The sequence below is a fragment of the Gilliamella sp. Bif1-4 genome (assembly GCF_001690535.1).
Classification (GTDB): domain Bacteria; phylum Pseudomonadota; class Gammaproteobacteria; order Enterobacterales; family Orbaceae; genus Gilliamella; species Gilliamella bombi.
The window spans coordinates 173014-230684 of the sequence record NZ_LZHC01000010.1 but is presented as its reverse complement, the minus strand read 5'-3'; the positions used below and the strand labels follow the sequence as shown (position 1 = coordinate 230684).

51 protein-coding genes, 1 pseudogene and 1 riboswitch (2 of these 53 only partly in view) are annotated in these 57671 nt (G+C 35.1%); of the genes and pseudogenes, 21 read left to right on the top strand and 31 right to left on the bottom strand.

Going from position 1 to position 57671, the window contains the following annotated elements:
- The 18 genes from yceD to pgk all read right to left on the bottom strand — a co-directional run.
- Positions 1-291 carry the 5' portion of a 23S rRNA accumulation protein YceD gene (gene yceD / locus A9G25_RS01610; RefSeq protein ID WP_065561382.1) on the bottom strand. Its footprint begins 219 nt before the window's first position, so only the first 291 of its 510 coding nucleotides appear in the window; it begins with the start codon at positions 289-291; its stop codon lies off the left edge, out of view.
- A gap of 241 nt (positions 292-532) precedes the next feature.
- Positions 533-2452 (bottom strand): BglG family transcription antiterminator, encoded by a 1920-nt coding sequence (locus A9G25_RS01605; RefSeq protein WP_065625447.1) that lies wholly within the window; start codon positions 2450-2452, stop codon positions 533-535.
- 3 nt (positions 2453-2455) lie between these two features.
- Positions 2456-3196, bottom strand: coding sequence for a 2-dehydro-3-deoxy-phosphogluconate aldolase (dagF, locus tag A9G25_RS01600; RefSeq protein ID WP_034910444.1), 741 nt, complete (start codon positions 3194-3196; stop codon positions 2456-2458).
- Entirely contained in the window at positions 3196-4335 is a 1140-nt protein-coding gene (locus A9G25_RS01595; protein WP_065561379.1) for a DgaE family pyridoxal phosphate-dependent ammonia lyase, read from the bottom strand. Before A9G25_RS01595 ends, dagF begins: the two co-directional genes overlap by 1 nt.
- Entirely contained in the window at positions 4313-5467 is a 1155-nt protein-coding gene (locus A9G25_RS01590; RefSeq protein ID WP_065625446.1) for an amidohydrolase/deacetylase family metallohydrolase, read from the bottom strand. The genes A9G25_RS01595 and A9G25_RS01590 overlap by 23 nt, the downstream gene beginning before the upstream one ends.
- Positions 5468-5525: 58 nt before the next feature.
- Positions 5526-6164 carry a DUF4310 family protein gene (locus A9G25_RS01585; protein WP_065625491.1) on the bottom strand — a complete coding sequence of 213 codons (639 nt, stop codon included), beginning with the start codon at positions 6162-6164 and terminating at the stop codon, positions 5526-5528.
- Positions 6165-6193: 29 nt separating this feature from the next.
- Positions 6194-6946 (bottom strand): DUF4311 domain-containing protein, encoded by a 753-nt coding sequence (locus A9G25_RS01580; protein ID WP_065625445.1) that lies wholly within the window; start codon positions 6944-6946, stop codon positions 6194-6196.
- 20 nt (positions 6947-6966) lie between these two features.
- Entirely contained in the window at positions 6967-7263 is a 297-nt protein-coding gene (locus A9G25_RS01575) for a DUF4312 family protein (RefSeq protein ID WP_065575124.1), read from the bottom strand.
- Between the two features lie 13 nt (positions 7264-7276).
- On the bottom strand, positions 7277-7645 hold the full coding sequence (locus A9G25_RS01570; RefSeq protein ID WP_065561376.1) for an SFCGS family glycine-rich protein: 369 nt from the start codon (positions 7643-7645) through the stop codon (positions 7277-7279).
- 46 nt (positions 7646-7691) lie between these two features.
- The gene (locus A9G25_RS01565) at positions 7692-8021 is read right to left on the bottom strand and encodes a PRD domain-containing protein (RefSeq protein ID WP_065625444.1); all 330 of its coding nucleotides are present in this window, start codon (positions 8019-8021) and stop codon (positions 7692-7694) included.
- A gap of 659 nt (positions 8022-8680) precedes the next feature.
- Complete coding sequence (gene rpoC, locus A9G25_RS01560) at positions 8681-12898, bottom strand: DNA-directed RNA polymerase subunit beta' (RefSeq protein WP_065625443.1); 4218 nt, start codon at positions 12896-12898, stop codon at positions 8681-8683.
- A gap of 90 nt (positions 12899-12988) precedes the next feature.
- Entirely contained in the window at positions 12989-17017 is a 4029-nt protein-coding gene (gene rpoB, locus A9G25_RS01555; protein WP_065625442.1) for a DNA-directed RNA polymerase subunit beta, read from the bottom strand.
- 245 nt (positions 17018-17262) lie between these two features.
- Entirely contained in the window at positions 17263-17631 is a 369-nt protein-coding gene (rplL, locus tag A9G25_RS01550; protein ID WP_034901671.1) for a 50S ribosomal protein L7/L12, read from the bottom strand.
- A gap of 58 nt (positions 17632-17689) precedes the next feature.
- A complete protein-coding gene (gene rplJ / locus A9G25_RS01545) occupies positions 17690-18187 on the bottom strand; it encodes a 50S ribosomal protein L10 (protein ID WP_065561374.1) in 498 nt (165 codons plus the stop codon).
- A gap of 232 nt (positions 18188-18419) precedes the next feature.
- Positions 18420-19121 (bottom strand): 50S ribosomal protein L1, encoded by a 702-nt coding sequence (gene rplA / locus A9G25_RS01540; protein WP_065625441.1) that lies wholly within the window; start codon positions 19119-19121, stop codon positions 18420-18422.
- A gap of 3 nt (positions 19122-19124) precedes the next feature.
- Positions 19125-19553 (bottom strand): 50S ribosomal protein L11, encoded by a 429-nt coding sequence (gene rplK, locus A9G25_RS01535; protein WP_034884321.1) that lies wholly within the window; start codon positions 19551-19553, stop codon positions 19125-19127.
- 187 nt (positions 19554-19740) lie between these two features.
- A complete protein-coding gene (fbaA, locus tag A9G25_RS01530; RefSeq protein WP_065625440.1) occupies positions 19741-20820 on the bottom strand; it encodes a class II fructose-bisphosphate aldolase in 1080 nt (359 codons plus the stop codon).
- Positions 20821-20893: 73 nt separating this feature from the next.
- On the bottom strand, positions 20894-22057 hold the full coding sequence (gene pgk, locus A9G25_RS01525; RefSeq protein ID WP_065589638.1) for a phosphoglycerate kinase: 1164 nt from the start codon (positions 22055-22057) through the stop codon (positions 20894-20896).
- Positions 22058-22281: 224 nt separating this feature from the next.
- Between pgk and rpsT the strand changes: the two genes are divergently transcribed.
- The 4 genes from rpsT (at position 22282) to dtd (ending at position 24585) form a co-directional block, all read left to right on the top strand.
- Positions 22282-22545, top strand: coding sequence for a 30S ribosomal protein S20 (gene rpsT / locus A9G25_RS01520; protein WP_025316521.1), 264 nt, complete (start codon positions 22282-22284; stop codon positions 22543-22545).
- A 189-nt stretch (positions 22546-22734) separates the two neighbouring features.
- Entirely contained in the window at positions 22735-23286 is a 552-nt protein-coding gene (locus A9G25_RS01515; RefSeq protein ID WP_141674952.1) for an SPOR domain-containing protein, read from the top strand.
- A gap of 23 nt (positions 23287-23309) precedes the next feature.
- The gene (locus A9G25_RS01510; protein ID WP_218057506.1) at positions 23310-24143 is read left to right on the top strand and encodes a virulence factor BrkB family protein; all 834 of its coding nucleotides are present in this window, start codon (positions 23310-23312) and stop codon (positions 24141-24143) included.
- A 7-nt stretch (positions 24144-24150) separates the two neighbouring features.
- Entirely contained in the window at positions 24151-24585 is a 435-nt protein-coding gene (gene dtd, locus A9G25_RS01505) for a D-aminoacyl-tRNA deacylase (protein ID WP_065625437.1), read from the top strand.
- A 155-nt stretch (positions 24586-24740) separates the two neighbouring features.
- On the opposite strand, the gene metA is transcribed toward dtd, so the two are convergent.
- The 6 genes from metA to rne all read right to left on the bottom strand — a co-directional run bounded on the left by metA (position 24741) and on the right by rne (position 32260).
- On the bottom strand, positions 24741-25673 hold the full coding sequence (gene metA, locus A9G25_RS01500; RefSeq protein ID WP_065625436.1) for a homoserine O-acetyltransferase MetA: 933 nt from the start codon (positions 25671-25673) through the stop codon (positions 24741-24743).
- Positions 25674-25882: 209 nt separating this feature from the next.
- Positions 25883-26695, bottom strand: a complete 813-nt coding sequence (locus A9G25_RS01495; protein WP_065625435.1) for a peptide ABC transporter ATP-binding protein — start codon at positions 26693-26695, stop codon at positions 25883-25885.
- Positions 26696-26717: 22 nt separating this feature from the next.
- Positions 26718-27707: a peptide ABC transporter ATP-binding protein gene (locus A9G25_RS01490; protein WP_065589644.1), complete on the bottom strand. Its 990-nt coding sequence runs from the start codon at positions 27705-27707 to the stop codon at positions 26718-26720.
- 2 nt (positions 27708-27709) lie between these two features.
- Positions 27710-28570, bottom strand: coding sequence for an ABC transporter permease subunit (locus A9G25_RS01485; RefSeq protein ID WP_034910389.1), 861 nt, complete (start codon positions 28568-28570; stop codon positions 27710-27712).
- On the bottom strand, positions 28563-29321 hold the full coding sequence (locus A9G25_RS01480; RefSeq protein ID WP_176701051.1) for an ABC transporter permease subunit: 759 nt from the start codon (positions 29319-29321) through the stop codon (positions 28563-28565). Before A9G25_RS01480 ends, A9G25_RS01485 begins: the two co-directional genes overlap by 8 nt.
- Before the next feature lie 248 nt (positions 29322-29569).
- The gene (rne, locus tag A9G25_RS01475; protein WP_065625433.1) at positions 29570-32260 is read right to left on the bottom strand and encodes a ribonuclease E; all 2691 of its coding nucleotides are present in this window, start codon (positions 32258-32260) and stop codon (positions 29570-29572) included.
- A 741-nt stretch (positions 32261-33001) separates the two neighbouring features.
- On the opposite strand from rne, the gene syd reads away from it, so the two are divergent.
- The 7 genes from syd to A9G25_RS01440 all read left to right on the top strand — a co-directional run bounded on the left by syd (position 33002) and on the right by A9G25_RS01440 (position 39212).
- Positions 33002-33535, top strand: coding sequence for a SecY-interacting protein (syd, locus tag A9G25_RS01470; RefSeq protein ID WP_065625432.1), 534 nt, complete (start codon positions 33002-33004; stop codon positions 33533-33535).
- 119 nt (positions 33536-33654) lie between these two features.
- Entirely contained in the window at positions 33655-34830 is a 1176-nt protein-coding gene (locus tag A9G25_RS01465) for an amino acid aminotransferase (protein WP_065625431.1), read from the top strand.
- A 289-nt stretch (positions 34831-35119) separates the two neighbouring features.
- Positions 35120-36481: an adenylosuccinate lyase gene (gene purB / locus A9G25_RS01460; protein WP_065625430.1), complete on the top strand. Its 1362-nt coding sequence runs from the start codon at positions 35120-35122 to the stop codon at positions 36479-36481.
- Complete coding sequence (locus A9G25_RS01455; RefSeq protein WP_081297097.1) at positions 36478-37041, top strand: GNAT family N-acetyltransferase; 564 nt, start codon at positions 36478-36480, stop codon at positions 37039-37041. The genes purB and A9G25_RS01455 overlap by 4 nt, the downstream gene beginning before the upstream one ends.
- Positions 36998-37780, top strand: a complete 783-nt coding sequence (locus A9G25_RS01450) for an amino acid ABC transporter substrate-binding protein (protein ID WP_065625429.1) — start codon at positions 36998-37000, stop codon at positions 37778-37780. Before A9G25_RS01455 ends, A9G25_RS01450 begins: the two co-directional genes overlap by 44 nt.
- Positions 37777-38448: an amino acid ABC transporter permease gene (locus A9G25_RS01445; RefSeq protein WP_065625428.1), complete on the top strand. Its 672-nt coding sequence runs from the start codon at positions 37777-37779 to the stop codon at positions 38446-38448. The genes A9G25_RS01450 and A9G25_RS01445 overlap by 4 nt, the downstream gene beginning before the upstream one ends.
- 11 nt (positions 38449-38459) lie before the next feature.
- The gene (locus A9G25_RS01440) at positions 38460-39212 is read left to right on the top strand and encodes an amino acid ABC transporter ATP-binding protein (RefSeq protein ID WP_065625427.1); all 753 of its coding nucleotides are present in this window, start codon (positions 38460-38462) and stop codon (positions 39210-39212) included.
- A gap of 36 nt (positions 39213-39248) precedes the next feature.
- On the opposite strand, the gene A9G25_RS01435 is transcribed toward A9G25_RS01440, so the two are convergent.
- Positions 39249-40607, bottom strand: coding sequence for an MmgE/PrpD family protein (locus A9G25_RS01435; protein WP_065625426.1), 1359 nt, complete (start codon positions 40605-40607; stop codon positions 39249-39251).
- A gap of 234 nt (positions 40608-40841) precedes the next feature.
- Here A9G25_RS01435 and folK point away from each other — a divergent pair, with 234 nt between their 5' ends.
- The 3 genes from folK to gluQRS all read left to right on the top strand — a co-directional run bounded on the left by folK (position 40842) and on the right by gluQRS (position 42843).
- A complete protein-coding gene (gene folK, locus A9G25_RS01430) occupies positions 40842-41327 on the top strand; it encodes a 2-amino-4-hydroxy-6-hydroxymethyldihydropteridine diphosphokinase (protein ID WP_065625425.1) in 486 nt (161 codons plus the stop codon).
- A 136-nt stretch (positions 41328-41463) separates the two neighbouring features.
- The gene (gene dksA, locus A9G25_RS01425; RefSeq protein ID WP_034910366.1) at positions 41464-41919 is read left to right on the top strand and encodes an RNA polymerase-binding protein DksA; all 456 of its coding nucleotides are present in this window, start codon (positions 41464-41466) and stop codon (positions 41917-41919) included.
- 33 nt (positions 41920-41952) lie between these two features.
- Positions 41953-42843 carry a tRNA glutamyl-Q(34) synthetase GluQRS gene (gluQRS, locus tag A9G25_RS01420; RefSeq protein WP_065625424.1) on the top strand — a complete coding sequence of 297 codons (891 nt, stop codon included), beginning with the start codon at positions 41953-41955 and terminating at the stop codon, positions 42841-42843.
- Here gluQRS and moaA read toward each other — a convergent pair.
- Complete coding sequence (gene moaA / locus A9G25_RS01415) at positions 42823-43797, bottom strand: GTP 3',8-cyclase MoaA (RefSeq protein WP_065625423.1); 975 nt, start codon at positions 43795-43797, stop codon at positions 42823-42825. The two genes, gluQRS and moaA, sit on opposite strands and share 21 nt — an antisense overlap.
- Positions 43794-43915: riboswitch (molybdenum cofactor riboswitch) on the bottom strand. It overlaps the preceding gene by 4 nt.
- A gap of 313 nt (positions 43916-44228) precedes the next feature.
- On the opposite strand from moaA, the gene A9G25_RS01410 reads away from it, so the two are divergent.
- The 4 genes from A9G25_RS01410 to A9G25_RS01395 are packed head-to-tail and all read left to right on the top strand — an operon-like array spanning position 44229 to position 47847.
- Positions 44229-44513, top strand: coding sequence for a hypothetical protein (locus tag A9G25_RS01410; protein WP_065625422.1), 285 nt, complete (start codon positions 44229-44231; stop codon positions 44511-44513).
- A 12-nt stretch (positions 44514-44525) separates the two neighbouring features.
- Positions 44526-46580 carry a hypothetical protein gene (locus A9G25_RS01405; RefSeq protein ID WP_065625421.1) on the top strand — a complete coding sequence of 685 codons (2055 nt, stop codon included), beginning with the start codon at positions 44526-44528 and terminating at the stop codon, positions 46578-46580.
- Complete coding sequence (locus A9G25_RS01400) at positions 46577-47200, top strand: hypothetical protein (protein ID WP_065625420.1); 624 nt, start codon at positions 46577-46579, stop codon at positions 47198-47200. The genes A9G25_RS01405 and A9G25_RS01400 overlap by 4 nt, the downstream gene beginning before the upstream one ends.
- Before the next feature lie 5 nt (positions 47201-47205).
- Positions 47206-47847, top strand: a complete 642-nt coding sequence (locus tag A9G25_RS01395; RefSeq protein ID WP_065625419.1) for a hypothetical protein — start codon at positions 47206-47208, stop codon at positions 47845-47847.
- A 294-nt stretch (positions 47848-48141) separates the two neighbouring features.
- Here the strand turns inward: A9G25_RS01395 and A9G25_RS01390 are convergent.
- From A9G25_RS01390 to nirB, 5 genes and pseudogenes are all read right to left on the bottom strand, one after another.
- Positions 48142-49225: pseudogene (locus A9G25_RS01390) on the bottom strand (IS481 family transposase).
- A gap of 351 nt (positions 49226-49576) precedes the next feature.
- Positions 49577-50950: a siroheme synthase CysG gene (gene cysG / locus A9G25_RS01385; RefSeq protein ID WP_065625418.1), complete on the bottom strand. Its 1374-nt coding sequence runs from the start codon at positions 50948-50950 to the stop codon at positions 49577-49579.
- A gap of 226 nt (positions 50951-51176) precedes the next feature.
- Positions 51177-51944, bottom strand: a complete 768-nt coding sequence (gene nirC / locus A9G25_RS01380; protein WP_065625417.1) for a nitrite transporter NirC — start codon at positions 51942-51944, stop codon at positions 51177-51179.
- Positions 51945-51971: 27 nt separating this feature from the next.
- Positions 51972-52304: a nitrite reductase small subunit NirD gene (gene nirD, locus A9G25_RS01375; protein WP_065625416.1), complete on the bottom strand. Its 333-nt coding sequence runs from the start codon at positions 52302-52304 to the stop codon at positions 51972-51974.
- Position 52305: 1 nt separating this feature from the next.
- Positions 52306-54828 (bottom strand): nitrite reductase large subunit NirB, encoded by a 2523-nt coding sequence (nirB, locus tag A9G25_RS01370; RefSeq protein WP_065625415.1) that lies wholly within the window; start codon positions 54826-54828, stop codon positions 52306-52308.
- Between the two features lie 204 nt (positions 54829-55032).
- Between nirB and A9G25_RS01365 the strand changes: the two genes are divergently transcribed.
- From A9G25_RS01365 to A9G25_RS01355, 3 genes are all read left to right on the top strand, one after another.
- Entirely contained in the window at positions 55033-55530 is a 498-nt protein-coding gene (locus A9G25_RS01365) for a MarR family winged helix-turn-helix transcriptional regulator (RefSeq protein WP_065625414.1), read from the top strand.
- Positions 55531-55604: 74 nt separating this feature from the next.
- Positions 55605-56738 (top strand): HlyD family secretion protein, encoded by a 1134-nt coding sequence (locus tag A9G25_RS01360; RefSeq protein WP_081297096.1) that lies wholly within the window; start codon positions 55605-55607, stop codon positions 56736-56738.
- Positions 56738-57671, top strand: partial view of an ABC transporter permease gene (locus A9G25_RS01355; protein WP_065625488.1) — the 5' portion only. It continues 239 nt past the right edge of the window; the window shows 934 of its 1173 coding nt (coding positions 1-934); the start codon lies at positions 56738-56740; its stop codon lies off the right edge, out of view. Before A9G25_RS01360 ends, A9G25_RS01355 begins: the two co-directional genes overlap by 1 nt.

Here is a 57671-nt window from a genome sequence, read left to right as displayed (position 1 = left end):
TAGCGTCTCTGCTTGAGCATCGCTCTTAACAGGACTAAATTTATTCGTCACATGAACTTCAGTGACAAAAGGTTTAAAACAACGTTGACAAGTTTGTTCTAACGTTAATTTTGCATCAATATTGATAATGCAGAGTTTTTGTTCATCATAATAAAAAGACAAACTACATTCAATATCACTTTTTGGGCTATCAACCCTATTTACCGCTTGAAGTGGATAATATCCAATATAATCAAGTCGTTTTTGTGCCGATTTAATCGGGTCAATAGTAAATGGTAATTTATTTTGCATAAGATATGCATACTACCTTAAAAAAATTTTTTGGTGTAGTTAAAAACTACACAATGCCATAAGGCGCGCATATTACCTTTAAATCAAGGTTTCGTCAATGGGATCACACAATATAATTTGTTTTAGTTGTTGATTATTACTTTAATATTCATTTTGTTAATGATAATTTTTTTCTTGTAAAGTTCTTTCAGGAAACACCCATATTTCAGTATAAAAGTAGTTATTTTGGTCTTTTCATTTATTATGATAATCGGCACAAACTATCTTTCATAATCGCTCGAAAATCATCAAAAGTTCTGCTATCTAATAAACGTTTGGTAGACTTTTCTTTGACAAAGTTTACAAACAAATTATATATTCGCATAGCATCTTCATATTCATCTTTGCTAATTGCTAATAAAAAAATAACATGTGCAACTTCATTTTTATCCCAAACAATACCTTGTGGTGCTAAAATAGTCGTAACTACAGTTTTTCTTGCCAACAATCCAACTGAATGAGGAATAGCAATATTTTCACCTAATAATGTAGAGACTATTTTTTCACGCTCAACAACTGATGGATAAAAATCACTACCAACATATCCTGATTGTTCAAGCCTTACACAAATACTTTTAAAAATCTCTTTTTGTGTCACTGGTTTATCAATAATAATAAAAAACTTTTCATCAAAAAAACGTTCAATAATATAAGGCATTTTTCGATCAACCATTGCCAATCGCCCTAATTGTTCAAGCTGATAAGCTGTCGGAAATGGTGCTATTTTGACAATTTGTTTGTCTTTTTCAGTTAAACAAACAGTTGATACAACAAAATCCTCTTCTATCTGTGTTAATTGCTCATACTCTCGATAGGAAAGTGTACGATTAATTTGGATATGCGGAAAATCTCTTTTAATTTTTGATTCAACCATACGCAAAGTTGAGTTACTGAGCTCACTAACTAATAGAATTTGTGCAAATCTTTCATGCCCTGCACTATAATTTCGCTCCAATGCTACACCAATATGTATGGCTAAATAACTGATTTCATCCTCTGTCATTTTAAATTCTGTATACTTTTCTGTATTAGTTAATGCAGAAAGCGTAATATCATAAGCAAATGGGTAATATTGTTTAATTTCATGCAATAGAGGATTGGTTGTTCTGATTTGATATTTTATCCTAGATAACATTGATGACGTATGAATCAGCATATCTTGGCGTAATTTAGTATCATCCCATAAATTATAGTGATATGTATCATTAATATAAGATAATATATGCTCAACTAACGCCAAACTTTTTGCTTGATTTGGGGATTCTGTTATTGTTCGAGAAATAATTTGTACACACAGGTAATTAAATTCCGCATCACAAAGTACACTGCCTAAAAAATATGAAAACTCTTCTGAAATTTCACGTGCAGCACTAATAACTGTTGTATTAATTTGATCAACTTGATATTCAAGCAACTCATAACCTTGAGTAATACGAGTGATAGATACTGCGCAACTGTAAAGCAAATATCCCAGTCCTTCAGCATTTAACTTTAGTTCAAAACGTTCAAGTTGGTTTTGTAAAATCTTTTCAAGATAATCTAAATCAATATCATTTAATATCGTCTGACGAAGCCTGTTTACGTTTATAGTATCTTCTGCCATATGACGTTGCCACAATATATCAGTTAAACACGCTCGAATTGATGACTCCTCGCCAACTAAGTACATCCCATAATAAGGGCGATTTTCAAGAGATAAATTGTACTTATCTAAATATTGTTTAACCTCGATAACATCATTTTGTAAAGTACTGCGACTTAAAAACCACTCATCAGCGATATCATCCAATTTCACAGAATTAGACTGTGTTAAAAAAGCAATCAATAAAGCCGAAATCCTTTCTTTACTAGTTCTTGGAACTTGCTCAATTGCTTGAGTGATAGGCAATTGAGCATAACTGACAGGATCGGTTACTACAAGTTGATATCCTACATTTTTAGTATAATCAACCTGAGCACCATAACTACGTAGAACATCGTTAAGTGCTGAAATATCAGTACGAATTGTGCGAGTAGATACTGAAAAGCGATTAGCTAACTCTTGCTGAGGTAGTGTCTCCTTTTTTATAGTATCAAATAAATACGCTAATCGCTGATAAGAGAAAAGCACTTTAGATGACATCATTTATCCTACTAGTTTTTGTGTGATAGCTAAAAGTTGTTTGACATCATTGGTTCGCGTTGCTCCTGTCGCTTTATCAATAATAGAACTATAGATGTGTGGAATAATTTTTTTTACACCTGCATCTAAGGCAATTTTTAAAATTGCTTCATAATTATCTAGATCAATTCCACCTGTCGGTTCAAGATAGAAATCGTACTCAGCGCAACACTTAGCCACATACTCAAATTCATCTTTATGTTTTAGTCCACCCATGGGAAAATATTTTATTGAACTGCCGCCCATATCTTTCAATAAAGCGATAGCCGTTTCCACTGGAATAACTCCTGCTGGGGAATTTGAGCTTAAAGGTCCAGTTGCAATATTAACTAAACCAACTTTACCTGTCGGCGAAACTAAACCATTAATAACAGTTTGTTTTTGCCCTAATAATGCTCTGCTAGTTGCAACACCAGTGAAAACTTGGTTAATATGCTGTGGTTGAAGTACCGCTGAAATTTCAGACACCATAATTGACTGATTTGGATCACCTGCACCAAGCCCCACAGAAATGGCATTATCGATAGCTGCTGCGTATTTTTGCATATCCGCAATCGCCGAATCATTATCTGAATAGTTTTTAGATAAGATACCAACAACTACATGATTTTGTGCCGCTTCATAAATCTCTTTTGCATTATCGATTGAATTTGCTAAAACATTTAAACAAACACGATCGTTATAATAATTTGGAGTCAGTTGCATTATTTTGCTCCTTGAATAATATTTTTGATTTTGTTGTAAATAATATCGAGTTGGGCTGATGTTACACTACGCACATCGGCATCAACTTTACCTTCATTGGCTTTATATTCTCTGAAATACACCGCAATTTCGCCTTTTTTCATCAGGTCAACTATCTCAATTGCAGATTTACCTATTACACTTGCATCAAACGTTATTTCTGCACGCGCAATATCACGTCCTGCACCATCCCAAACGACTCTGGCAGATACTCCATCAAGTGTATTTAGGCTTTCAATAAATGGTGTCATTTTAGTCACCATTTGCTGTCCTGTTTCAGTCTTTTTATCAGTAATATAAAGTTCAATAGCTTTTGTTAATCCTAAAATACCTTCTTTTCCTACTTTCATTGGTCGGCCAATACCTTGTGATTGTAGTTTTAACCATTCCACCGCCTGATGACGACCAATAACCAAACCACTAGTTGGCCCTTCAATTGCTTTAGCACCACTATAAACGACCAAATCTGCGCCTTGCTGATAATAAGTTTGTAAATCTTCTTCCGCCGCTGCATCAACAATCAATGGGATATTATGTTTTTTTGCAATTGCTACAGTTTGTGCAACCGACAACATGCTTTTTTGGACACAATGATGTGACTTAATATATAAAATTGCGACAGTATCTGGATTAATTAGTGATTCAATATGTTCAGGCTTACACTCGTTGGCATAACCAGCTTCAACAATAACCCCACCACCTAAAGAAACCATTGTGCCAATTGGTGCACCAAAATTAACATTATGACCTTTAGGAACAATGATTTCACGGGGGACATATTTGTCAGATGAATGCAAATTAAATAATAAATCGCGATCATCTTTGATAATTAATCCAGCAACAGCTTGGGCAATACCAGCAGAAGCACATGATACTACCACCGCATTTTCAACATTAAGCAATTTAGCAATATATTGACCGGTTTTATCAACCAAATCTTTAATTTCGAAATATTCATTTAGCCCATGAGATACAGTATCGACCACTTCAGGCCTTGGCGTTGAAACACCTAAAATTGTCATTCGTCCTGATGCATTAATTACCTTTTTTAGGTTATATTTACTGTAAACATCTTTTTCAGTTTGAGATTCTGAGCTCATTTTTACTACCTTCTTCTGTTATTTCAATTCGTATCAAATGGTTTTTCTCATCAGCAACAATAGAGGCTAGAGGAACAAATTGCTCATCACTTTGTCTAACTTCACCTTCTGAATCTAATAATGAAACTGTTTGCTGTCTAATATCAAAAATAGTCAAATCTGCATCATAACCAACCGATAAAATACCTTTATTTTTAAGCTGCAAAACTTGTGCCACATTTTTCGTCACACTATCAATGATTCTTTTTCGACTATAACCAAGACAGATAAACTTTGTCATCACATTAGCCAAGCTAAAAACTGGTCCCTGTAAACGATTTTTAGAATAAATATCAGAGCTAATAGTATTAGGATAAATATCTAAGCATTTAGCACGTTCTGCTACTGAAAAACTAAAACTTTCACCACCATGACCGACATCCAATATCACACCACGTTCAATTGCTCGTTTAATTGAACCACGCAGTTTATTTTGTTTATCAAAGATTTGATTGGGTTTACCATTAAAACAATGTGTAATAATGTCACCTTTTGTTAACAAATCAGCAATTTCATCAAGTTCTGGAGGATTATTACCAACATGGATCATTAAAGGTAAGCCACTTTTTTTTTGCATTTCTTTAGCTTTAACTAAGGGGAAAATGCCATTTTTACCTACTACACTACGGCTCATTCGCACTTTGATCCCAATAATAAAATCGGGATACTTAGCTAATGCCTCATCAAATAAGGGCACATCAATATCTTGTATATCGGCGAGTTCACTTTGCCTTAATAACCCAATTTTAGAAATATTTAAAAAAGAGTAAACATGTGTACTTGCTTGCTGAGCTAATTGATAAAACTCATCTGCATCGATAGCTCCAATGCTACCAGCATCAACAACAGCGGTGACACCAGCTTTCACGCCTATCAAATCAGGATCATCATGATAAATAGGTGAACGAGCAAAACAATGGGTGTGTGAATCAATCCATCCAGCACTGACATAGTGCTTATTTTGTAGATCTAAGACACGCTCAGATTGGTCTATAATAGAACTAGCAATCGCAACGATCTTTCCATGATGAATAGCAATATCTGTTACTGATTCATCAATTTGTTTGGCATTTTTTATAATTAAATCATACATATTCTATTCCGAATCCCCTCTTTGCAATTTAATAAATTACAGAGGGGAATAACTAATATTATAAAATTGGGAATATACCACCAAAAATCATAGCACCTAAAATAGCTCCACCTGTGATTGGTTTTTTCCATACATAAAAAAGTAGCGCCCCCAACAATGAACCGGTACCAATAGGAATTGAAGCAACCATCGCAGATAAAATAATCATAGGAGCAAGAAATCGTCCTGATGCATTACCTGCCCCCATCATGACATCAGCACCAAAAGTTGAACCACCACTACTATTGACGGTGAATTTACGGATAAGAATAATAATTAAGCCTATAAGCGCACCTAATATCAATCCGGTTGCTAACGCTACAAAAAAATTTTCAACAGGTAAAGTATAGCCGCCAGCTAGCAGTAACGCAGGTACACCAAGCCCAATACCTGTTTGCAATGCACCTCCGATATCTAAAATGCCGACCAATGAACCTTCAATAACACGAGCAAATAAAAAACTAGCACCAAAAGCCGCGACAGCGCCATAATCGCCAGTGGTCATTCCTGATTTAAGCATAGCAACAAATGCAATTTCATTAAATGCACCAATACCGTACACATAGAATGTATGCGTTCCAGCAAAAATACCGGCAGATAATAGCCCACAAATGATAGGGAAAGACCAATCGGCATACCAAAAACTTTTATTGATCATTGTTTGTGTATTCATAATGTGTCCCTATATTATTTAAACCAATAAGATAAACCATCTCTAAACGAGTTAATCATCTTCAAATCAAAACCACGGAAATATCCACTCATAACAAATAAAATAATGACAGCAACTAACATGATTTTCATCACACGGTTCCAGCCACTATCATCTACACCTTTGCCAATCAATATACCTAACACCAACCCAGGTACTGCATTGCCCATAATTAACTGTGCAAGTCCACCAAATAACGTTCCCCAAAATCCACTACGACGCCCTGCATCTAGAGCGGCTAACCAGAAAATAACGGGCATAACAGTTGCAACTAGCAAGTTAGCGGCAGGAACAAGAACCTTCGTTGCAGTAATTTTTAGCGAATCAGGAATAACTGAGGTGGTTGTATTTAAAAATAACACCACAATCATCCCAATAAATGTACAAGCAAAAGCCATTTTTTTAGGATCATGTAAGGTTTCTTCAAGATTACGATTTTTTATCATCAATAAAGCTCCACCCCAGTTAGGGATGATGCGATGATCGACGTCTTGAGTAAAAGAACCAGCAGCAACCGATGAAGCCCACGCATTAAAAAAGAACCCTAAACCAAATGAAAAGTGCGCTGCAGGATCACCTTCACAAGAATTAAGTTCACCTAATGTCCGAAACGCTCCCATCCCTTGATAAGTTGGTGCATGAAACATTCGAGCAGCTCCCGCACCAACCCCAAAACCACAAAGTCCACCGATAATAATAGACTTGAATGCAATAATTAAAATTTCCATAACTTCCCTTTTACGTTATGTTATTTTGATGTACATTTAATATCATTTAAATCAATAAAAATTAAGTTAACAGATACATCAAGCGTGATTTCATAAAATGTCTTTTTCCTTGGTAAAAAGATAAACAAAAAACGTTCTGTTGTTATCTTTTCTATTGCTGATACAACTTGAATGTCAATTGGTTCTATTCGCAACATAATATTATTAGTGTTTTTGAGTACTTCTTTCTGAACCTGACTTAAAGCTATAGCAAAAGCTCGCTGCTTAGAATCACCATGACCTTTTACTCTAACAAGTATCTGTTCTGTTTTTTTCATTCTTATTTACCGTTTATGAACGTGGATATTTTTTTAGAAATGCTTTTGCTACACGTTGTCCTAATTCTTCCGTGTCCATAAAACCAAAACCAAGAACTTTACAGCCGTCATTGATAGCTGTTTCACCTTCTTCAATTGATCGCATACCATGGCGTTGTGAATAGCCATATTTATTTTGTGCAGTAATAGCACCAGCTCCGCCACTACCACAAAATGAAAGGCCCAAATCGGCATTTTCTTTATTCATTACGTCACCTAATTTCATATCTGCAGCCATACCTGGAATGACAATTGCACGACAACCTTCTACTGAATTAATTCCCTCCGCAATTTTTTGCCCTTTTCCCATTCTATCGCCGATAACAATGACTATTTCTGTCATAATATTTCTCCTATTAATTATTGTTTTTTACTTGTCTAGTAATCTTTTAATTTGCTTTAGCAACTTCATAATGAACTGCCAATAAATATGCTTCTTCTATCGGTAAATTATCAAATAACTTTACTGTTTTGCGTGCCAACGCTAAAGATTCTTCTGAAAGTTCCTCAAATAATGTAGGGTCGATTTTAGGTAATGTTTCTAATGTTTTGGCCCTTTCAACCATAGCTTTTACATGTGAAAACAACATCGCTTTTTGAACATCATTTTGTATGATTTGATGCTGTGCTAACCAACTATTGATGATCGTAATGGTTTGTTCAGTAACTAACTCTGGTTCTAGATTATCTTCGATCATTCGAAATTTTATTGGATTCATAGCTAATACATATCTCTTATTGTTTTTTGAATTGGATTGAATAAGCGTAAATCAATCAAGGCTTAATGTGGATAGAGAATTTTTCCGTCTGCAAGAGGAAATTTGTTATAAAGTTTGCTAACTACAGCAATAAGCAAGAATTGTTACTCTTGATACAACATTTATTGATTAAAGCCATGTTCAATTTTGTGAGATAGATCATAAAATTTAATCATCATAAATACATAAAAAATACAATTTTTATAATTTGATTAATTAGATAAGATAATACTGTCATTTATACATTGAGATAATATTCAACCATTGTCAAAAATAGGAAAAGATTAAAAAATTAGTTTTATTTCCTGAAAGCTTTCAGGTAGAGCATTGATTTTATTTAATTTTTTATTATTGAGAATCGTTCTTTGTATGCTTTGTTATTTGTGTTATGGAAGTAGTGATTAAACTGTATAAAGTTAACCTAGACTTTAAAATCTACTTTAGACGTCAACTCTATTAATAATGAAGAAAACAGCAATTTGTTTTTTTCTATTTTCCTTTTTGAAAGGTAAAAATGATTCGTTACAATGTTCACTATACTTTTTTATATTTATAACTTTATTTATCATATAAAAAAATAGCACGCTGTGCGTGCTATTTATAAATCAAATCTAATGAGACTATTGATTCTCTTCAGCCGAATTTAGTAACTCAGCTAAATTAGCTGTAGCTTCTTCTGCTGAAATTGTTGTTTGAATCTCATCAGTTGATGGCATTGCTCGTTTACGTAAACGTTCCTTATGGTAAGCATAACCTGTACCGGCTGGAATTAATCGACCAACAATTACGTTTTCTTTTAAGCCACGTAATTCGTCATTTTTACCAGCTACCGCTGCCTCAGTTAAGACGCGAGTCGTTTCTTGGAACGAAGCTGCAGAAATAAACGATTCAGTCGTTAATGATGCTTTGGTAATACCAAGTAGATCGTGTAAATAAACAATTGGTTCTTTACCTTGAGCCTCAAGTTCACGGTTGATAATCTTCAAGCGTGAAACTTCAAGTTGTTCGCCTTCAAGCAAGCGAGAGCCACCAGGATGGATAACTGTTGCTTTTCGTAACATTTGGCGCACAATAACTTCAATGTGTTTATCGTTAATTTTCACACCTTGTAGGCGATAAACTTCTTGAACCTCGTTTACAATATAGCGTGTTACAGCATTAACACCACGTAGACGTAAAATGTCATGAGCCGATTCAGGTCCATCAGAAATTACATCTCCACGACCAACTTGTTCGCCTTCAAACACGTTAAGTTGACGCCATTTTGGAATCATTTCTTCATATGGTTCACTACCATCTAACGGAGTGATAATTAAACGACGTTTACCTTTTGTTTCTTTACCAAATGAAATGATACCATCAATTTCAGCTAAAATAGCAGGCTCTTTTGGTTTACGTGCTTCAAACAGGTCAGCAACGCGAGGTAAACCACCGGTGATATCTTTGGTACCAACAGATGCTTGCGGAATACGAGCAAGTGTGTCACCAATATTGATTTCTGCACCATCCTCTAACTGTACTAGCGCTTTACCTGGTAAAAAGTATTGTGCAAGCATTTCTGTACCAGCAAGATAGATATCTTTGCCTTTAGCATCAACAATTTTAATTGCTGGACGTAAATCTTTACCCACACCAGTACGTTCGGCTACGTCTAATATCACAATAGATGATAAACCAGTTAATTCGTCAGTTTGGCGAGTAATAGTTTGCCCATCAACCATATCAACAAAACGAACAAAACCTTTTGCTTCAGAAATAACTGGCATTGTATGCGGATCCCAGTTAGCAACAGTTTCACCCGCATCAACTGCTATACCATTACCTTTACTTAAAATCGAACCGTAAGGAACTTTATAGGTTTCTTTCATTCGACCTAATTCATCAATAATGGTTAATTCAGCATTACGCGAAGTAATAACCAATTTCTTATCTGGGTTAGTTACAAATTTAGCATTAGTTAATTTAATACTACCTTTGTTTTTAACTTGTACACTCGATTCAGCAGCCGCTCGCGATGCCGCACCACCAATATGGAACGTACGCATGGTTAACTGAGTACCTGGTTCACCAATTGATTGCGCAGCAATAACACCGATGGCTTCACCTTTATTAACCAAGTGACCTCGAGCCAAATCTCGTCCATAACATTTTGCACAAACACCAAAATCAGTATCACACGAAACGACTGAACGTACTTTAACGCTATCTACCGATTCAGCTTCAAGTAAGTCACATTTACTTTCATCAAGTAAAGTATTACGTGGAATTAAGATATCTGCACTACCAGGTTTTAATACATCTTCAGCTGTGACTCGACCTAATACACGCTCACGAAGTGGTTCTTTAACATCACCACCTTCAATAACTGGGGTCATGACCACACCTTCTAAGGTGCCACAGTCGTCTTCGATTACCACTAGATCTTGTGCAACGTCAACTAAACGTCGAGTTAAATAACCTGAGTTTGCTGTTTTTAATGCGGTATCGGCAAGACCTTTACGCGCACCATGAGTAGAAATAAAGTACTGAAGTACGTTTAATCCTTCACGGAAGTTCGCTGTGATAGGTGTTTCGATAATCGAACCATCTGGTTTTGCCATCAAACCACGCATACCAGCAAGCTGACGAATCTGTGCAGCAGAACCACGTGCACCTGAGTCGGCCATCATGTAAATACTATTGAAAGAAGATTGAACTTCTTCCTCACCTTCACGGTTAATGACTTTTTCAGTTGATAAGTTATCCATCATGGCTTTAGCAACACGTTCATTAGCGGCTGCCCAAATATCGATAACTTTATTATAACGTTCACCAGCAGTTACTAAGCCTGATTGGAATTGCTCTTGAATTTCAGCAACTTCAATTTCAGCTTCATTGATGATTTGTGATTTCTTAGCTGGAATCTCCATATCATCAATACCAACAGATACCCCTGAACGTGCTGCATAAGCAAATCCAGTGTACATAATTTGGTCGGCTAAAATTACCGTATCTTTCATACCTAATTGGCGATAACAAATATTTAAAATCTTAGAGATCGCTTTTTTACCAAGAGGCTGATTAATAACAGAAAAGTTCATTCCTTTTGGCATAATTAACCATAAAATTGCACGACCGACAGTTGTATCAACAATCGAGGTAGTATCTTCCCATTCACCTACACTATTTCGTTGACTTTCAGTAATACGAACTTTAACCTTAGCATGCAATTCAACTAGGCCTAAACGGTATAGTTTTTCAGCTTCTTTAGGACCAGTTAATACCATGCCTTCACCTTTGGCATTAACTTTATCACGAGTCATATAGTAAAGGCCTAAAACCACGTCCTGAGAAGGAACGATAATAGGCTCTCCACTTGCCGGTGAAAGAATATTGTTGGTTGACATCATTAACGCACGTGCTTCTAACTGTGCTTCTAACGTTAATGGAACGTGAACCGCCATTTGGTCACCATCAAAGTCAGCATTAAATGCCGCACAAACTAGTGGGTGTAATTGAATCGCTTTACCTTCAATTAGGATAGGTTCAAACGCCTGAATACCTAGTCTATGTAGCGTTGGAGCACGGTTTAGTAATACTGGATGTTCACGAATAACTTCATCTAAGATATCCCAAACAATTGCATCTTCACGCTCAACCATTTTCTTCGCAGCTTTAATTGTTGTTGCATAACCACGACGTTCTAATTTCCCGTAAATAAATGGTTTGAATAATTCAAGTGCCATTTTCTTCGGTAAACCACACTGATGCAAATGCAAATAAGGACCTACAGTAATTACAGATCGACCCGAATAGTCAACACGTTTACCTAACAAGTTTTGACGGAAACGACCTTGCTTACCTTTGATCATATCGGCAAGTGATTTTAATGGGCGTTTGTTAGAACCTGTAATCGCACGACCTCGGCGACCATTATCTAATAATGCGTCAACAGATTCTTGTAACATACGTTTTTCATTACGTACAATAATATCTGGTGCTGCTAAATCCAATAAACGCTTTAAACGGTTATTACGGTTAATAACCCTACGGTAAAGATCATTTAGATCTGATGTTGCAAAACGCCCACCATCTAGTGGAACCAATGGACGTAAATCTGGTGGCAACACAGGTAATACGTTTAAGATCATCCATTCAGGTTTGTTTTCTGATTGAATAAATGCTTCAATAATCTTAATACGTTTAGTTAGTTTTTTCCGCTTAGTTTCAGAATTAGTAGTTGCTAGCTCATCGCGTAGTACTTCACATTCTGCTTGCACATCAATATTACGCAATAATTCTTGGATAGCTTCAGCACCCATACGAGCATCAAACTCATCACCAAACTCTTCTAACGCGTCAAGATATTGCTCTTCAGTTAAAATCTGACCTCGCTCTAAATTAGTCATGCCACCATCAAGAACCATAAATGACTCAAAATAAAGCACTCGCTCAATATCGCGAAGTGGCATATCAAGTAATAAGCCGATGCGAGAAGGTAATGATTTTAAAAACCAGATATGAGCAGTTGGAGATGCAAGTTCAATGTGCCCCATACGTTCACGACGTACTTTAGCTTGAGTTACTTCAACTCCACATTTTTCACAAATAACACCACGGTGTTTTAGACGTTTATATTTTCCACATAAACATTCATAATCTTTTACTGGTCCGAAGATACGTGCACAAAACAATCCATCACGTTCAGGTTTGAACGTACGATAATTGATTGTTTCAGGTTTTTTGACTTCACCAAAAGACCATGAGCGAATCATATCAGGAGAAGCAAGGCCTATCTTGATAGCATCAAAGTCTTCAGTTTTTGTTTGTGCTTTTAGAAACTTTAATAAGTCTTTCACAATTGACTCCTATGGAGTTAAACCAATTAGATAACTTATTATTACTAATAAGTTATCCCTATAAATAGAAATCATTTAAGTTAGAGAAAATTACTCTTCATCTAACTCTATATTTATACCTAGCGAACGAATCTCTTTTAATAGTACATTAAATGATTCTGGAATCGCAGGCTCCATACGATGATCACCATCTACAATATTTTTATACATCTTAGTTCGACCGTTTACGTCATCAGATTTAACGGTTAACATTTCTTGTAAGGTATAAGCTGCACCATATGCTTCAAGTGCCCATACTTCCATCTCACCAAAACGTTGACCACCAAATTGAGCTTTACCACCCAATGGTTGTTGAGTAACCAGACTGTATGAACCAGTAGAACGAGCATGCATTTTGTCATCAACTAAGTGATTCAATTTGAGCATATACATATAACCTACAGTAACTGGACGTTCAAATTTTTCACCTGTACGACCATCGTACAAAGTAATTTGGCCAGAAGTTGGTAAGTCACCCAGCTCAAGTAATGCCTTAATTTCACGCTCTTTAGCACCATCAAATACAGGTGTTGCTAATGGCATACCATTACGTAAATTTTGTGCTAAAGTCATCACTTCTTGATCAGTAAATTCTGCAACATTAACTTTTTGCGCAGCACCTAAACCAAGATCATACGCTTTTTGAATAAATTCACGTAATTTAGCTAATTCCTGCTGTTCTTTTAGCATAGCATCGATCTTCTGACCAATACCTTTAGCAGCCATACCCAAATGAGTTTCTAAGATCTGTCCAATATTCATACGGGACGGAACACCTAGCGGATTCAATACGATATCAACTGGACGACCTTTTTCATCATATGGCATATCTTCAATTGGGTTAATTTTTGAAATAACCCCTTTGTTACCATGACGACCAGCCATCTTATCACCAGGCTGAATTTGACGTTTAACTGCCAAGTAAACTTTAACGATTTTAAGAACGCCAGGTTGTAGATCATCGCCTTGAGTGATCTTCATACGTTTAGCTTCAAGTTTTTTGTTAAACTCTGTTTTAATTTCGTCGTACTGTTCAGCCAACTGTTCTAATTGAGCTTGTTTATCTTCGTCTGCGATACCAATTGTTAGCCATTTTTCATGTGGTAAAGCATCTAATTTATCCGCTTTGATTCCACCTGAAATTAATACATCACGAATTCGAGCAAACAATGCAGCTTCTAAGATTTTAAGTTCTTCTGTTAAATCTTTTCTTGCCTGTTTGAGTTGCATCTCTTCGATTTCAATTGCACGCTTATCTTTTTCTACACCATCACGAGTAAACACTTGAACATCAATAACAGTACCTGAAACACCATTTGGCACACGTAATGAGGTATCTTTAACGTCAGATGCCTTTTCACCAAAAATAGCGCGTAGTAATTTTTCTTCTGGCGTTAATTGTGTTTCACCTTTAGGTGTCACTTTACCAACTAGAATATCACCGCCTTTTACTTCAGCACCGATGTATACAATACCAGACTCATCAAGTTTAGACAGTGCGGCTTCACCTACGTTTGGAATATCCGCAGTAATTTCTTCTGCACCTAATTTCGTATCACGAGAAATACAAGATAACTCTTGAATATGAATCGAAGTAAAACGGTCGTCTTGTACCACTTTTTCAGAAACTAAAATAGAATCCTCAAAGTTATAACCATTCCATGGCATAAATGCCACTCGCATATTTTGACCTAATGCCAATTCACCTAAGTCAGTAGATGGACCATCAGCAAGCACATCACCACGCTCAACTTTTTCGCCTAATTCTACACATGGAATCTGATTGATACATGTATTTTGGTTAGAGCGAGTATATTTAGTTAAGTTATAAATATCTATGCCTGTTTCACCTGCATATATTTCATCAGCATTAACATTAACCACGATACGTGATGCATCAACATATTGTACTGTACCACCACGACGCGCAACAGCAGTAACACCCGAGTCAACAGCTACCGCTCGTTCCATACCGGTACCAACAAATGGCTTTTCAGCTTTCAACGTTGGCACTGCTTGACGTTGCATGTTCGCACCCATTAAGGCACGGTTCGCATCATCATGTTCTAAGAATGGAATTAATGAAGCACCAACAGATACAATTTGTTGCGTTGATACGTCCATATAATGGATTTGCTCAGGGCTATATAAACCAGACTCACCACTTAAACGGCAAGTTACTAGATCTTCTTTAAAACGACCATTTTCATCAAGATTTGAGTTAGCCTGTGCAATGACAAATTCACTTTCATCAATCGCAGATAAGTAATTAATTTCATCAGTAACAACACCATCAATAACTCGGCGATATGGTGTTTCTAAGAAGCCATACTCATTGGTACGAGCATAAACTGCTAATGAATTAATCAAACCAATGTTTGGACCTTCAGGCGTTTCGATTGGACATACACGTCCATAGTGCGTTGGATGTACGTCACGCACTTCGAATCCTGCTCGTTCACGCGTTAAACCACCTGGTCCTAAAGCTGAAATACGACGTTTATGCGTAATTTCGGATAGTGGATTGTTTTGATCCATAAACTGAGATAATTGACTTGAACCAAAGAATTCACGAATCGCTGCTGAAATTGGTTTAGCATTAATCATATCTTGTGGCATTAGTGAATCAAGATCACCTAGAGATAAGCGTTCTTTCACTGCTCGTTCAACACGAACTAAACCAATACGAAATTGGTTTTCTGCCATTTCACCAACACTACGAATACGTCTATTACCTAAATGGTCGATATCATCAACTTCACCGTGACCATTACGAATAGCGATTAATTTCTTCATTACGTCAACGATATCATCTTTCGTTAAAACGCTTTCGCCTTCAATGTCATCACGCCCTAATGAACGGTTAAACTTCATTCGACCAACAGCAGATAAATCATAGCGTTCGTCAGAGAAGAATAAATTATCAAATAAAGCTTCAGCTGCTTCTTTTGTAGGTGGCTCACCCGGACGCATCATGCGATAAATTTCAACTAATGCACCAAGGCGGTCACGAGTTGAATCAACATTTAAAGTTTCAGAAATAAATGCACCATGATCTAAATCATTAGTGAATAATGTTTCTATCTTTTTATATCCAGCATTAGTTAATTGAAGCAAGAGTTCTAATGAAATCGGAGTATTGGCAAAAGCAATTACTTCACCTGTTTCTTCATCAACATAATTTTTAGCAAGAACTTTATTAACAATATATTCAACTGGTACATCAATTTTGCTAACTTTATCTTTTTCTAACTCACGAATGTGACGAGCTGTAATACGTCGGCCTTTTTCAGCATAAACTTTACCTTTTGATTCAATATCAAATAGCGCAGTATCGCCACGTAAACGCTCAGGAACAAGATCCATTTTTAACTTAGATTTACTTACTTCAAAAATAGTTTTTTCGAAGAAGATATCTAAAATTTCTTCTGTTTCATAACCTAATGCACGTAAAATAATTGTTGCTGGAAGTTTACGACGACGGTCAATACGAGCAAAAAGGTTATCTTTTGGATCAAATTCAAAATCAAGCCAAGAACCACGATAAGGAATAATCCGAGCATTATATAAAACTTTACCAGAAGAGTGCGTTTTACCTTTATCACTATCAAAGAACACACCTGGACTACGATGTAACTGCGAAACGATTACACGTTCTGTGCCGTTGATCACAAAAGTCCCATTGTCTGTCATTAAAGGAATTTCGCCCATATAGACGTCTTGCTCTTTAATATCTTTAACTGTTCCCTCTGGCGCATCTTTATCATAAATAACTAAACGTAATTTTACGCGCAACGGTGCTGAGTAAGTGATCCCTCTAATTTGACATTCTTTAACATCAAACACAGGTTCGCCCATCATAAAGCTCACGTATTGTAACTCAGCGTTACCACTATAACTTTTTATCGGAAATATTGAACGGAATGCAGCTTCTAAGCCATATTGTCCTTCTGGATCTTGCTCAATAAATTTCTGGAACGAATCAAGTTGAATAGAAAGAAGATACGGTATATCCAAGACTTGTGGACGCTTACCAAAATTCTTACGAATTCGTTTTTTCTCGGTATAAGAGTAAACCATTAGTTCCTCAACTTGCTTATCTGCTATTTTAGCATGATTAAATATTCATCAGGGTGTTGTCGCCAACTGATACACCTGACACCTCATCGAAAATATCTATAAATATCAATTGATTAGGCTTAATAAATATACTATTTCTTTATTATTTTTTATTGATAATCTTCAAATAAAATTCTTTAACTTATTATAGCGCAAAAAGGCTGGAGGTATAAAACCCCCAGCCATTTATCGTAATATCGATAAACTTATTTAAGTTCGACAACTGCACCAGATTCTTCAAGTGCTTTCTTAAGTTCATCAGCATCGGCTTTGCTAACGCCTTCTTTAACTGTTGCTGGAGCTGATTCAACAAGGTCTTTAGCTTCTTTTAAACCTAAACCAGTTGCACCACGAACTGCTTTAATAACAGCTACTTTATTAGCACCAACATCTTTTAAGATTACATCAAATTCAGATTTCTCTTCTGCTGCTTCAGCTGGACCTGCTGCGGCTACGGCTACAGCTGCTGCTGCAGAAACGCCAAATTTTTCTTCCATCATTGATACAAGTTCAACAACATCCATAACAGACATTTCAGCAACTGCATCTAAAATTTGTTCTTTAGTGATAGACATAATATAGTTTCCCAAATTTACATTTTTTAATTAATAAAATTCACAATCAAACCGCCAATTAAGCAGCTTCTTTTTGATCGCGAACCGCTGCAAGAGTACGAACCAATTTGCCAGCTGCGGCTTCTTTCATGGTTGACATCAAGCGAGCTAATGCTTCTTCATATGTAGGTAATGTTGCTAAGCGATCAATGTTCGCTGCAGTAATCAACTCACCTTCAAAGGCTGCGGCTTTAATCTCAAATTTTTCATTTTCTTTCGCAAACGCCTTAAAAATACGCGCTGCAGCACCTGGGTGCTCATTTGAAAACGCAATTAGAGTTGGACCAACAAACGTATCTTTTAAACACTCATATTGAGTGCCCTCAACAACACGGCGTAATAGCGTATTACGAACAACACGCATATAAACACCCGCTTCACGAGCAGATTTACGTAATGCAGTCATTTTTTCTACAGTTACGCCACGAGAATCAGCGACAACTGCAGATAGCGCACCTTTGGCGATTTCATTAACTTCAGCAACAATTTCTTGTTTATTTTGAAGATTTAGTGCCATTGGTATTGCTCCTGGATTATACTAGGCAAAAGCCTAGACTTATTCAAGCTAGCTACAAATGTAGCTAGCACAACCACGATGAGCAGAATCCTTCTATTATATCTTATCAGGTTCTGTCACCGTCTACGTAGGAAAAATTAAGTAGTCACACAACAACCACACCTACGGTCTTGGACGGGGTCTGGTTAAGGCCAGACACCAACCGATTTCTCTATTTAATTATAAATAATAATTAAACAGTTGCATTTAATGTTGCTTGATCAATAGCAACACCAGCACCCATTGTAGTAGAAAGGCTAATTTTCTTAATAAATACACCTTTAGAAGAGGCTGGTTTTGCACGTTTCAACGCAACAAGTAATGCTTCTAAATTTTCTTTAAGCTTATCTGCATCAAAATCAGCTTTACCAATAGTAGTATGGATAATACCATTCTTATCATTACGGTAACGGATCTGACCAGCTTTAGCATTTTTTACAGCTTCTGCAACGTTAGGAGTTACAGTTCCAACTTTAGGATTTGGCATTAAACCACGGGGTCCTAAAATTTGACCTAATTGACCAACAACGCGCATAGCGTCTGGTGATGCAATTACAACATCAAAATCCATTTCACCTTTTTTGATTTGATCAGCAAGATCGTCCATGCCTACTAATTCAGCACCAGCTTCTTTTGCAGCTTCTGCATTTGCACCTTGAGTAAAGACAGCAACACGCACACTACGTCCGGTACCATGGGGAAGAACGATTGCACCACGAACATTTTGATCTGATTTACGTGAATCAATACCTAAATTAACAGCAACATCAACACTTTCTGTAAATTTAGCTGTAGCTAATTCTTTTAATAAAGTAATTGCTTCATTGATTTCATATTGTTTAGTTGCATTTACTTTTTCGCGGATAAGTTTAGCCTTCTTAGATAATTTAGCCATGAATTAACCCTCCACTTCCAAGCCCATTGAACGAGCTGTTCCTTCAATAGAACGCATCATCGTTTCAATGGTAGCACCATTCATATCTGCAGCTTTCAATTCAGCGATTTCGCGAATTTGTGCACTCGTTACTTTACCTACTTTTTTCTTATTAGGTTCACCTGAACCAGACTTGATTTTAGCCGCTTTCTTTAACAAAACAGCTGCTGGAGGTGTTTTAGTTACGAATGTAAATGAACGGTCAGAATATACTGTAATTACAACAGGAATTGGTAATCCTTTTTCCATGCTTTCTGTTTTTGCATTAAATGCTTTACAGAATTCCATGATATTCACACCATGTTGACCAAGTGCTGGACCAACTGGTGGACTAGGATTTGCTGCACCAGCTGCAACTTGCAACTTGATGTAAGCTTGTACTTTTTTTGCCATTTTTAGTTTCCTTTGCTTGGGTGCAAACGCCTCTATTAATAATGATTATTAATAAATAGACAGCTCCCCTAAGTTAAATGAGGGCAGAATTATCCTATAACTTAATTGAAAATGCAAGATTTAATTTAAAAATAGATAAATTTAAAGCAAGGCAAACACCTTACTTTAAATCTAAACACCATAAAAATTAAAGAACATCTATAGCGTTAAGTTCTTTAAATGCAAGTTCTAAACGAGCAACTAAAGCGTCTTGACCTTTGCGTAGCCATACGCGAGGGTCGTAGTATTTTTTATTTGGAGCATCAACACCTTCAGGGTTACCTAATTGCCCCTGTAAATAAGCTTCATTTGCTTTGTAGTAATCTAAGATTCCAGACCAGTTAGCCCATTGCGTATCTGTGTCAATATTCATTTTAATTACACCATAACTAACTGCTTCAGCAATTTCTTCCGGTGTAGAACCAGATCCGCCATGGAATACAAAGTTTAATGATTTAGCTGGCAAATTATATTTTTCAGATACATATTTTTGTGAGTTATCTAAAATTTTTGGCGTTAATTTAACATTACCAGGTTTATAAACTCCATGCACATTACCAAATGAAGCTGCAATGGTAAAACGAGGACTGATAGCACTTAAACGCCCATAAGCATAAGCTACATCTTCTGGTTGAGTATAAAGTGCTGAACTATCCATATGGCTATTATCAACACCATCTTCTTCACCACCCGTACATCCTAGCTCTAACTCTAAAGTCATTTTCATTGCTGACATACGAGCAAGATATTGACAACAAATATCAATATTATCTTTTAATGACTCTTCTGAAAGATCAATCATATGAGATGAAAATAATGGTTTACCTGTTTTAGCAAAATGAGTTTCACCTGCATCCAGTAACCCATCAACCCATGGAAGTAACTTTTTAGCACAGTGATCAGTATGAACAATGACTGGTACTCCATATTTTTCAGCCATAAGATGAACATGTTTTGCGCCAGAAATAGCACCCAACACAGCACATTCTTGACCTTCTAATTTTAGGCCTTTACCAGCAATAAATTGAGCTCCACCGTTAGAAAACTGAACAATAACAGGAGAACCTACTTTTGCGGCTGTTTCAATAACGGCATTGATAGTATTTGTGTCAACACAGTTAACCGCAGGTAATGCAAAGTTATTTTCGCGAGCGATTTGAAATACTTTTTGAACATCATCACCAGTGACAACACCAGGTTTAACAACATCAGAAATCTTAGTAACCATTTTATTACCTATAAATTTATTTATAAAAATTAAAGGATGAGTAATTATCTCATCCTTTTACTGAACTCAAATACTAGGCCTTTGCTCTAGCTTCTAACATCGCAACAGCGGGTAGTTTTTTACCTTCAACAAATTCAAGAAAAGCCCCGCCACCAGTTGAAATATAAGAGATTTTATCTTCAATACCAAATAGATCGATTGCAGCTAATGTATCCCCACCACCAGCAATTGAAAAACCTTCGCTATCGGCAATTGCTTTGGCTACAATTTCAGTACCACGACGGAAATTAGGAAATTCAAAAACACCCACTGGACCATTCCATAAAATGGTTTTAGCATTTTTGATAATATTTGCTAATACTTCTGCTGATTTATCACCTAAATCAAGAATTTGTTCATTTTCTTTAACATCTTTAACTGATTTTTCAGTCGCTGTTGCTGTTTCACTAAATTCTGTTGCAACACGAACATCAGTTGGAACTGGGATTTCACAGTTAGCCATTAATTTTTTAGCTTCTGGAATTAAGTCTGCTTCATAAAGAGACTTACCTACATTATAACCTTCAGCGGCAATAAAAGTATTAGCAATACCGCCACCAACAATAATTTGGTCAGCAATTTTTGATAAAGAATCAAGTACGGTTAATTTTGTTGATACTTTAGAACCAGCAACGATAGCAACCATTGGCCTTGCTGGATTATCTAATGCTTTACCTAACGCATCAAGTTCAGCTGCTAACAATGGCCCAGCACAAGCCACTGGCGCAAATTTACCAGCACCATGAGTCGAAGCTTGAGCTCGGTGAGCTGTACCAAATGCATCCATTACATAAATATCACAAAGAGCAGCGTATTTTTTAGACAAAGTTTCATCATCTTTACCTTCGCCTACATTGAAACGAACGTTTTCAAGTACAACTAATTCGCCTTCTTTTACATCTACACCATTGAGATAATCTTTTACTAAACGAACAGGGAATGACACATGTTCTTTTAAATAATCAACAACAGGTTGTAAAGAGAACTCTGGATTATACTCACCTTCTGTTGGACGGCCAATATGAGAGGTAACCATTACTTTAGCACCTTTTTTGATGGCTTCTTCAATAGTAGGTAGTGATGCTTTAATACGCGCATCGGAAGTTACCTTACCATTTTTGACCGGCACATTAAGATCTGAGCGAATAAATAAGCGTTTTCCTTTTAGATCAAGATCTTGCATTCTAATAATAGACATGATACTTCCCCTTGTAAAATATAAATAAAATAAAACTTTCGCTATTCTAACATAAAAATTCTTTTTAGGTTATAGGGATTACTGTGCAAATAATAAACATTAATAATAAATACAAAAACTACCAACATATTTTTTTATGTAACGCCATTGACAATAGAAAGAAATTAAGGCATATTTTGCCACCTTATTAATATGTAATTTTTATCTAAACTTGGGAGTTGACTTTGGCTAATATCAAATCAGCTAAGAAGCGTGCGGTTCAATCCGAAAAACGCCGTAAACATAATGCTAGTAACCGTTCAATGATGCGTACTTATATTAAGAAAGTTTACGCAGCTGTTGCAGCTGGTGATAAACAAACAGCTGAAGTGGCATTCAAAGACATGCAAGCAGTTGTTGACCGTCAAGCGGCTCGTGGCTTAATTCACAAAAATAAAGCTGCACGTCATAAAGCAAATTTAATCAAACAAATTAAAGCGTTGGCTTAATACATTAATCTTTTAACTAACATAGTTAAAAAAATACGAAAAAAAGTGGTGTAAGCCACTTTTTTTATTTATATACTAGTTTTATTTTACATAATATTATTAAAAAGAGAGTTTATTGTGGTTCAGCGTGATTATGTCAGAAAAAAGAGCCAATCAAAAAAAAGTAAGTCACGAAATAAGCCTAATTTTATGATATTTTTGGCTATTATAATCATTATTTTATTTTCTGCTATTCTCTATTTTGTTGCAAATAATACACCTAAAAAACCCGTTGAACCACCAAAAGCAAAAACTCAACCTCCTTCAATAACTTTACCTGAACAACCTCAAGAGCGTTGGACGTACCTTAAAGAATTAGAAACCCCTAATGCTAATTATGGCTCAACATCAAGTTCAATTGCTAGTGAAAGAGAGCAAATCCTAAATAGCTTTGTCAATAATTCACACACTGTAACGTCTTCTAAAAAAGAAGCAACAACGCAAAACCAAACATCAAATGTAACATCACAATCAACACAAGCTATTACAAACAAATGGCTATTGCAATGTGGAGCATTTAAAGATAAATCTAATGCTGATAAACTAAAGGCTAAGCTCGCAATGACGGGGGTTAGTGGCAATATTTCATCAGGCCAATTATATCGAGTCACAGTAGGACCTTATACCAGTAAAAAAGAAGCCGATATCACATTAAACTTATTAAATAGTAATGGGATTAATAATTGTGTTATTTCTAACTAGAATATAAAAAGCCGATGAGATCAATGACGCAAATACAGATTTTTATGAAAATGTTATGGAATCGTATCAACCATGACCGACTAACAACTTCTTCTGCGGGACTTGCTTATACCACTATACTAGCACTAGTTCCACTTATTACCGTTATTTTTTCTTTACTTTCAGCTTTTCCTATGTTTGATGAAATTAGCCATTTATTGAAACAATTAATCTATAACAATCTTGTTCCAACGGCGAGTGACACCATTCAAAATTATTTAGAACAATTCATCTCCAATACAAAAAAAATGACCTTTGTTGGTATAATTGGTCTGATTGTCACTTCACTGTTGCTTATCAACTCAATTAATACAGCACTTAATCATATTTGGCAAACTAAACGCAAACGTTCCTTTATGTACAATCTAACCATGTATTGGACAATATTAACCTTAGGCCCAATTTTAATTGGCTCTAGTATAGCGGTTAGCTCTTATATTTTTTCATTGAAATGGCTATCTACAGCAACAACGGGTAATATACTACTTAATTGCTTACCGTTTATTATTTCTGTAGTTGGATTTTGGCTACTTTATAGCATTATCCCGACCGAGTCTGTACCTTTAAAAGAATCGATGATTGGAGCATTTGTCGCTGCAGCATTATTTGAAATAAGTAAACGCGCATTTGCACTATATGTTACTTCGTTTCCTACATATCAACTTATTTACGGAGTAGTGTCATCAATCCCCATTATGTTAGTTTGGATCTATTTTTCTTGGTGTATTGTCTTGTTTGGAGCCGAATTTGCAGCAACCTTAACTGACTATAACCGACAAAAAAAACATGTTGTTAACAATCCTTCTTTGCCAGAGTAATTAAATTATGATTGCCTTAATCCAACGAGTAAAACAAGCTAGTGTTACAGTGGACAATATTGTTATTGGGCAGATTAATCAGGGATTATTGATTTTACTCGGAATTGAGCAAGACGATGACGAACAAAAAGCAATTCGTTTATGTGACAAAGTTTTAGGTTATCGTATTTTCAGCGATAATGAAGGAAAAATGAATTTAAATGTTAACCAAGCTAATGGCGAAGTATTAGTTGTTTCTCAATTTACCCTAGCTGCAGACACTAAAAAAGGAATGCGACCAAGCTTTACAAAAGGCGCTAAACCCGATGAAGCAAATAGGCTTTACCAGTTTTTTGTAGAACAATGCCAACAAAAAATAACAACTCAAACTGGCCAATTTGCAGCCGACATGCAAGTATCATTGATTAATGATGGTCCTGTAACATTTTGGTTACAAGTCTAGTTATATAACTAAAATTACATTCAGATCATATTTCGCAAGTTTAACCAATTATTATTTAATATTTGGCATTGTAAGATCCAATTTAAATAGGTTATTGTTAAATAAATCTAGCAACAACCTAACAAAATTTGATTATAAGATGCGGCTAACCTTTATTAGTCATCAATCGTTAAATTTCGAGTAGTTAAATCAAATGGAGTTAACTGGTAAACATAATAGTTGAGCCAGTTACTAAATAATAGGTAAGCGTGGCTACGCCATGTGGCTTTTGGTGTTAAATGAGGATTATTATCAGGAAAATAATTATATGGCATATCAGGATGAATACCTGCATTTAAGTCTCGATAATATTCATTGGCCAACGTTGAAGAATCATATTCAGGATGACCTGTTACAAACACCATCCGCTTATCTGCTGTAGCCATTAAATAAGGACCAGTAATATCAGACTCAGCTAAAATAGTTAAATCTGTATATGTTTTTATTTTATCAATTGGAAAATCAGCATAACGAGAATGGGGAGCCAAAAAGGTATCATCAAAACCGCGTGTTAAAATTGCATTAGATTGCAAAATATGATGCTGAAAAACACCCGATAACTTTTGCGTGCGAGTAAATTTAGGTAAATCATATAAGACATTCAAAGCAGCTTGAACACCCCAACAAATAAACATAGTTGAAGTAACATGATCTTTTGCCCAAGTAATAATTTCTGCTAATTTAGACCAATACACAACATCGGAAAAGGCCACTTTCCCTAGTGGGGCACCTGTTATAATTAACCCATCAAAATTTTGCTCACAAATATCATCAAAATCACAATAAAAACTATTTAAATGTTCAATAGGCGTATTTTTAGACTCTCGCTGATCAATACGTAATAACTGAATATCAACTTGTAAAGACGAATTAGAAAGTAAGCGTAAAAATTGGTTCTCTGTTTCGATTTTTTTAGGCATTAAATTTAAAAAAAGAAGCTTAAGAGGTCGAATTTCTTGGGTATTAGCACGCGATGAAGTCATAACAAATACATTCTCATTACGTAATACATTAACCGCAGGTAATGAGTCAGGAATACAAATAGGCATAACAAAACTCCTAAATCGATAAGTCATTTTTAAACATCAAATAGACGTCTAGAAATCCATATAGCTAAATATAGTATCTTTTAATTTATTTGTCGAGATTTTTTATTTAACAAAATCATAGAATAATCAAATTACAAATTGACGAACAATCCAAAGAAATGTGTATTGCTCTTCATGCAAAATCAAAATAACTCGAATAGAATTGTTGATTAAAAAGTACGAGTATCGGTACGCCAAGTATCTGCGGTAAGTGCTTCACCAAAATAGCTATTGATTAATTTTTGGGTAATATCACTCAGCGGTGAAGCTAATACTTCAGCGGTATTACCATATTCAACCAATTCGCCATTATGCATAACTAAAATTTCATCACTGATATGTTTCATCATCCCAATATCTTGGGTAACATATACATAAGAGATATTTTGTTCAGCTTGTAACATTAGCATTAAATTAACAATTTGCGAACGCATCGAAATATCAAGTGCAGCTAAAGCCTCATCTAAAATTATCACTTTGGGTTTTAAAATCAATGCCCGAGCTAATGCCACACGCTGTTTTTGCCCCGCAGCCATCACTGAAGGATAATAAGAGGCATGTTCAGGTAACAATCCAACTTGCTTCAATACATTTCTTATTAACTTCTCACGTTCATGAGCATCATAATTAGCATTACACTTTAATGGGATTTCAAGCAATTGCCCAATACGTAATCGTGGATCAAATGAACTTTCTACATGCTGAAATATCATACGAATTAGTTGACAACGATAGCTATAATCGCCGTATTGAACTTTATTACCATCAATCCAGATATCTCCACTATCAGGCTTTATCATACCAACTAACATTTTTGCGAGTGTCGATTTACCTGAACCATTTTGCCCGATAATTGCAAGCGTTTTACCTTCATTAAGAGAAAACGATAATGACTTCACCGCATTAATGTATAAATGTCCCAGAAAACCTTTAGGAATTTTAAATTGCTTAGATAAGTTACGCACTCTTAATATTGGATTCATCGTATATTCCTATTATTTATGGCTACTCATCAGTATTCAACGGAAAATGACAGGCTACGAAATGATCCTTTATCGGTATCAATTCAGGTGCCAAAATACATTTTTTCTGAGCATATGGACAACGAGGACCTAATCGACAACCTATTGGTAGGTGTTCTAATGATGGGATCACTCCAGGCAAAGTATTTAACGGACTTTTATGCGGCATCGCTTTACCAAAGTCAGGAATTGCATAAATTAGCGCCTGAGTATAAGGATGATAAGGCGATTTAATTAAATCTTTACTATCAGCAACTTCAACTGTCTGTCCACAATATAATACATTGATACGATCAGTCCATCTGGTAACCATTTGCAGATCATGGCTAATAAACAAGATAGTGGTACCCACATTTTGGTTCATACTAGCTAGTAACCTAAAAATTTGCGCTTCAGTAGTTGCTTCCATCGCATTTGTTGGCTCATCAGCAATAAGTAGCTTAGGCTGGTTAGCCAACGCAATTGCAATCATGACTTTTTGGCATTCACCTTCAGTCAATTCAAACGGATAAGATTTTAATATCTCCTTATGATTCTTAATTCCTACCCGATGCAATAACTCAATCGCGCGATGTTTACGCCAAAATAACCTTTGCCACCAATGCCCCTTAAATGTCCTTCTTGGAATTGCACTAATTAACTGTTGCCCTACTTTCATGGAAGGATCTAAGCAAGATTGTGGTTCTTGGAATATCATCGATATATTGGCACTAATAACTTTTCGGCGCTGTCTAGGAGTGAGTTTAAGTAAATCAATGTCATTAAAATAAAATCGATCAGCTGAAATCTTCCAATTATGATTAGTTACGCCTAAAATAGCTTTAGCGATAAGGCTTTTTCCAGATCCTGACTCACCAACTAAACCTCGAATTTCACCTTCTGACAACTTTAAATTTACACGATCAATTGCGCGCAAAAGACCATCTGGCGTAATAAACTCAATGGTTAAATTCCGAATATCTAATAATGCCATAATTAAGTTCCTGCTCGACGGCCATATAATCCAAAATTGAATAAATAAACCAAAATAATTGTAGCAGAAACCGCAATTCCCGGAGATAAAAAGGCTAAATAATTAGTTGCAATGATATCTTTCATCTGAAACATCATCATACCTAAATCTGGTCGAGAAACATCATTGGCAAAACCTAAAAAAGTTATGGTAGTAATAGTTAAAATAATCGAACCAAATAGCGAAACAATTTCAGTCAAATAAATAGGTAAAATATTAGGTAAAATATAATGATTAAAAATTGTAAAGGAAGATAATCCATCAAGTCTATAGGCCGTAATATACGTTTTATTCCATTCATTGATGGCACGCTGATGAATATTATAAATAAAGCGTGGCGTATAAGATAACCCTATTACCAATAAAACATTAGTAATGTCATCTTCTAATAATAAGCTAATCACAATCACACCAAGTAACGGTGGTACTACCATACAAAATTTAAAAACAAATAATATAAAAGGGCGTATAAATGATATAAAAAACATTAAGTAATTAATTAACCCACCAATGACAGCCACATAAAAAACCGCCTTTAATGTCATTGACATAGTTGAACGATAACCAATTAACAAATAATCAAAAATATCTTGTCCTTTAGCATTGGTACCTAATATATGATTAATATCACCATTAGACCACCAAGCAGGTGGTAATGAAGTTGGGTAAATAGGGGTTAAATGAGCATGAAAAAACCATTTGGTTGATAATGCCACAAATGAGATCGCTAATATGCCATAAAAGCCAACAATTAAGTAAAGATTACTATGCAACCGATTAAAGCTTAAATTAACATTTTTAAGCAATCTTGCTTGCCTAGACATAATGTTCCTTATGACGTAAAGGATAAATAACTACCGCCGAAATTTCGCCCAATAACGTTAACAAACTGATGACAGTGCCACAGGCTAAAATGGCAATAGAAATAACAAAATAATTATGATGATGATAAGCAAGCATCACCCATTGTCCTAATCCTACTCGATTAAATAAAATTTCAATTACCATAGTTGAAAACAGTAGTGTTGTCGTATTATAAGTTAGCTGTGGAATAGTCGCAGGAATGGAATTAGGTAATAAATGACGGCGTAAAATTTTAAATGGTGATCGCTCACGAATAATCGCCATTTTAATAAAATTCTGTCGTGATGTATTTCTTACATTCTGGCTAACAAGTTGAATAGTCATAATGCTTGGTTGAATAGCTAAAATAATGATCGGCAAAAACAAATAGTGAAGTTGATCAAATATCATATGCCATTTATCTTTTTTTGATGAAATTAAAAGATCCAATAAAGAAGTTCCAGCTACTGATGGCGATACATTAAAATTCATCGTTATCGACCAAGTTGGCGATAACCAATACATAACAATAATAACAACCATAACTATAGGGCAAGAATACAATAATAAAGATCCTAAACGGATAATATTATTTAACCAATTAATATTACTAAGCCCAAGAAAAATTCCCAATGGTAATCCAATCAGTAAAGCAACGAATAAAGCGAGGATACACAGCTCAAATGTAACCAATAGTGTATGGAGAAACGGCACTGTTTCTCCAGTTAACAATCTGAATTGACCTTGCAGCAACTGTTTAAAAAAAGCACTGTATGCATCCAAAAAGCTTAAATTATTAATGTTAAATGTTGAGTGAGGGCTAAAATAAACTAAACAAAAACTAATCTGGGCTAATACGCAGATAATAAACAAAAACATTATTATTTTCTTGAAAATATAGATAATCATTATTTATCTTTATCGCTATTATAATTAATTAAAACACGGCGACATAACCACGCCACCGTGTTTTAATCTATTTATTGATTATCCAGTATTACTGGTTTACTTGCTGCAGCATAAGCATGATCCTGAGCACTTAAACCACCAGCATTACCTTTACCTTCAAAATGATAATCTGATTCTTCACGCGATTTTATTTCAACATCATAAGTCACATATTCTGGTGCAGGTGCTTTAGTCATTGCTGATGAAGAATAACCTATTGAGTGTGAATCATTAATTACAAGATCACTATCATTTTTCTCACTAACGGTAAAATCCTCTTGAGCACTTACAAATAAGGGAGCTTTTGATACATCATTAACACTAGCAGTACTATTTACATCTTCCTCATTATTAACAATAACAGGGAGTAAAAGCGATGGAATGACAGGTACCACATTATGTGGTTCATAATTAGCTATTTGACTGTAATCAACAACAACACGACCTAAAGCTAATTCCAATGATGCTGCAGCAAACGGCAATGGTATTGGAGACTGTTTTAGTTCTACATTACGAACACGGCGTTTATTACGTTGGCCATTCATTCGTAAATGTCTTGAAGTACGGCGCTGACGTTTCGGTTGAGTTTCCGATACAATATTGCCCTCAGCTGATTCTGAGACAATAACAGGTAATAATAAAGAAGGGATAATTACTCGCTCTTGTTCAGTCTGCACCGTGGTAGTAGCATTACTATTTTTCACACGAACACTTTTAGTTAATGCTCGTTGTTGGCGTCTTGGCTTAGCCTCACGCAGTTTTGGTTGTACCACTTCCTCGACAACTCTATCTGCCTTAAGATTGTTTTCAGAGTTTGACAAATTAGCATTTGAATTACTATTTTGTTTAGCTCTGCGATTATTATTTCGACTTGATTCTTTAACCTCGTCAATATTGCCTACTGCAACAAAATTACCATTATTAGCAGCATTGTTATTTCGGTGATTACGTTGACGTCGATTGTTTGAACGTTGATTATCCCGTCTTTTAGTTGGTCTTGTTTTAACTTCTGGCTGAAGTTCTACTTTTTCAGTAACAAACAGTTTACATAATTTACCAAATAACCCACTAAACAGACCGCCTGATTTTTTAGTTTTTGACTCTACCTTTTCTTTTGGTGTTGCACATACTTCAACTTTAGGGCCTGATAATACAGCTTGTTCAACAATAACTTCAACAGCTTGTTGCTCTTCTTCCTCTTCCTCAAGTTCACGAATCAATTTTGGAAGATTATAACTCAGCACATCTGTTTCTTCGCCTCTACGCTTACGAATCACCTTATACAATGGCGTTTCCATCTCTTCATCGCCAGCAATCACAATTTTGACATCAGGATGCATACTTTCAATATTGGTGATAGCACGACGTTTTTCGTTGAGTAAATAGCTCGCTATTGGCACAGGAACAATAACATCGATTTGTACTGTATTATCTTTCATTGCTTCTTCTTGAATCAATCGAAGAATAGATAAAGACAATGAATTACTGTCTCGAACTGTACCTGTACCTTGACAACGAGGGCAAATATGATGCGTTGCTTCGCGTAATGAAGGACTTAAACGTTGGCGCGACATTTCAAGTAAACCAAAGCGTGAAATTCGCGTAGTTTGAATTCGTGCACGATCGGTTTTCATCGCTTCTTTTAAGCGGTTTTCTACCTCACGTTGATTACGGACTGGTGTCATATCAATAAAATCGATAACAATCAAACCACCTAAATCACGTAAGCGTAGTTGACGAGCTATTTCTTCAGCTGCTTCAAGGTTAGTATTAAATGCTGTTTCTTCAATATCACTACCACGAATGGATTTAGCCGAGTTAATATCAATTGCTGTAAGCGCTTCTGTGGCATCAATAACGATGGAACCACCAGAAGGTAAACGAACTTCTCGCTGGAATGCCGATTCAATCTGCCCTTCAATTTGGAAATGATTAAATAATGGCACATCACCCTCATAAAGCTTTAAGCGACTAATATACTCAACACGTCCCAAATCAGCTAAACGTTTTTTAGCAATCTCAAGTACTTTAGGATTATCAATTAAAATATCACCAACATCATCACGCAAATAATCACGAAACGCACGAGTAATGATATCACTTTCTTTATGAATCAAGCTTGGTGCAGGATGTTTTTTGGCTTCGTTTTGAATTGCTGTCCAATAGTTAACTAATGCATCTAAATCTTGTTGCAACTCCTCTTGGCTTTTACCAACACCCGCCGTTCGAGCTATAACGCCCATGCCTTTTGGCTTTTCGATTGCATCAATAATACGTTTAAGATCTGCTCTTTCCTCACCTTCTATACGGCGCGAAACACCACCAGCACGAGGATCATTAGGCATCAATACCAAATAGCTACCAGCTAAACTAATATAGGTAGTTAAAGCCGCACCTTTTTTGCCGCGAATCTCTTTTTCGATTTGAATAAGAACTTCTTGACCTTCCTGTAGATGTTTAATACTACGGCGACCAGAAATATTAGATGGGAAATAGCTTTCAGCAATCTCTTTTAAAGGTAAAAAACCATCGCGCTCACCACCATACGAAACAAAAGCCGCTTCTAAACTTGGGTTGATTTTAGTGATTTTACCTTTATAAATATTCGCTTTCTTCTGTTCATGTCCAAGGCTTTCGATATCTAAATCATACAATCGTTGACCATCAACAAGCGCAACTCGCAGCTCTTCTTGCTGGGTTGCATTGATTAGCATTCTTTTCATTATTCTACACTCTTGATTAATCTTAATTAACAGTAGGTAGAATCTTATTATTGATAAGTGATTATTTTAACAATGATGAATAATGGTACTTAACTAAATATTGGTATACAGCATTCATTATTTTATTTATGTTATTTTTGTTATTATTTTATGTGAACCTGATACCGCTTACACAACATCAATATCATACATTAAGTAACATGCTAAATTGAAAAGCACTAAATATTTAAAAAAACCTAATTGTATAATTTATTGACACTATTAATATGGCTAATTTGCAAACCTATGTTTCTTAACGGCTTTAGCAAATAAACTAAATCTTTATGCAATTGTTTAAAATAAACATATTATCTAATTATAATGATTCTACTTACGCTATTTTATTTTGAAAAACTGTAATGTCTAACGCCATTGCTGCATTACAAGGATAAAATTACCCGCCACTATTATTAACGTTTCAGTCAAGGATAGCAAGCAAATTAAACTGGCTATTTTACAAACAGTTAAGAATTCATTTTTAGCTATATTCAACTTGCTTTAATCACACAATAAATAACTTATTTAATTTGCTTAAATTTTTTACTGAAACACATAGTTACCTGAAACTTTTTTACAAAATTTTTTTTACTAATTATCCCATTAACTAAAAATAAAACACCGATGCAATTATGCATAACGAATTCTAATCAGTATAATTACAATAAAATGACATTATAATTTAAATATGAGATATATCTGTTTATGAACTCTGCCGATAAAATTGCCTTACTTAATTTTACTACTCGTTGGATTGAGCAATTCAAATACGCACCACAAAGCGAAGAACTACATACCATCCCCTCGCCTTGTATTTTAAAAACTGACCATCTCACGGTATTTTGGCAACCATTCTTATTAGAACCGCCAAGAGATCTCTCGATTGTTGAACAAGTTATTGGTATCATTTTACATCCCTCTACTCACATTTTTTATGGTACGCAATATGCTGGCAATATGACAGCTAAATTTACCGACACACATTTAACCTTAATTCAAGCATGGAACGATGATGACTTTTCAACTTTAGAACAAAATTTAATAGCTCATTTATCCCAACAAAAAAGATTAAAACGAACACCAACCATTTTTATAGCTTCGACGGATGACAGCACAAAAATAATTTCATTAAACAATTTAACGGGCGAAATAGTAAAAGAGGACTTAATTACAGGAGAACTTACGACATTAACTAATGATTTGATTTCATTTTTTAATCAACTTACAGTTTTTCAGTAACTATAAGAAAGTTAAAAATGTTTACAAAAATCTATTTTATAGTATACCTATTTGAAATTGTAACTTACAAAATAATGTGTATATAATGCAGTAATAATAATCAATTAAATAGGTGGATTATGTTTGAAAATTTGACAGCAGCGCCAGCCGATCCCATTTTAGGGCTAGCTGACCTTTATAATAAAGATGAACGCACCAATAAAATTAATTTAAGTGTCGGTATTTATAAAGATGAAACGACCAAAACCCCTATTTTAGAAAGTGTCAGAAAAGCAGGGCATTTGTTACTAAATGACGAAACCACAAAAAGTTACTTTCCTATTGACGGTCTCAAATCCTTCAATATTGCAACGCAAACTTTGCTTTTTGGTAGTGAAAATGAACGAGTAAGAACTGCACAAGCACCTGGAGGAACTGGGGCTTTACGCATTATGGCAGATTTTTTAGCTCATCGCACCAAAATAAAACGAGTTTGGGTTAGTAATCCAACTTGGCCAAATCATCGTAGTGTATTCCAAATGGCAGGCCTTGAAGTACGCGAATACCATTATTACAGTGCACAATCGCACACTCTTGATTTTGATGCCATGATGAGCAGCTTAAACCAAGTTGCCGCTGGCGAAGCGGTATTATTCCATGGATGCTGTCATAACCCAACGGGTATCGATCCAACTCCAGAACAATGGCAAGCTATATCGGATCTTGCCTTAAAAAATGGTTGGCTACCACTGTTTGATTTAGCTTATCAAGGCTTTGGACAAGGCATAGAAGAAGACGTCTATGGACTACGGTTATTTGCCAATAATCATCCAGAACTACTTATTGCAAGTTCATATTCTAAAAATTTCGGTTTATATAACGAACGAGTGGGAGCATTTACATTAATTGCGGCAAATGCTGAAATTGCCGATCGAGCCTTTAGCCAAGTCAAAACAATTATTCGAGCTAATTACTCAAACCCTCCTGCCCATGGTGCTAAAATCGTCTCTTATATATTAAACAATGAAGAACTAAAAGAAGAGTGGATCGATGAATTAACGGGTATGCGTCAACGCATTCACCGCATGCGACAACTATTTGTAAAAACCTTACAAGACAAAGGTGCAAATCAAGATTTTAGTTTTATTGCCAAACAAAATGGCATGTTTTCGTTCAGTGGTTTGAACGAAGAACAAGTGCTAAAATTACGTAATGATTATGGCATCTACATCGTAAATTCAGGACGTATCAACGTGGCTGGTATGACATTAGATAACATGTCCAGACTTTGCGAATCAATTGTTGAAGTACTATAGAAATTTTAATAATAAACAGTCATAACAATAGAAACGCTCAAATAAAAGGTGTTTCTATTTACTCCCCCTTTTAAATTTAATATGTTTTTTACTATAAAAAACATGTTTAGCTTTGGCATACATATCCTTATTAATCAAAAATTATCCTAATGATTACTTACACCTCCTCCTTCTTATTAGTATTTTATTCCATTTGGTTATATCAATAGAAAAACAGATTATTAGACGATACTCCAATAATTACTAATAATTATTAAGTAAGATAGTAACAATTATTGAGGATAGTTTGGTGGCGTCACATATTTTAGATTTTTTAATTTTAGGAAATAACTTTGGTTCTAACGAAATGAGAGCAATTTGGTCAGAGACAAATCGCTTGCAAAAACAGGTGGATGTCGAAGTTGCTTTAGCTAAAGCGGAAGGCGAGTTAGGCGTTATTCCAATTGAAGCAGCCAATTCAATCATATCCAAAGCCGATGCATCTAAATTATCAATTGAACAAATTGCCGAAGAAGCAGCTAAAGCCAAACATTCGTTAATGTCAACAATTAATGCACTGCAAAAACAAGTCGGTGATGCGGGTCAATATATTCATTACGGCGCAACCACACAAGATATCGTCGATACTGCAACTGTTTTACAATTAAAACAATCTTTTACTGTAATTGAACGCGATAGCAAACTAGTGGCACTAGAACTAAAACGTTTAGCTAAAAAGTATCAGTATTTACCCATGGTTGGACGAACCCATGGCATGCAAGCACTCCCCACAACCTTTGGTTTTAAACTTGCCGTATGGTTAGATGAATTTATTCGGCACTTACAACGTTTAAGTGAAATCAAACAACGAGTATTAGTCGGTAATATTAGTGGTGCAATTTGTACTTATGCCTCAATGGGCAAGTTAGGACCACAAGTTGAAACTCGTGCTCTAACAATACTGGGACTAAATACCCCTAATATCGGTTGGCAAGCAGCTCGTGACCGTTTTTCTGAATATGCATCGGTCATTGCGCTAATTAGTGGCACATTAGGTAAAATGGGCAATGAATTTTACAACTTAATGCGTACCGAAATTAACGAAGTTGAAGAACCGTTCTCGGAAGGAAAAATAGGCTCAACTACCATGCCGCATAAACGCAACCCAGCGGCATTAGAAGGTTTAGCCAGTTTGACAGCTCCACTTTTAAAAAGCGTCGCGTTAATTCACGAATCAATGAAAGTTGAACATGAGCGCGATGCCATGAGTTGGCGAGCCGAATGGATCGCACTACCAGAAATAAATCTCTATATTTCAGCGCAATTACAGACAGCACTTGCCGTACTTAAAGGACTTAAAGTCAATACTGACAAAATGTTGACCAATTTATCTCTACAAAATGGTTTACTACTATCCGAAAAAGTTATGTTTGAAATCGGCAAACGATTAGGCAAACAAACTGCACATAATTTAGTTTACCAAAGCGCCATGAAAGCATTTGAACAAAATCGACCATTTAAAGATATATTATTAGAAGATCCACGTTTAAATAAAGAATTCACCGAATCTGAACTTGATGCTTGGTTAGATCCAATTAGCTATATTGGCTCTGCACCTGAAAAAGTAGCACAAGTTATTCAATATGCTGAACAGTGTGGAGTATTAGCATGAGCTTTCGCTTAATCACTCATAAAGACATTCCAGCTTATCAGGCGCTATTGCATAGTGCTTATCAAGCTACCACTCAATTAGGAATCCATTTTGCCGCAGCAACAGTCACGCAATCGCAGATTGCTGACCATATTGATGCCAATGCCGTGTATCTATTTGAAAAAGAAGGTGATCTACTATCAACCTTAAGTATTCGCTTTCCGTGGGGCAATAACCCTGGACCTTATGGGTTACCGCATTTAGGTTGGTTTGCAACAGCACCACAATATAAAGGCAAAGGTTATGGTAATGCATTATGGGATTTTGTTGAACAGCAAATTCTAATTAACCAACTAAAATTACCTGCTGTCACGTTAGGCACCGCTGCAAATCATCCATGGCTTGCCCAAACTTATATTAATAGAGGCTATAAAAAAATAGGGCAAGCTAATTTAACACCCGATCATACCACACTTTATTTTGAAAAAATCTTAAATCATAAAAACTATACCGAATGGGAAAAAGGAGTAATAAACAATGAAAAAAATAAGCAAGTTACTGTCCGCTCTTTTATTAACTAGCCTTGCCTTAATTGGTTGTGATAATAAATCCAATCACCAAGTAACAGAGCAAAATGTCATTAAAGTGGGCTCCACAGGACAAAGCTATCCAAACGGTTATAAACAAGATGGTAATTTAGTCGGATTTGATGTTGAAGTTACTGAAGTAATTGCTAACGAATTAGGCTATAAAGTCGAATGGGTCATTGCTGAATTTGGTGGTTTAATGGGGCAGTTTGATTCAGGGCGCTTAGATACTATTGCCAATGCAGTTGCGGTTACAGATGCTCGTCAAACCAAATATGATTTTTCCAATACATATAGCCTTTACGGTAGCCAAGTTGTTACCCACAAAGATAACAACGATATCAAGCAATTATCTGATTTTAAAGGTAAAACCATTGCTGGTGTGCTAGGCTCAAATCATATAAACAATCTAAAAAAAGCCTTTCCTAACAACGAAGTAACAATCAAGACCTATGAAACACGAGATGGTGCAATGTATGACACGGAGTATCGACGAGTTGATGGTTATGTCAATTCTAAGCCAATATTACTGGCTGAAATTAAGCGTAAAAACCTACCGTTTAAATTAGTGGGTGAGCCAATTACTATTGAGCAAGTTGCTTTTCCATTTAGTAAAGATGAAAAAGGCCAAGCACTACGTGAAAAATTCAATCAAGCCATCGAAAAGTTACGCACCAATGGCACATTGAAAAATCTTGCAATTAAATATTTTGGTGAAGATATTACCCTATGAATTTTAATGTAAACTATTTTTTAAATGTGTTTCCGCAGATATTACCTTATCTGTCTGTGACACTTTTTATTACCATCATATCGATTATGATTGCCATTATATTTGGACTAGCAATTGCACTATTACGTAGCAATAAAATAATCATTATCGATTCGTTTTTTGCACTGTTTATATCACTGTTTCGAGGAATACCTTCTGTTGTATTACTGTTTATTATTTATTACGGATTACCACAAATTTTTCCTGTTTTAAAACAAATGGGCGCTACAACAGCAGCCATTATCTGCTTCAGTTTAAAATATTCGTCCTATTTAGCTGAAATTTTCCGAGCAAGTTTAAAGTCCGTTGATCAGGGGCAGAAAGAAGCTGGAATAACCGTTGGTTTAAGTAAAATACAAGTTTATCGAGGTATTATACTACCACAAGCTATGGTCAATGCTCTACCAAACGCTGGTAATATGTTCATTTCATTACTTAAAGATTCGTCTGTTGCCTTTTTTGTTGGCGTGCAAGAATTATTAGCCTCGGGGAAAATATTAACCGCTAACTCATTCCTCTACTTCGAAACCTATCTAGCTGTAGGTATTGTTTACTGGCTAACTGTTGTTGCCTATTCTTGGATACAAAAACAATTAGAGCGAAAGCTCAGTATACCTTATCATCGTTAAGGAGTAAGGTTATGATTTCTGTTTCGCATTTATCTAAACGTTTTGCAAATAATGAAGTATTAAAGGACATCAACTTAAATATAAAACAAGGTGAAATTGTTGCCATTATTGGCCCATCAGGCTCAGGAAAATCAACTCTGTTACGTTGTTTAAATTTACTAGAAAAACCAAATACTGGCACTATCAAAATAGGAACCGTATCACTTAATAGTAAGCATTATAGTATTAAAGAAGAAAGCAACTTACGAAAACAGTCTGCTATGGTTTTCCAACACTATAATTTATTTAAAAATAAAACAGCATTAGAAAATATAACTTATCCATTAATTATTGGTCAAAAAATGGATAAAACCGAAGCAAAACAACAAGGATTATCATTATTAGAACGAGTTGGTATGTTGCCATATGCAACACAATATCCCATCACTTTATCGGGTGGTCAACAACAACGTGTTGCAATTGCAAGAGCTTTAGCTGTTAAACCAAATGTATTATTATTTGATGAACCGACTTCTGCACTCGATCCTGAGCGAGTACACGAAGTATTGCAAGTCATGCTACAGCTAGCAAAAGAACATATTACTATGATTATAGTAACGCATGAAATGGAGTTTGCTAAGTATGTTGCAGATCGAATTATCTTTATGGCTAACGGAATGGTTATCGAAGAGGGACCAGCAAAATCCGTCATCGATAATCCTCAAAATGAAATTACACAACGATTTTTACGCCAGCTAACTGACGAAATTGATTTTGAAATTTAGTTAAAACTATACTAACTAATGGTAATAATTTAATATTTAAAGAGTAAATAAATAAGGCAACAGAAATTGACGAAAATCTAAACCTTTTGCTAGTTTATGAATGTCTGTTAATAATTGCTCTGTTTTAGTTTTATTTTTAATCGCTGAATGCAATTTTAACGACATTTCAGTTTGGCTATATGGGTTTTTAGGAGAACCTTTCGGAATATCAATACGCTGACTTATCTTTTTACCATTTTTAAGAAAAATATCAATAATCACATAACGCCCATTATAAGCTTCTGGATGTGACATAAGTTGTGTTTGATAACTTCGTTTCATCTTTTGCATTAATTGTTTTATTGCATTTGAAATAGGTTGTGAAGAAAACTGCTCAAAACTAAGTGGCAATCCTAAAAGAGTTAATGCTAAAACATATTCAGCCGAAAAACGTCCTTGCTGCGCCAATGAAGGGGTTTTATATATCAGTGCAGCATCACTATTTGGCGGCGCAAAATAAATAACAATATTATTAATATTATCAAATTCAAAGCTAGGGTTTTGGTAAAGTAATTGACCCGCATCAGCAATATAAGCAGCAGCTGAACAATAAGAATAATTTTTAAACCATAATCCGGGATCCACAATCTTCCAAGTTTTACCCCAATGACTTAAATCAAAATGTGTATTACCTTGCCCATAAATAGCCAAAAAACCTAATTTATCATCTAAAAAATCCTGATCGGCATGTATACCAGCTCTTAACCATTCAACGGATTGTACAGCATGCTGAGCTGCTAATCCTGCATGTAAAAATTTGATCGGGGTACCCATTAACAAACGCATTCCTGATGCTTGTGTAGCTGCTAATGTTAATGCCTGTGATAAAAAAGGTTCATCATAGAGATAACAAATAGCAGCAGTGGCAGCAATTCCACCCAAAGTAATAGTTGCATGCCAACCTTTTTCATAATGCTGTGGATTAACACTTTTACCCAACAAAGCCATCACTTCGATACCAATAACATAAGCCGTTAAAAAACGTCGACCATCAACCTTTTGTTCAATATTATCTAATCGAATGCTAGCAATAAGAGCGGATAAAATAACAGCCGAGGGGTGGCCTCTAACATCTGAATGTACATCATCATAATCTAAACAATGCGCTTGGAAACCATTAAAAAGTGCTGCTTGCCTTGCCGTAGCTAACTTTTTTTGACCAATTAGCAAAGCTCTAGTATTTCCACCCTCATCTGCTATCCATGCTAGTAATTTATGAACATCATCTTCCTGACAAGCTTGTAAACTACAGGCAAAATAATCGGTTATCCCCTTGATAGCACAATCAATAACTTGATGATCACTGATTATTGAAGTATTTTTTATTAAAAAACTTAATTGTTGACCTAAATTCATTTTATATTCTCAATAAATACAATAACTAATGAAAATAACCATTTAATAAAGTAATTTGCTTTACCATAGGCAACATAATGAAAAATAGATAAAAAGTTAAAGATTATATGGTTATATTTTTATAACACAACGTCATAAGTATGAATCTATTTATATAATCATTCTTGGCAATTGTTTTATGTGCTAAGATATTGCCATCAATTGTATTTAACATCACAAAAAATAAGTCTAATTATGTCAATTTGTTATGTTGCTTTAGGGAGCAACCTTGAAGATCCGTTTGCACAAGCTAATCGTGCTATTGAATCATTACGCTGTTTGCCTAGCACAAAAGTGGTAGATATTTCACCATTTTACCGAAGTAAGCCCTTAGGGCCACAAGATCAAAATGATTATCTTAATGCAGTAATTAAACTGACGACAAGCTTATCACCTATAGCATTGCTTGATGAACTACAAGCAATTGAAAAAGCACAAGGACGCGTACGCAAAGATAATCGTTGGGGCGCTAGAACCCTAGATTTAGATATTTTACTTTATGATGACTTAGTCATTAATAATAAAAGACTTACTATCCCTCATTATCATATGAAAAATAGAGAATTTGTACTCTATCCACTATTTGATATCAGTCCTGAACTTATTTTCCCCGATAACGACAAATTGTACGATTTAGTAGCTAAATGTCCTGAAAATGGGTTAAAAAAGTGGAATAATTAATTATCTTTATTAATAACATATAGTTGTATTATTTTTCCTATTTTTTAACTATAAAAATGATAAAAAAAATTTGCCAAAGGCTGAATTATTGCTATAGTTTAGCGCTTTCAAATAATCTTTACTTAAGGGGATTGCAGTGAAAAAGGAACAAAAAGTAAATACATCTTCTCTTAGCCTGCTTTCAATTGCTGGGCTTGAGCCTTATAAAGAGGCAAAAGGCGAGGAATACATGAACCCTAAGCAATTGAAACATTTTAAACTTATTTTAGAAGCTTGGCTAACTCAGCTACAAGGTGAAATGGGAAAAACAGTTACGCATATGCAAGATGAAGCAGCAAACTTCCCAGATCCGGCTGACCGAGCAACACAAGAAGAAGAATTCAGCCTTGAATTACGTGCTCGAGATAGAGAAAGAAGACTCATCAAAAAAATTGAAAAAACGTTAAAGAAAATCGAATCAGACGATTTTGGTTATTGTGAATCTTGTGGAGTTGAAATTGGAATTCGCCGTTTAGAAGCAAGACCAACAGCCGATTTATGTATCGATTGTAAAACGCTTGCAGAACTTCGCGAAAAACAAATGGGTATGTAATCCCAGCTTTATCTATCATTCCAAATCAGACCTATGCATTATATCGGTCGTTTTGCCCCTTCGCCATCCGGACCATTACATTTCGGTTCTTTGGTAACGGCTCTTGGTAGTTATCTCCAAGCTAAATCTTGTCGTGGTAAATGGCTTGTCCGTATCGAAGATATCGACCCACCACGAGAAGTCAAAGGGGCATCATCACTTATATTAAAAACGCTTGAAGCGCTTAACTTATATTGGGATGGTACGATCTTGTATCAATCATCTTGCAGTGAGCGTTACCGCACTGTTTTAAAAACACTAATAGATAAACAACAAGCCTATTATTGTGAGTGTACTAGACAACGAATTCAAAACCTAACAAATGGTATTTACGATAACTTTTGTCGTGAACGACATTTATCTATCAATAATAAGCAACAAGTTGCTATACGTCTAAAACAAAATCATCCTATTTTTCAATTTAAAGATCAGATTCGTGGCTTACAAACAGTTGAAAAAGCAAGTGCGCAAGAAGATTTTATTATTCACCGCAAAGACGGCTTATTTGCCTATAACTTAGTGGTAGTTTTAGACGATCATGAACAAGGAATTACCGAAATTGTTCGTGGCGCAGATCTTTTACCTGTTACTGCAAAACAAATCTCACTATATCAACTGCTTGGTTTTTCTGTGCCAAGTTACTGCCATTTACCACTAGTATTAGATAAAAATGGCAATAAACTATCAAAACAAAATCATGCTAGCCCGATTAATTTAAACAATTTTAAAGCGCTAACCGTCCAGGCTTTACAGTTTCTAGGGCAATGTGTACCAGAAGATTGGCAAGACGCCACCCAAAAACAGCTACTCGATTGGGCTATACAACATTGGCAAATTGACAATGTTCCAAAACAGAACAGCCAATTATCCACCGATATAAGATAAATTAGGGGTGATCCCTATACGATGATCATGTAATAAATGCTTTTCTGGTTTAATCATTAATGAAGCAAGAATTCTTGCTTTTAATTGTTGTTTCTGTTCTGAGCTTTCCAACAAATCACGTAAATCAACCGCAGTATCACCAAATAGGCAGTAATGTAATTTACCGATAGACGATACACGTAATCGATTGCAACTTTTACAAAAGTCTTTTGAATAGGGCATAATCAAACCAATTTTTCCTTGATAGTCACTATGCACATAAACCTTAGCAGGACCTGATAATGGATTTTTGGGTTGTAACACCCACCCTTGCGCAATTAGTTGAGTTTCAATCAAATGACTGGACTGGTAATAACGATGAAACACATCAAGGCTTTCGCCAGTTTCCATAAGCTCAATAAAACGTAGTTCTACCGGTCGATATTTAATCCATGATAAATAATCACCTAAATTATCATTCATGTTTTTCATCAAAACAGTGTTAATTTTGACTTTTTTTATACCTACTTCTAACGATTTATCAACACACTGCAGTAATTCTTTAAGCTTATTTTGACCAGTAATTAATTTAAATAAATGGGGAGAAAAACTATCAATACTAATATTAATCGCATTTAAACCAGCTTGATGCCAATGGTGAATATTTTTTAATAAACGCGAACCATTGGTCGTAATAGCGAGTTCTTTCACGCTGGGATAGGAAGATATGAGCGATAAGATATCAATAAAATCGCGACGCAAAGTAGGCTCGCCACCAGTTAATCGAATTTTGCGTACACCAAGATCAGTAAATGCTGCCACAACATGATTAATTTCATTGAGCGACAAAAATTTATGTTTCTTGTTAGGCTGATAACCACGTGGTAAACAGTACTGACACTGAAAATTACACAGCTCGGTAATCGACAAACGCAGATATTGAAATCGACGTTGATAATTATCAACTAATTGCATATATACATTAAACACCTTATCCAAATCGGGAAGCATAACCATTTCTGCGTTATACCGCGGCTAATCCACCATATGAAAATGTCACTTAGGTAAAAAAGCTTCAGAGTTTGGTTCAGTCTAGCATAGGCTTTATTTTTTGACTATGAGCAAAGTGATTTTTATAACGTGTCTTCTCTCCAATTAATAGAAACTTATCTATAAGAAATTTATTTACATTATGTTAATTTCTGCTAACCTTAGCCAATTAAATTGACTATTTTATGATACTGATCAATATATAATAACCGAGGAATAGGTATAAATTTATAGCATAATAGATATATGTAATGGAATATAAGTTATATAAAGTGAGTCAATTTAAATAAACGCTAATAATAAAAGTTCCATGACAAATAACATCGATTTTGCAATAAATTAACCAATAATGAAGAATGAAAAAGACTTTTGTTTTTTTATTAGGCTATGAAGATTCAAATCTAAAATCTATTGATAATACATTATTGAAAAACATAAAGACATATTATCTTCAAAAGATTCCAAATAAAGGTAATCAAATCTGTTTTTATTTAGGAAATATCTTATTTCCTTATCAAACTAAACAATTAACCTATCCTAAACAATCTCTAACAAAAGTATGGATAAATAATCAACTTAATCAACATTTTGATCTATTTACCCGACTTATATTTAATCGCAAAACAATCCTATTTTTATAACAATCAATTATTATGGATAATAAAATAATAAAATCCGCCCGATATCTAACAAATTTAAGCTTAATTTTATTCCCAATCTTAGCATTCTCTGATGATGCTAGTCGTTATATTACTTATAACAATCTACTCTTTGATCGTGATGGTACAGTTATTATCGATAACCGCCAAGAAATTGACTCAATAAAATACCAAGATCATTATTGGATTGTGCAGTTACATACTAATTACAATGAATATAACTACAGTAATATAAATAATATAGATAACTTTAAATTTTCTTTTGAAAAAAAAGGCGATATATTAAAATTTAAAATCAAAAATAACTTAACTTATTTAGGCGCCGAACGAATAGCCTATTATTACCAAGATACACATTTATCAGTTGTCATTGATACCGATGGTAATTTAATTACACCAAAAGGAATTTATTATAAAAAAATCAATCCATTCATTGATGGTTATGCAAAAGTTACTACTGAAAACGATAAAATTGGTTATTTAAATTTACAAGGCGAATTTTTCAAAAAAATTCCCCAAAAATCTCAATCCCAAACAAACTTAAATTCACAATGCAAAATAATCACATCTGATAAAATCATGCAGTTATGTAAAAAAAATAATAGCCAATATCTAATTAATAGCAAAACAGGCAAAGAAACCGATGTCGGATCTAAAGCATGGGATGCTAATCGAGATAATGATTATAAAAACAATCTTTCCGCTGGCTATTTTTGGATAGGCAATTATCAAGATAGTTATCGTATTTATCAACTATATGACTATGATGTGAAAATGCATTATGAAAATCAGTTTGATAGCATTTCTCCTTTATACGGCACAGTAAGTTGGGTAAAAAATAATTATAATTCTAAAAAATATCATCTTATTGATATCAAGGGTAAAACACTTGGTGAATATGATTATTATACAGTTGAAGATGTTGGCAAGGAAAAACTTTATTATGCCCAAAAAGCCGCACAAAAAAATCAAAGTGAGGATGAAAAAGAGTTATTAACGATTTTGGATATAAATGGTAATATTTTGTTTTATGAAGATATCGTCGGTCAGGCACAATACAACTTTTGTAACCGTAATTTTAAAGTATTAAAAAATGCGGAAAATAAAATAGTTTGGCCAACAAATCTAGAGCGAGAATGCCTTTTAGAACGTTATATTGAATCGGCAAAAACAGATGAAAATGGCTATCTAGACAAAAAAAACAATGATATTAAAATACCACAAGATAAAATTCCCGAAATCAGCCGTTATTTTACACAAATCCAATCAAACAAAAATACAAGTGATTTTGCATTCAATCAGAGTAAGATTTATCTTGCAGGGCCTACTACAACTAAAATCGAAAATATTGCAGAACTAAATATACCTGAAGGGTATATATATAGTGAAAAATACCTGTTAACTAACGCAGAATTTTGTGATAGGTTTGTTATGCCTGCTTATGACAATAAAAACCGATTATGCATAAATGTTTATAAAGTAGGGTTTATTGACTTACTTGAAGTCAAAAAGTTATTTGACGACAAGACTAAAATCGAAAAATTAAAAACAAAAATTGCTGCAAAGGTAGAAGATTACAAAGCATATAATGACTATGAAAAATTTGAATGGTTAATCGACCCTGATTTTGATTTTGAAAACCAGAGTTTAAAATTCGGTTATCGATATCATATAGCCTCAAGTACTAAAAATAGAACAAGTCAAATTATCGAATATATAAAATTTGCCAAAGACCACATCATCGTGATGAAAAACGACTATCACGACGATTATAACAATTTTAAACCGATGGAGTTTGATTGGTTTAATCATATTAAGGTTTTTGAAAAAGTCGATATCAGCTCGCCCTATCCTTGTAGTAAATTATCACTAAAAGACTCAGCACTATCTGCCAGTCAATTTACTTATTTAGATAAAGAATTTTGTTTTCCACTACCAATAACCAGTTTACTTAATATCGATCGCTTACAGCCCAAATTAAACGGTTACTATCAGTTATTCTCTTTCGAAGAAAACATGTACCAGATAAAGGATGGCAAAACTTTATGAAAATAAAAAAATATTCACTTAGTTTTATGGCAACAATAATCGCACTTACACTCACTGGATGTGATATCAAGTCGCAACAAAAACAATCTGTGGCTTTTAATTTAACTGAACAACAATGGCAAAACGAAATCCAACAGCGTTTTGATACCATTAATGGCAATGGTGAACCTATAAAATGTATGGTGTCGACACATATAACACAGTTTCCTTACCTCGTTTTTAATAGAAGCTATGGCCATAACACATTAAATCTATTACAAATATTAACCAAGGCTGAACTATTAACTGAACAAATTGAAATCAACAAAAATGATAAAATTAGCTACTCTTATATCTATGATATTAGTGAGGAAGGTAAAAAATATTATAAACATTGGCCTAACTTATCTTCGTCAGGTTTTTGTTTTGGCAAAGTGGTCGTTAAATCGGTAACAAAAATAACACCTAATAACAAGGATATTGAAATTGAATTTCAATATATTATTGATAAATTACCTCCAAATTTAGAACCAGAAAATAAATTACAAACTGGTAGTACAGTATTTAGTTACGATGAAGAAACAAAACAGCTCTATAGCAAATATGGTATCGGTTTAATAGTAAAAGAATATTGGTATTAATCATCATGCATTTAAAATATTTATTCATTATCATGTCCAGTTTATTATTAATAAGTTGCGACAATTCTAAATATAAAACCCCATTACAAGAAATTTTAAGTAGCCAAAATAACCAAGCATTATGTTATTTTCTACCCAATAACCAAAATACCTTTCCGAAGGATATTTTCTTTAATCAACAAACTGAAATATTACAACTATTTGTCGATCTTGGGTTCTTAGAAACGAAAATAATAATAGCAAAATTATCTGAAAATAACGCAACCAAAAAACCTAACACTTCTTTAGATATAAAGGGATTACGATACCAATTAACTAATGAAGGTAAAAAATATTTTGTTGGTAATAAAGGTGCCTTTTGCTTTGGTGATATTATCATTGATAAAGTTAACGACACTTACAATATTGAAATGAAAAGAGGGAGTTTTCAGATTGACACAGGTAAATGGATAGATTATAACTATTATTATACTAATATCCCTGACTGGGCTCATGATCAACGTTTTGATAAATACTATAAAAAAATTTCACTGAATAGTCAGATATTACACAGTGCCAGAGCAACTTATTATAATAGCAACAATAGTTATGAAACGGGAATTAATAAAACAAAATTAATTACTTTAAAAACTAAACATGAAGAATAACTTAATATTTTTATTTAAAAATTAATAAAAAATGAATACTCAATAAAAGTTGGATGTTTTAAATCTACTTTTAAGAAATCAATTATCGCTAACAAAACCTTCTTATAGTTACTAGTACCCTCAATAATACAAGTAATATTAAGAAGGATCCACACAGTTCTCTCTTAACTCGGACAATCATTAATTTCATTTATTCTTCAAAAACACATCATAGCCACTTCTGGATTAAAACATGAAGTGCAATTTTAAACCCGGTGGAGTGTAGTAGCTCAAACTTAATCTGACAGACACATATTACTCATCGGTCTTCATTTTAACAAAATGCGTGTCCGATGAGCAAAATAAATTCTCCAATTGCTTTTCCTTAACCAACCCTCTTACATCATTCCATGTTTGCCATGGTGTCTTTCCATAACAATACTTTCCCGAGTGTGCTCTTTCTCGATTGTAAAACTCAAGCCATTGCTCAATGTCGTTTTGTATTTCACTCAATTGCGTGTAAATCTTACGTCGAAATAAAATATCATAACATTCTGTTTTCATCGTCTTATGGAATCGCTCACAAATGCCGTTAGTTTGTGGACTGTAGGCTTTGGTCTTGGTGTGTTCAATATCTTCTAGATTAAGATAAAGTTCATAAGCATGGCTCTCCTTATGACCGTTATATTCCGTACCTCGGTCTGTAAGAATGCGTAAAAGTGGCACTTGTTCGCTGTCAAAGAAAGGAAGCACTTTATCATTGAGCATATCGGCAGCAATCAGACTGTTTTTCTCGGTATAAACTTTAGCAAAAGCGAGTCTGGAATAGGTATCAATAAATGTTTGTTGGTATATTTTCCCTATGCCTTTAATATGCCCTACATAATAGGTATCTTGTGCACATAAATAACCCGGATGATGTGTCTCAATTTCGCCATGCGCTTCTCGTGATGCTTTGGCTTTTTCAAGGGCCTGTAATTGATTTTCAGTGAGCACACATCCTTCTTGTGCCACTTTGGTTTCTAGCGCAATTAAGCGTTTTTTAAAGCTTTCTAAATCATGGCGTAGCCAAATAGAGCGTACACCACTACCTGGCACCATTATGCCTTCTTGACGGAGTTGATTGGCGACCCTATGTTGCCCATAAGCTGGATATTCATAGGCCATATTGACAACAGCTTGTTCGATATGCGGCTCTACCCGATTTTTTTCGATAGGCTTTTTACGACTAATTTCTTGAAGCGCAAGCTCGTCCCCCTTGCTCATACAATTTTTTAAAGCGATAATAACTATCTCGACTGTATCCCATGACTTTGCAAGCTTGTTGAACGTTACCGAGTTGCTTAGCTAATTTTAGAAGTCCTAATTTAGGTTTAATGATTTTGGCTGTTTGATTCATTTCTGACTCTCCTTTTGTGTTATAAAATAACTTGAATGTCAGATTAAGTAAAGACTATTACAGCTATAAACCTTACCACCATTTTTGGTTGCCACACAGTTAATTTTATGCTGCCCAGCAATATCAACAATATTTATTTTTAAACAAGGTTGTTCAGTGGCGAATTTTGTTCTTTATTTTAGAAAAAAGCGCTTTTACTATCTAACTGCAATAGTGCGTATTTGCGATCTCCCTAGGCTTAGAGTCACATTATACTATGAACTGTTAATCGTATTTTATGCTTATATTAAACTCTTTTACACGTTAAAAAGGCTCCATTAAACTATCAACAGATCAAACCTTTAGCTCCCACTAATACTCAGAAAACCAATTTAGCTTTTCCCGTAATGCAACAACAGACCCAATAATAATTAAACTAGGACTACAAGCTTGCAAAGATAATTGTGCTAAATCACATAACTGGCCTGATATTACTTTTTGTTTTGTCGTTGTGCCTTCTTCAACAATTGCAACTGGTGTATTTGCATTCATACCGTATTTAATTAATTGTTTTTCGATGTTGCCAGCTTGAGATAATCCCATATAAAAAACTAACGTCTGTTTTTCGGCGGCTAAGCTTTGCCAATCAAGGTGACTACCATCTTTCAAATGACCAGTAATTAAACGTACGCTATGAGCATAATCTCGATGTGTTAATGGGATTCCACTATAAGCAGAACAACCTGAAGCTGAAGTAATTCCTGGCACTACAGAAAATGGAATATCGGCATTAAATAATGTTTCGAGCTCTTCACCACCTCGACCAAAAATAAAAGGATCTCCACCTTTTAAACGAACAACACGCTTGCCTTTTTTAGCTTGTTGTAAAAGAATCTGATTTATTTGTTCCTGAGGTACACAATGAAATCCTGCCCGCTTACCAACAAAAATACGTTGAGCATCGCGACGGGTTAGATTCATAATTTCATCCGATACTAATCTATCATAGACAATAATATCTGCTTGTTGAATTTGTTGTAATCCCTTTAAAGTCAACAAGCCCGCATCACCCGGACCAGCACCAACTAACACAACCTCGCCACGCGATTCAAGCGATGTATCAAATAGCTCATTGGTTAGTTTTTCAACATGATCTGAATCGTTATTAGCAATCGCTTGAGCTAACCTATCATGAGAAAATAGTCTTTCCCAAAAACGGCGACGTTCCGTCATTGTTTGATAGGTTGTTTTAACTTTATTGCGTAAATAACCAGCATATTTAGCTAACTTTCCTAAATGTTGGGGTAAAATGGATTCTAGTTTTTCACGCAATAATCTAGCCAAAACAGGAGCATGCCCTTCTGAAGAGACTGCAACCATAATAGGGGAACGATCAATAATTGAGGGCATAATAAAACTCGCATCTTTTGGAGAATCAACCACATTACAAAAAATACGCCTTTTTTCCGTCTCAATACTCACCCTTTGGTTAGTTTCCTGACAGTCTGTTGCCGCAATAACTAACCATTTATCATTCAGTAATTCAGCATTAAACTCCCCTTGAACTAAAACTAGTTGTTTTTGTTCATTCCAGCATATGAATTGCTCGTTAAATTCATGTGCATTGACAGTTAAATGGGCACCAGCTTCAAGTAATAATCGAGCTTTACGTTCAGCAACTTCACCGCCACCGACTAATAAGCAATCACGGTTTTCTAGCTTACAAAATAAGGGGAAATAATCCATAATACCTCAAAATAAAACATTATTTGTTTAAAAATTTATTAACAACTAACCTCTAATAATAGAAATTTATTAATTACCCTATTTTTAATTGCTTCGTTATTTTTTATCACTAATTACGATTAAAACCAAATATAATCCTAATTAATTTAACGCTTTGGGGGATTGCTTACCATGCTTCCCCCCGTATATTGGTTATTTTAACCACATTTTCTGAATTAAACAGCTATTAAGGTCGCTCTTCTTTGGGAGTTGAATACCAGTATCCCAGCCCCATAAATAATACGCCAGACACAATATTTCCTAATGAAACCCATAATAGATTATGACCTATTCCAGCTAATGTGTAAGCATCACTATGATGACCAAACCACGAAAGTGAAAAAAGTGTCATGTTTGCAACGGAGTGTTCATAACCACAAGCAATAAATGCTAACAAACACCACCAAATAGCAATAAACTTTGCCGAACCTTCAACTCGATTAGCCATCCAAATCGCTAAACAGACTAACCAGTTACATAAAATACCCCTAAAAAATAATGCCGAAGCTGAAGCTGATGTTTTTGCTAAAGCCGCTGTATGGACCAAACTAGTATCCGTTGATAATAGAGGTGTTGCTGCATAAAAATACAATGCAGCAACAAAAATTGAACCTAATAAATTTCCTAACCATGTTTGCGGCAATACTGTCCACATTTGGGTATGAGTAATTTTTTTGCATTTTACTCCTAGGGTTAAAAACATGGTATGCCCTGTAAATAATTCAGAACCTGCAATTACAACCAACGTTAAAGCAATACCAAACGTTGCCCCCATAAGTAAAGGTCTTATTGATGGATCAACAAGGTTTCCTAAAGTAAAAATTAAAATAATACCTATTCCTACATAAGCCCCAGCCATAGCAGAACTTAGCCAAAAACCAAATGGGTTCGTTTTTGCCAAACGAACAATACGCGCAGCATTTGCTGCACATTTATTAATTGTCTCTGTATACATAATTAATTTATCCTTTTAAAAATACATTTAGCGCGACTTTACTTGTACGATCCCATCGTCATTAACATCTACTTCATAATGAGGGACGGAATATTGTTCATCTTCAAAACAATAACCATCTTTTAAACGAAAGCGTTGCTTTTTAAGCGGACTTGCCACCCATAACTCATTTTCATGTTCTGCGATAATGCCACGAGATAAAACACTTGCCTTAGCAAATGGATCAATGTTACTAATCGCATAAAGCTCAGCATTATTATAAGGGCGAAAAATAGCCACATGATCATTACCAACAAGTGCACAAACTCCTGTGCCTGGTAAAATCTCATTAAGTTTACAAATAGTTATCCATTGACTCATATTATTCCCCTAACATTACTTTACATTCTTCTGCTGTTGCTGGGCGATGCTGATCACGCTCAGGTACGATTTGGACATTCTCATCACGTTTGTTACTATTAATAAAATGAGAAAATCGAATTTGACCTTCTGTATTTTCAACAGCTTCCTTCCATTCACATACCATTAATTTACGTAAGCGTGTCATTTCACCTTCTAACTCAGCATTTATGCCTAACTTATCGTCAATAATAACACTACGTAAATAATCAATACCGCCATCTAAATTTTCAAACCAGACTGACGTCCGTTGTAATTTATCTGCGGTACGAATATAAAACATAAGGAAACGATCAATATATCGGATTAGTGTATTTTTATCGAGGTCAGCAGCAAGTAAATCAGCGTGACGAGGCTTCATACCACCATTACCACACACATAAAGATTCCATCCCTTTTCAGTAGCAATAACACCGATATCTTTACCTTGAGCTTCGGCACATTCACGTGTACAACCTGATACGCCTAGTTTAAATTTATGTGGTGCGCGAATACCTTTATAGCGGTTTTCTAGCTCAACACCCAAACCAACACTATCTCCGACACCGAATCGACACCAAGTGCTACCTACACAGGTTTTTGCCATTCTTAATGCTTTGGCATAAGCATGGCCACTCTCAAAGCCAGCCTCAATAAGCTCCTTCCAAATAGCTGGAAGATCGTCTTTTTGTGCTCCAAATAAACCTATGCGCTGTGAACCGGTAATTTTAGAATAGAGCTGATATTTTTTAGCTATTTGACCAACAGCAATTAATCCTTCTGGAGTAATTTCACCACCAGCACTACGCGGAATTATCGAATAAGTACCATTTTTTTGAATATTACCTAAGAAAATATCATTACTATCTTGTAGAGGAATCAAATTATCTTTAAGAATATAATCATTCCAACATGAAGCTAATAAAGATCCGACGGTAGGTTTACAAATTTCACAGCCATAACCTTTACCATGTTTTTTAATCACTTGCTCAAAAGACGTTAAGCCCTCAACACGGATAAGATGATATAACTCCTGACGAGAATATTTAAAATGTCCGCATAATGCATGGCTGACCTCAATACCTTGTTTGGCTAACTCTAAATTAAGAATTTGTGTAACAAGTGGGATACAGCCTCCACACCCAGTCCCAGCTTTAGTTTCAGCTTTTATTGCTGCAACCGTATGACAACCAGCATTAATAGCATTAATAATTTTTTCTTTAGTCACATCAAAACAAGAGCAGATTTGTGCTGAATCGGGAAGCGCATCAACCCCCATAGCTGGTTTTGCTCCTGCATGTGCAGGCAGTATCAACGTATCTGGATGTTCAGGTAGATCCATATCATTAAGCATTAATTGCAATAAATTACTATAATCTGACGTATCGCCAACCAATACCGCACCCAAAAGCTTTTTATTATCATTCGAAACAACCAATTTTTTATAAACTGGCGTTGTTTCATCTAAATAAACATAACTATGACACCCTATTGTTTTTGCTTTAGCATCGCCAATACTACCGACATCGACTCCCATAAGCTTTAGCTTAGCGCTCATATCGGCGCCTTCAAATTTATCTGCTTGTCCCATTAAATGCGCTAAGGCAATCTGAGCCATTTTGTAGCCTGGTGCAACTAAACCAAACACCTTGTTTTGCCAACAAGCACATTCACCAATAGCATAGATATCAGGATCCGAAGTTTGGCAATAATCATTAATAACAATGCCCCCGCGAGGACCGATTTCTAACTCACATTCTTGAGCTAATTTATCATTTGCTCTAATGCCAGTTGAAAAAACAATAAAATCGACTTCAAGTGCCGAGCCATCCGCAAATTGCATGATTTTCCCAGCAGGTGTGTGAATAATTTCTTGAGTATTTTTACTGGTATGAACACCTACCCCCATCTCCTCAATTTTACGACGTAGTTGTTCTCCACCCTGCACATCCAGCTGTTCAGCCATAAGCACTGGAGCAAACTCAACCACATGCGTTTTTATACCTAAGTTTTTTAAAGCTCCAGCAGCCTCAAGTCCAAGCAATCCACCACCCACAACAGCGCCTTTTTGACAACGCTTTGCACATTCTTGAATAGCATCAAGATCTTCAATCGTACGATAAACAAAACAATCCGAACCATCAGCACCTTTAATCGGTGGTACCCAAGGATAAGATCCTGTCGCAATAATCAATTTATCATAAGCAACAATTCGCCCTTGTTGAGAGTGAATCTCCTTACGCTGACGATTAATTAAAATAGCCCGTTCATTAAGTAATACTTTAATATTATTCTCTTCGTATAAACCTTCGCGAACTAGAGAAAGCGCTTCTGCTGTGTGCCCAGAAAAATAAGAAGAAAGATGCACCCGATCATAGGCAAGACGAGATTCTTCACAAAAAATAGTAATATTGAATTGATTGGGCTGCATTTTATCAATTAACTCTTCAATAAAACGATGTCCAACCATCCCATTACCAATAACAACGAGGTTGGTTTTACTCATACATAACTCCAATTTTAATATAATTAAATTGCTCAAATTTTAATTTAGTAACATTGTATGAAACTGTGCATAGAATATAATTACCCTCAAGAATTACTACTTTAGTAGTACTTAAACATCAACTTGCAAAAACACACTTAAAATAATTGCCAATTTTAACTAAATTAGTATAATTAGCCGACTAAATAAATTGAGTAATGATAATTGAATTACAATTCAAGAAAGCTTCCTTCACGTGAAACCTTAGCTCGAGCGCAAAGATTTAACGATGACATCGTTGATGTTTCTGGTGTTGATCTGGTTTTGAGCTTAATAACAACAGCCGATTTAATTCGTGATAATATCTATGCGCAATTAGATAAAGATTACGGCGTTTCTGAAGGTAAGTTTGCATTATTGATGTCATTGTTTTCAGAAGGTGAAACCTGTGCCAGTGATCTTGCTTTGCGCATTGGTGTAACACCAGCAACAGTATCAGTAATGGTTAAACGAATGCTGGCAGCGCCAGAGCCTTTAATCTCGATGTCAAAAAGTGGTGATGATGGTCGTTCTCGATTAATCACTTTAACACATACAGGCGAAAAACTGATTCAAAATGCATTACCCAATCACCTAAAATCAATTCGCGCTTTTGCACAAGTACTCAATTCGCAAGAACAAGAGTCTTTAATATTGATGTTACGTAAATTATTACGAAAATAAAGGACTTTAATCATTAAAGTCCTTCTTTTCACTTAAATAATTAGCTGACTAAATAATTGGAAAATAAGCTATCTATGAATATGAAAAATGCAGAGATGAAAAAAAACATCAAAATCCCACTTATCTTTTTACTCCTTTTAATTTTTGGCTCATTCTTAATTTTCTTAGGATCAAGGAATGATGCCGTAACGGTTGCAAAAAGTATCAAATCAGGAGTATTAACCGCTGACGAAATTAATATTGCCTTTCAAAATGTCGGCGGAAAAGTCACCAAACGTTTTGTGCAAGAATCACAAATGGTAAAAAAAGGTGATCCACTTATGCAGTTAGAAGATATTGATACCAAGCTAGCTATCGATCGCATGCAAGCACTTGTTGATAGCCAAAAGGCCGCAGTTAATCAAGAACAAGCTGCCATCAAAATTACAGAGAACGAAACTAATCTTTCAGAATTATCAACTTGGCGCAAAATTGAAGAAGTACAAGCTAATTTAGAAGCGGCAAAATCGGCTCAATATTTAACTGGCACAGAATTTGATCGCCAAACACAATTACGCAAAACTGGTGGTAACTCACAATCGCAACTGGATAACGCCCATCATGCCTTTACTGCCGCCAAAATGCAAGTTGTTCAAATCGAAAGTCAATTATCGACTTTAATGATTGGCGCAACACCTGAGCAAATTAGCCAATTTGAACAAACAAAAAATGCAACAGGAATGACAATACAATCAATCTTAATTGCACGACAAAAACTGCAAAACCGCCAAAATCAATTAACACAGCTTCAATCACAACTCGCGCAAGGTGAAGCTGAATTAAAACAGCTACAGCTCAATTATGAGCGATTAACATTAAGAGCTCCTGAAGATGGAAAAGTATTAAAACTCATGTTTGAAGATGGTGAAATGGTACCAAACGGAGCGCCAGCAGTCTTATTAGAAACCGATCGTAAATATATCGACATTTATGTGAATGAAAAAATGGTTAATGATTATCAACCAGGCACAACGGTTACAGCAAATGTAATTGCACTTAACAAAGAAATAAAAGGAAAAGTTCGCTTTGCCACCGCTGCGCCATCATTTGCTGATTTACGCATGACACGAGAACGAGGTCAAGCTGATTTAACCTCTTATCAAGTCAGAATTTACATAGAATCAATTCCTAAACTATTAACTGGAATGACACTTGAGGTTGAAAAATGATGCAAAACATCATTAAATCCATGCTTGAAGAGCTTGACGCCATGTTGTCTGGCCATTTTATACCTTATTATAAAGTTTCGCTTGGCTTAGCTGCTATTGTTTCACTTGTGTTTTCAATTGTATTAAGTCATGGAGCTGTGTTTGAAGGAAAAATTGCGGTTATTGATCTTGATGGTTCTAATTATTCGACAGAATTAATTAGCAAAGTCAATACATCACCTTATATTGAAGTTACTGAAGTAATAAGATCGCCAGTAAATCCAATAACGTTGGTTTCACATGACCGTAATTTAGGTGTTTTATATATTCCTAAAGGTCTAGAAAAAAGCTTAAAAAAAGGCGATCAAACCGTACGCCTAGGCTATTTTGCTGATGATACAAACGATGCACAAAATGCCAAAGTACTACAAAGCCTTAATGAATATATTCCTGAATTGGGGGCTGAACTTAGTGTTGGTAAAGTTGCAGCATTAGGACTTGGTAAAGAAGGCATTGAAGCAATTTTATCACCTATGCAACTTAAAACACGATATATGTTTAATCCTGCGAGCTCGTCCACCATATCGACGATTATTTATTTTGTCTACTTTTTCTCGTCACTGACTTACGGACTAACCTCATTAATGATAGTTGGACGTTTAAAAGTGACTGGCATATGGCAAACCGCAATAGAAAGAGGATTTGTTTCTTTATTAGCAAGAACAATTCCTTATGCACTATTTTACACAACAGCATTAACCCTAATTACAGCCGTACTAGTCATATTTGGACAATTACGCTTTGATGGTAACTATTTTGCATTTTTGCCAAGTGTATTTATGACAGGACTGGCATTTGGTTGGTTAGGATTTTTACTGTCTTGGAAAACCAACAATCCAGGCGAAGGCGCGAGCAAAATGATCTTTCTAGTACCGCCAGGATTTATTATGGGGG

Excerpts from the sequence above, each read along its gene's own strand:
- A9G25_RS01515 (WP_141674952.1), top strand. The coding sequence starts at position 22,735 with ATGATATTTTTGGCTATTATAATCATTATTTTATTTTCTGCTATTCTC.
- moaA (WP_065625423.1), bottom strand. The coding sequence starts at position 43,797 with ATGCAATTAGTTGATAATTATCAACGTCGATTTCAATATCTGCGTTTG.
- gluQRS (WP_065625424.1), top strand. The coding sequence starts at position 41,953 with ATGCATTATATCGGTCGTTTTGCCCCTTCGCCATCCGGACCATTACAT.
- A9G25_RS01440 (WP_065625427.1), top strand. The coding sequence starts at position 38,460 with ATGATTTCTGTTTCGCATTTATCTAAACGTTTTGCAAATAATGAAGTA.
- A9G25_RS01605 (WP_065625447.1), bottom strand. The coding sequence starts at position 2,452 with ATGTCATCTAAAGTGCTTTTCTCTTATCAGCGATTAGCGTATTTATTT.
- A9G25_RS01395 (WP_065625419.1), top strand. The coding sequence starts at position 47,206 with ATGCATTTAAAATATTTATTCATTATCATGTCCAGTTTATTATTAATA.
- A9G25_RS01435 (WP_065625426.1), bottom strand. The coding sequence starts at position 40,607 with ATGAATTTAGGTCAACAATTAAGTTTTTTAATAAAAAATACTTCAATA.
- A9G25_RS01585 (WP_065625491.1), bottom strand. The coding sequence starts at position 6,164 with ATGATCAATAAAAGTTTTTGGTATGCCGATTGGTCTTTCCCTATCATT.
- cysG (WP_065625418.1), bottom strand. The coding sequence starts at position 50,950 with ATGGATTATTTCCCCTTATTTTGTAAGCTAGAAAACCGTGATTGCTTA.
- nirB (WP_065625415.1), bottom strand. The coding sequence starts at position 54,828 with ATGAGTAAAACCAACCTCGTTGTTATTGGTAATGGGATGGTTGGACAT.
- A9G25_RS01465 (WP_065625431.1), top strand. The coding sequence starts at position 33,655 with ATGTTTGAAAATTTGACAGCAGCGCCAGCCGATCCCATTTTAGGGCTA.
- A9G25_RS01485 (WP_034910389.1), bottom strand. The coding sequence starts at position 28,570 with ATGTCTAGGCAAGCAAGATTGCTTAAAAATGTTAATTTAAGCTTTAAT.
- A9G25_RS01360 (WP_081297096.1), top strand. The coding sequence starts at position 55,605 with ATGAATATGAAAAATGCAGAGATGAAAAAAAACATCAAAATCCCACTT.
- A9G25_RS01490 (WP_065589644.1), bottom strand. The coding sequence starts at position 27,707 with ATGGCATTATTAGATATTCGGAATTTAACCATTGAGTTTATTACGCCA.
- A9G25_RS01410 (WP_065625422.1), top strand. The coding sequence starts at position 44,229 with ATGAAAAAGACTTTTGTTTTTTTATTAGGCTATGAAGATTCAAATCTA.
- rplA (WP_065625441.1), bottom strand. The coding sequence starts at position 19,121 with ATGGCTAAATTATCTAAGAAGGCTAAACTTATCCGCGAAAAAGTAAAT.
- rplJ (WP_065561374.1), bottom strand. The coding sequence starts at position 18,187 with ATGGCACTAAATCTTCAAAATAAACAAGAAATTGTTGCTGAAGTTAAT.
- A9G25_RS01595 (WP_065561379.1), bottom strand. The coding sequence starts at position 4,335 with ATGAGCTCAGAATCTCAAACTGAAAAAGATGTTTACAGTAAATATAAC.
- rplK (WP_034884321.1), bottom strand. The coding sequence starts at position 19,553 with ATGGCAAAAAAAGTACAAGCTTACATCAAGTTGCAAGTTGCAGCTGGT.
- A9G25_RS01445 (WP_065625428.1), top strand. The coding sequence starts at position 37,777 with ATGAATTTTAATGTAAACTATTTTTTAAATGTGTTTCCGCAGATATTA.
- A9G25_RS01570 (WP_065561376.1), bottom strand. The coding sequence starts at position 7,645 with ATGACAGAAATAGTCATTGTTATCGGCGATAGAATGGGAAAAGGGCAA.
- A9G25_RS01400 (WP_065625420.1), top strand. The coding sequence starts at position 46,577 with ATGAAAATAAAAAAATATTCACTTAGTTTTATGGCAACAATAATCGCA.
- nirD (WP_065625416.1), bottom strand. The coding sequence starts at position 52,304 with ATGAGTCAATGGATAACTATTTGTAAACTTAATGAGATTTTACCAGGC.
- nirC (WP_065625417.1), bottom strand. The coding sequence starts at position 51,944 with ATGTATACAGAGACAATTAATAAATGTGCAGCAAATGCTGCGCGTATT.
- A9G25_RS01510 (WP_218057506.1), top strand. The coding sequence starts at position 23,310 with ATGACGCAAATACAGATTTTTATGAAAATGTTATGGAATCGTATCAAC.
- A9G25_RS01450 (WP_065625429.1), top strand. The coding sequence starts at position 36,998 with ATGAAAAAAATAAGCAAGTTACTGTCCGCTCTTTTATTAACTAGCCTT.
- A9G25_RS01495 (WP_065625435.1), bottom strand. The coding sequence starts at position 26,695 with ATGAATCCAATATTAAGAGTGCGTAACTTATCTAAGCAATTTAAAATT.
- syd (WP_065625432.1), top strand. The coding sequence starts at position 33,002 with ATGAACTCTGCCGATAAAATTGCCTTACTTAATTTTACTACTCGTTGG.
- dagF (WP_034910444.1), bottom strand. The coding sequence starts at position 3,196 with ATGCAACTGACTCCAAATTATTATAACGATCGTGTTTGTTTAAATGTT.
- rplL (WP_034901671.1), bottom strand. The coding sequence starts at position 17,631 with ATGTCTATCACTAAAGAACAAATTTTAGATGCAGTTGCTGAAATGTCT.
- A9G25_RS01455 (WP_081297097.1), top strand. The coding sequence starts at position 36,478 with ATGAGCTTTCGCTTAATCACTCATAAAGACATTCCAGCTTATCAGGCG.
- A9G25_RS01565 (WP_065625444.1), bottom strand. The coding sequence starts at position 8,021 with ATGAATCCAATAAAATTTCGAATGATCGAAGATAATCTAGAACCAGAG.
- folK (WP_065625425.1), top strand. The coding sequence starts at position 40,842 with ATGTCAATTTGTTATGTTGCTTTAGGGAGCAACCTTGAAGATCCGTTT.
- fbaA (WP_065625440.1), bottom strand. The coding sequence starts at position 20,820 with ATGGTTACTAAGATTTCTGATGTTGTTAAACCTGGTGTTGTCACTGGT.
- pgk (WP_065589638.1), bottom strand. The coding sequence starts at position 22,057 with ATGTCTATTATTAGAATGCAAGATCTTGATCTAAAAGGAAAACGCTTA.
- A9G25_RS01405 (WP_065625421.1), top strand. The coding sequence starts at position 44,526 with ATGGATAATAAAATAATAAAATCCGCCCGATATCTAACAAATTTAAGC.
- rne (WP_065625433.1), bottom strand. The coding sequence starts at position 32,260 with ATGAAAAGAATGCTAATCAATGCAACCCAGCAAGAAGAGCTGCGAGTT.
- rpoB (WP_065625442.1), bottom strand. The coding sequence starts at position 17,017 with ATGGTTTACTCTTATACCGAGAAAAAACGAATTCGTAAGAATTTTGGT.
- A9G25_RS01575 (WP_065575124.1), bottom strand. The coding sequence starts at position 7,263 with ATGAAAAAAACAGAACAGATACTTGTTAGAGTAAAAGGTCATGGTGAT.
- A9G25_RS01590 (WP_065625446.1), bottom strand. The coding sequence starts at position 5,467 with ATGTATGATTTAATTATAAAAAATGCCAAACAAATTGATGAATCAGTA.
- A9G25_RS01580 (WP_065625445.1), bottom strand. The coding sequence starts at position 6,946 with ATGGAAATTTTAATTATTGCATTCAAGTCTATTATTATCGGTGGACTT.
- dtd (WP_065625437.1), top strand. The coding sequence starts at position 24,151 with ATGATTGCCTTAATCCAACGAGTAAAACAAGCTAGTGTTACAGTGGAC.
- metA (WP_065625436.1), bottom strand. The coding sequence starts at position 25,673 with ATGCCTATTTGTATTCCTGACTCATTACCTGCGGTTAATGTATTACGT.